Genomic DNA, 57,671 nt, shown 5'->3' on the forward strand with positions numbered 1-57,671 from the left:
ATAATACTGCGGAGTTTGTGCGTAACGAAGTAATACCTGCTCAATCGTTACCGTTCGATGATGGGTAGCGCTCTCATGGAATAGATAACGGGTAATGCATAGTGGCAAAGTTTCATATCGACTCAATCCAAAATTGGGAACCCTTTGAGCATGACGGCGAAACTTATTCGCTTTCACATCTCGATGTGCACGAGATCACGTACAAAGGTCAGAAGCAGGACTATAAATTTATAGTGACTTATGGTCTTCACTGCTTCGAAAAAGACGGCACGTTTCACAACATCCCTCTGATGTATGAAGATGGGCGCGAGCAGTTACCATCTGCATGGAACGTTACGAGGCTGACCTGCCGCCAATCTCATTGCAGATGGCTTTCCCTTCAGCGAACTCATTCTTCCTAGTCGTGATTTATCCTTCCTTTAGATTTCGGGAACATTGGCCCGGACGCTCTCTTTTAACATGACAGTCCGCTTCTGGCACAAAGCAGCCCATCAGATTAACGCCATGCCGTAGCGCTGCCAGCTCAAGTCTGTGCAGCTAGCTCAGCGCAACCTATGCACCACCTGGTTGCTGCTGCCGCGCCAGATCAGCGCCGGGTCTTTCAAATCCTGCACGAACTTGCCGTCGATCAGCACGTTGATCCTGTCAACCACCTGCATTTGCTGCGCGTCCAGTTCCGCCAGCCGGTAGCCGGTCCACAGCCAGATATCCTTGCCGGGGCATTCGGCGCCCACCCGTTTCACCAGTTGCAAGATGCTCGGCACGTTGGCCGGGTGCAGCGGATCGCCGCCGGAGAGCGACAGCCCCTGGCGCGGCACGCGTGTATCGTTCAGATCGGCGATGATGCGATCTTCCAGCTCTGGGATAAACGGCAGGCCGGAGTTGAGCCGCCAGGTGCTTTTGTTGTAGCAGCCGGGGCACTGGTGCACGCAGCCGGCGACAAACAGCGTGCAGCGGGTGCCGGGGCCGTTGACGACGTCGATTGGATAGTACTGGTGATAATTCATGTGAGGCCTGCCCATCAGGCTAATTTACTGGCCATTTTGCCTCCGGGCAGTGCTGCCAATCCTCACGTACTGCGTGTACGCTGCGGTTGGTGCGCGCTGCCCGAAGGCAAACTGGCGGCGACAATCACGCCTGATGAACAGGCTTCTGCATAGGCTGCACGGCGCTTTTCAGCCGAGCTGCCCATTACCGAGGTGTTTCACCCGGCGTTTCACCTCTTCCTGCTTGCCGGCGTTGAACGGCCGGGCATCGGGGCTGCCGAGATAGCCGCACACCCGGCGGGTGACCGAGACCTTGGCCGAGTCGTGGTTGCCGCATTTCGGGCAGGTGAAGCCTTTGCTGGTGCAAGAGAATTCACCGGTGAAGCCGCACTCATAGCACTCGTCGATCGGCGTGTTGGTGCCGTAGTAAGGCACCCGGCTGTAGCTGTAGTCCCACACGTCTTCCAGCGCCTTCAGGTTGTGCTGCAGGTTCGGGTATTCGCCGTAGCAGATGAAGCCGCCGCTGGCCAACGGTGGGTAGGGCGCTTCGAAGTCCAGCTTGTCGTACGGATTGACCTTCTTCTCCACGTCGAGGTGGAAGCTGTTGGTGTAATAGCCCTTGTCGGTGACGCCCGGCACTACGCCGAAATCGGCGGTGTCCAGCCGGCAGAAGCGATCGCACAGGTTTTCGCTCGGCGTGCTGTAGAGGCTGAAGCCGTAGCCGGTTTCGTCTTTCCAGGCGTCGACGGCGGCGCGCAGCCGCGCGACGATCGCCACCGCTTTGGCGCGCAGCGCTTCGTCGTCATACACGTGGTTTTCGCCGCCGAACAGTGCGTTGATGGTCTCGTGCAGGCCGATGTAGCCCAGCGAAATTGAAGCGCGGCCGTGCTTGAAGATCTCGGCGATGTTGTCGTCGGCCTTGAGCCGCACGCCGCAGGCGCCTTCCATGTACAAGATTGGCGCCACCCGCGCCTTGATGCCTTCCAGCCGGGCGATGCGCGTCATCAGCGCCTTTTTCGCCAGCTGCAGGCGCTGATCCAGCAGCGTCCAGAAGCGCGACTCATCGCCCATCGCCTCCAGCGCGATGCGCGGCAGGTTGAGGCTGATGACGCCGATGTTGTTGCGGCCGTCGTGCACCAGCTCGCCGTCCTGCTCGTAGGTGCCAAGGAAGCTGCGGCAGCCCATCGGCGTTTTGAACGAGCCGGTGACCTTCACTACCTGATCGTAGTTGAGGATGTCCGGGTACATGCGCTTGCTGGCGCACTCCAGCGCCAGCTGCTTGATGTCGTAGTTCGGATCGCCGTACTGGTGGTTGAGGCCGTCGCGGATGGCGAACACCAGTTTGGGGAACACGGCGGTCTTGCGGTTTTTGCCCAGCCCGGCGATGCGGTTTTTCAATATCGAGCGCTGGATCAGGCGCGACTCCCAGCTGGTGCCGAGGCCGAAGCCGAAGGTGACGAACGGCGTCTGGCCGTTGGCGGTGTGCAGGGTGTTGACCTCGTACTCCAGCGACTGGAAGGCGTCGTAACACTCTTTCTCGGTGCGCGCCATGGCATAGCCTTTGGCGTCCGGGATCTGCCATTCTTCCGCCACCTGCAGGTGCTTGCGGAAGCTCTCGTCGACGAACGGCGCCAGAATTTCATCGATGCGGTTGATGGTGGTGCCGCCATAAATATGGCTGGCGACCTGGGCGATGATCTGCGCGGTCACGGCGGTGGCGGTGGAGATCGACTTCGGCGGCTCGATTTCGGCGTTGCCCATCTTGAAGCCGTTGGTCAGCATGCCTTTCAGATCGATCAGCATGCAGTTGAACATCGGGAAGAACGGTGAGTAGTCGAGATCGTGGTAGTGAATTTCGCCGCGTTCATGGGCCAGCACCACGTCGCGCGGCAGGATGTGCTGCTTGGCGTAGTGTTTGGCGACGATGCCCGCCAGCAGGTCGCGCTGGGTGGGGATCACCTTGCTGTCCTTATTGGCGTTTTCGTTCAGCAGCGCGCGGTTGCTCTGCTCGACCAGGCCGCGAATCTCCTGGTTCAGGCGGCCGCGTAGCTCGCGCGCCACGTCGCGATCGTGGCGGTATTCGATATAGGCGCGCGCCAGCTGCTTGTATTCGCCGGCCATCAGCTGGTTTTCCACCGCCTGCTGGATCTCGTGGATATCGACGCGCGGCTGTTGCTGCATGCGCTGAGCGACCACGCGGGCGACGGTGGCGCAGTAGTCGGTGTCGACCACGCCCACCGCCAGCGCGGCGCGCTCGATGGCCTGCGCGATGCGCGCTTCGTCAAAAGGTACCTGGCAACCGTCCCGCTTAATCACTACTGGTTTCACGTTGTACTCCTTGTTCCCCGAGGGAGCGTTCATACCCGCCTGACGCGGCGAGCAACCGTCAAATTTCGCTTATCCACAGGGCAAAGCCGCAGCGCGCAAGGGCTGTGGCGACGTGTGGATGATTTTGTGGATAACTACTATATATAGGTGTTAGCAATTCTTAATGCACTATATATAGATATTGGCGCGATTCTTTTGATGTAGAACAAGGAAAACGGAAGAGCGTGTGCAAGCTGAACAGACGTCAATCGCCCGTTGGCCGATCGCGAAAATGTTCCAGCAGAAAGTCGACCCAGACGCGTACCCGCGGCGGCAGATCCGCCGAGGCGTAATAGAGCCACAGCTGCACCGGGCGCGGCCAGCATTGCGCCAGCACCGGCCGCAGCGTGCCCTGCTCGAAGTGTTTCTCGACGTACCAGCGCGCCAGGTTGACGATGCCCAGCCCGGCCAGCGCCGCATCCAGCAACATCTCCGGGCGGCTGGCCACCAGCCGCCCGTTCAGATCCAGCGCCAGCGTTTCGCCCTGATGGCGCAGCTGCCATTTGACGTGGCGGCCGTTGGCCGGGTTGCGGTGCAGCAGGCAGTCGTGGCGCAGCAGATCGTGCGGCGTTTGCGGCTCACCGCACCGCGCCAGATAGTCCGGCGACGCCGCCAGCACCATGTGCATCGGGTAGAGCGGGCGAGCCACCAGCCGGCTGTCGGGATCGACCCGGCTGCCGATGCCGACGTCGAAACCTTCGCCCACCAGATTTACCACCCGGGCATCCAGCGACAGATCGAGATCGATCTGCGGATAGCGCGCCAGAAATTGCGGGATCAACGGCATCAGCATCCGGCGGCCGAAGCCGGGGATCATCGTGACGCGTACCACGCCGGCAGGCGCCTGCCGTTCGCCGCCGGCGCTCTCCAGCGTCGCCGCCAACGCCTGCCACAGCGGCGCCACCTGCGCCAGCAGCGCTTTGCCCTCGTCGGTCAGCAGCACGTTGTGGGTGTTGCGCTGAAATAGCCGCAGCGCCAGCTTCTCTTCCAGCGCGCGGATGTTTTTGCTGACCGCCGCCGGCGTCACGCCCAGCTGGCGAGCGGCGGCGGAGAAATTTTGCGCCTGCGCGGCGGCGAGGAAGGCCGGCAACAGGCGGTGCACGTCAAAGGGCAGCGACATAGTGGTTGATACTTTTGGTTGAAATTGAAGTGACCTTTAACAGCCTACACCCGAAGCGGCGGAAATGGAAAAATGCCCTCATCTTCTTATGACCGAGGAATCGTTATGTCGCGCATTTTAGTGTTAACCGCCCACCGCACCCCCGACGAGTCGCGCATCAACAAAGCGCTGATCGCGGCGCTGAGCCCGTTGCCCAACGTCACCGTTCACGAACTGATCCGCGCGTATCCGGATTACCGCATCGACGTGGCGCGCGAACAGGCGCTGTTGCAGAGCCATGATGCGGTAGTGATGCTGTTCCCGTTTTACTGGTACAGCTCGCCGGCGATCCTCAGCGAATGGCAGGATGCGGTATTAACCTACGGTTTCGCCTACGGCAGCGAAGGCACCCAACTGCACGGCAAGCCGCTGCAGCTGGTGGTGAGCACTGGCGGCAACGCGCAGGCCTATACGGCGGAAGGGTACAACCGTTATCCGGTGCAGGATCTGCTGCTGCCGTTCCACGCCATGGCCAACCTGACCGGCATGGATTATCTGCCGCCGCATCTGGTGCAGGGTGTGTTCGACATGAGCGATGAACGCCTGGCGCAAGAGGCCGCCGGGGTGGTGGCGTTGCTGGGGAAATGGTAGGGCGCAGCGTTCGCCGCGCCCTGCGGGGTTAGTCTTCGAGCAGCCACCACACCGCTTCGAACGGCCGCAGCGTCAGCGCCTGCGGCTGGTCCGCCGAGTCGCTGTAGTTGCTCATCAGCGGGCGCCACTGGGCGGAAGGTTCCACGCCCGCCGCCGCCCAGGCCTGCGGCTCGCGGCTCAGGTTGGCCGCCACCAGCAGGCGCTGGCCGTTCCAGCTGCGCTGATAGCACCACAGCGCCGGGTGTTCCGGCGCCAGATCCTGATAGTCGCCGTGGGTCAGCAGCGGGTACTGCTTGCGCAGGGTGATCAGCTGGCGGTAGGCGTAAAACACCGAGTCGAGGTCGGCCAGCGCCGCTTCGGCGTTGATCTGCGGGTAGTTCTCGGCGCAGCCGATCCACGGCGTGCCGGTGGTGAAACCGGCGTGCGGCGCGGCGCTCCACTGCATCGGCGTGCGGCCGTTGTCGCGTGATTTGTCGGCCAGGATCGCCAGCAGCTCGGCGTCGCTGCGGCCCTGGGCGCGCAGTTCGGCGTACATGTTCAGGCTTTCCACGTCGCGATACTGCTCGATGGCGCGGAAGCCGGGGTTGGTCATGCCGAGTTCTTCGCCCTGATAGATATAAGGCGTGCCCTGCATGCCGTGCAGCACCATCGCCAGCATTTTGGCGGCCGGCGCCCGCAGTGCGCCTTCATCGCCGAAGCGCGACACGATGCGCGGCTGATCGTGGTTGCACCAGAACAGCGCGTTCCAGGCGCGGTTATGCATCCCTTGTTGCCAGTGGCGGAAGATCTGCTTCAGTTCCACGTAATCCGGCGCCGCCCGCGTCCATTTTTCACCGCCGGCGTAGTCCACCTTCAGGTGGTGGAAGTTGAAGGTCATCGACAGCTCTTCGCCGCTCTGTGCCGCGTAGCGCTGGCAATGCTCAAGCGTGGTGGAGGACATCTCGCCCACCGTCATCAGGCCGCGCGGCTGAAACACGTCGCGGCTCATCTCCTGCAGGAACTCGTGGATGCGCGGGCCGTCGGTGTAGAAGCGGCGGCCGTCGCCCTGGCTGTCGGACGGGAAGTCCTGCTGCTTGGACACCAGGTTGATCACGTCGAGGCGCAGGCCGTCGACGCCTTTGTCCGCCCAGAACTGGCACACTTTCTTCAGCTCTTCGCGCACCGGCGGGTGTTCCCAGTTGAGATCCGCCTGCTCGGCGGCGAACAGGTGCAGGTAGTACTGGCCGCTGTCGGCGTGCCACTGCCAGGCGTTGCCGCCGAACTTGGAACGCCAGTTGTTCGGCGGCGTATCGCCTTCGCCGTCGCGCCAGACGTAGAACTGGCGATACGGGCTGTGGCGGTCCTGTGCGGCCTTGAACCACGGGTGCTCGGTCGAGGTGTGGTTGAACACCATGTCCATCACGATGCGAATGCCGCGCTGGTGGGCGGCGGCGACCAACTGCTCGAAGTCCGCCATCGTGCCGTAAGCCGGATCGATGGCGCAGTAGTCCGCCACGTCATAGCCATTGTCCACCTGTGGCGATACGTAGACCGGCGTCAGCCAGATGGCATCGACGCCCAGTTCCTGCAGATAGTCCAGCCGCCGGGTCACCCCGGCCAAATCGCCGTAGCCGTTGCCGGTGCTGTCCTGAAAACTCTTCGGATAAATTTGGTAGATGACGCCGTTCTGCCACCAGGGGGTTGGGTTGCTCATAGATCAATACCTTTGAATCGTGACAACGAGCCTGCGCGAGCAGGCTCCTACATTCATATTGCGTCAATCAAACCGGCAGCTCGCCGCGGGCGGCCTTGCGTTTGTAGACCATGATGGTCAGCACCAGCGGGATGACGATCGCCACCAGAATCGCCAGCGAGTAAATCAGCCAGAACTGCGGCTTGATAGACAGAATGCCCGGCAGACCGCCGACGCCGATGCCGTTGGCCATCACGCCGTCCAGCCCGCAGATAAGGCCGGCGATCGCGGAGCCGATCATCGCGCACAGCATTGGGAAGCGGTATTTGAGGTTGATGCCGTACATTGCCGGTTCGGTCACGCCGAGATAGGCGGAGATCGCCGCCGGCACCGAGATTTCACGCTCGTTGGCCTTGCGGCTGATGATGATGATGCCGAGCACCGCCGAGGCCTGTGCGATGTTGGACAGCGCAATCAGCGGCCATACCGGGGTGCCGCCCATGCTCTGGATCATCTGCATGTCGATAGCCAGCGTGGTCTGGTGCACACCGGTGATCACCAGCGGCGCATACAGGAAGCCGAACAGCGCGGCGCCCACCGGCGCGAAGCTGCCGGTCATCACCGCTTTCACCGCCCAGGCGACGCCGTCGCCGATCATGCGGCCGAACGGCCCGATCAGCGCGTGCGCCAGGAACACCGCCAGCAGCAGCGAGACCACCGGCACCACCACCAGATAGAGATAGTCGGGAACGATCTTTTTCAGCCGGGTTTCGATCCAGCCCAGCGCCATCCCCGCCAGGATTGACGGGATCACCTGCGCCTGATAACCCACTTTCTGGATCACGAACCAGCCGAAGTTCCACACTTCCGGCGTTTGCTGGCCGAGCAGGTAGGAGTTCATCAGCTGCGGCGACACCAGGGTCACGCCCAGTACGATGCCGAGCACCGGGGTGCCGCCCATCTTTTTCACCGTCGACCAACAGATGGCCACCGGCAGGAACATGAAGATCGCTTCACCGAGCAGCCACAGGAAGTCGTAAACGGTTTTCCACGCCGGGTGCATCTGCGCCAGCGTTTGGCCGCCGGACATCGGGATGTCGCCGATCACGTTGCGGAAGCCGAGGATCAGACCGCCGCTGATCAGCGCCGGCAGCAGCGGGAAGAAGATCTCGGCGAAGTGGGAGATGGTGCGCTCGGTCCAGGTCATGTTCTGGCGGGCGGCTACCTTGGCCTGCTCCTTGTCGGCCTCGTTGACGCCGGTGCTGGCGATCAGCGCCTGATAGTAGTCGCCGACGTCGGTGCCGATCACCACCTGGAACTGCCCGGCGTTGGTGAAGCAGCCTTTGACCATCGGCAGCTCTTCGATTTCCTTTGGGCTGGCCTTGCTGGGGTCATTGAGGACGAAACGCAGCCGGGTGATGCAATGGCTGACGGTGGCGATGTTCTCGCGGCCGCCGACCAAAACAATCAGGCGATCAATATCCTGCTGTTTTACTTTGCTCATTATGGGATACCTGCAGAGGTGTTGACTGAGTAATGATCAAAGCTTAGCCACTCGGCATTTTGAATGAAATGGGAACGTTCCCGGTTTGGGGCGAGGATCACAAAATGGCAAAAAATGGTCAACTTCTAATCAGGGAGTCAGGAAAGTTTGCTGGGCACCACCAGGCGGCGGATCCCCTGTTCGCCGCTGAGCTGCGCCAGCAGCTGCTGCGCGGCCAGCAGGCCGGCGCTGCCGTAGCCGAACTCCACCGACAGAGTGTCGGGGAACAGGAAGCTGAGCAGCGGGGTGTTGCCGATGGCGCACACCTGGATGGCGCGCGCCGGCTGCTGCTGCAGGTACTTGATCGCGCCGAGGGCGATGCTGTCGGAGGCGCAGATCAGCGCGCTGGTGTGCGCATCGATCACTTCGGCGGCGTGCTGGAAACCGCTCTGGTAACTCAGCTCGCCCAGCGTGGCGCGCGGCGTGAGCGTGAGGCGTTCACAGGCGTCGAGATAGGCCTGGTAGCGGCGCTGGCCGGTGGTGGCGTCGCTGAGCTGCACCCCCAGATAGCCGATATGCCGATGCCCCTGCCGGTACAGACGATCCATCAACAGGTTCACCGCGCCGGCGTCGTCGTAGCAGACGGACGAGAAGCCGTCGTATTCGCGCACCATCACCACCATTTTTTCCTGCCACGGTTTGAGCATCGCCGCGGTCAGGCCGGTGAAGCCGAACAGGATCACGCCGTCGACGTTGCGCTGGTGCAGCACGTGCAGGTGCTCCTGCACCAGGCGGGTTTCGAACTGGCTCTCCATCACGATCGGATCGAAGCCCTGCTGGTACAGTAGCGGTAGCATGGTGCGCACCGCCTGGTTTTCCGACGGCGAATCGAGACGGGAAACGATGATGCCCACCACCTTGTCGCTCTGGCCGCGCATGGCGCGCGCCGACTTGGAGGGGGTAAACCCTTGCTGACGGATCACCGCTTCCACCCGTTCACGGGTTTGCGGGCTCACGCTGCCTTCATTGTTCAGCACGCGTGAGACGGTGGATTTGCCTACGCCGCTCAGGCGTGCGATGTCCTTGATGGTCAGCCGGTTTTGCATGGTTTACTTGTCGTTTAGGTTGTAAGGCGTAAATTGACGGCCAATAATGAATGCCCGTCAGCATAGCTCATTTTCCGACGCGGATCTTGATGCAAAACGGGATTGTGACATTGCGATGAACGGCCGCTCCTGCCGCTCTGTTTTTCCCTTTACCGGAGGTTATACCCCATATGGACCCCGACCCGACTGCTTTAGACACTCACTCGGTTCTCCGGTAAAACCTCTCCGCCTGGCGCTGCTGTTTTACCGGTGAAGTACATCACGGTAACCGGTGGCGCGCGCTTCGTCGTTCGCTCCTGCTGCTGAAAAAAGAATAAGGATCTGCATTGGCAGAGGCTTTTTGGCGTGCCCGCCATCCGCCCGGCCGATGACGATCCCCGTTTACCCGCTGCCGTGAGGCACCGGGCGACGAGGTGCGAACCATGAAACTGAAAAAACTCCCCCGTCAGCTGCTGGGCCTGTTCGCCCGCGGCCTTCCGCGCCGTTTGGTGCGCCGCGACAGCCTGCTGGACAGCGTCAGCGGCGCTGCGCGCGATATGCCGGCCGGCCTGGCGCAGCAGCGGCTGGAATGTGCCGCCGCAGAGACGATGCAGCTGTTTGAGCGTTTCCACAGCCACCCGGAAGGCATCACCGCCCATGAGGCGGAACAGGTGCGCCAACGCTGCGGCGAGAACGTCATCGACGATCAGCAGAAAGAGGCCTGGTGGCAACACCTCTGGCACTGCTACCGCAACCCGTTCAACCTGCTGCTGACCGCGCTCGGCATGATCTCTTACGCCACCGAAGATCTCACCGGCGCGTTGGTGATCGCGCTGATGGTGCTGATCTCCACGCTGCTGAACTTCATCCAGGAGGCGCGCTCCAACCGGGCGGCCGATGCGCTGAAAGCGATGGTGAGCAACACCGCCACGGTGATCCGCAGCGATGCGCTTACCGGCAGGAGCGAGCATGTGGAGCTGCCGATCGCGCAGCTGGTGCCGGGCGATATCATCAAGCTGGCGGCCGGCGACATGATCCCGGCGGATCTGCGCGTGCTGTCGGCCAAGGATCTGTTCATCAGCCAGGCGGCGTTGACCGGCGAATCGCTGCCGGTGGAGAAATCTGCGGCGCCGCAGGCGCTGGCGGCCGATCCGCTCGATTGCCAGAATCTGTGCTTCATGGGCACCAACGTGGTCAGCGGCACCGCGCTGGCGATGGTGATCGGCACCGGCGGCAGCACCTATTTCGGCCAGCTGGCGCAGCGCGTCACCAGCCAGGATGAACAGCCGAACGCCTTCCAGAGCGGTATCAGCAAGGTCAGCTGGCTGCTGATCCGCTTTATGCTGGTAATGACGCCGATCGTGCTGCTGATCAACGGCTACACCAAGGGCGACTGGTGGGAAGCGGCGCTGTTCGCGCTGTCGGTGGCGGTCGGGCTGACGCCGGAAATGCTGCCGATGATCGTCACCTCGACGCTGGCCAAAGGGGCGGTGAAACTGTCGCGCCAGAAGGTGATCGTCAAACGACTGGACGCCATCCAGAACTTCGGCGCCATGGATATTCTGTGCACCGACAAGACCGGCACCCTGACCCAGGACAAGATCGTGCTGGAGCGCCACACCGATGTGTTCGGCGCCAGCAGCGAGCGGGTGTTGCGCTACGCCTGGCTGAACAGCTTCTACCAGACCGGGCTGAAAAACCTGCTCGACGTGGCGGTGCTGAGCTGTGCGGAGCAAAATCAGCAGCCGGAGGCGCTGCAGCACTACCGCAAGGTGGATGAGATCCCGTTCGACTTCGTGCGCCGCCGCATGTCGGTGGTGGTGGCCAAAGACAACGAGTATCACGAGCTGGTGTGCAAGGGCGCGCTGGAAGAGATGTTGGCGATTTGCAGCCACGTGCGCCACGAAGACGAGGTGATCCCGCTCAGCGAGGCGCTGCTGGCGCGCATTCGCCGCATCACCGACGATCTCAACCAGCAGGGGCTGCGGGTGGTGGCGGTGGCCAACAAGATCCTGCCGGCACAAACCCATGAATACAGCGTGGCGGATGAATCGGACCTGATCCTCGAAGGTTACGTCGCCTTCCTCGATCCACCGAAGGAGAGCACCGCGCCGGCGCTGGCGGCGCTGAAACAGAACGGCGTCACGGTGAAGATCCTCACCGGCGACAACGAGCTGGTGGCGGCCAAAGTATGCCGAGACGTCGGGCTGGCGGCCGATCACCTGCTGCGCGGCAGCGAGATCGAGCTGATGGACGACGAGCAGCTGGCGCAGGCGGCGGCGCGCACCACGGTGTTCGCCAAGTTGACGCCGCTGCACAAGGAGCGCATCGTCAAACTGCTGCGCCGTCAGGGGCACGTGGTGGGCTTTATGGGCGACGGCATCAACGATGCGCCGGCGCTGCGCGCGGCCGATATCGGCATCTCCGTCGATTCGGCGGTGGATATCGCCAAGGAAGCGGCGGACATCATTCTGCTGGAAAAAAGCTTGATGGTGCTGGAGCAAGGGGTGATAGAAGGGCGCCGCACCTTCGCCAACATGCTGAAATACATCAAGATGACCGCCAGCTCCAACTTCGGTAACGTGTTCAGCGTGCTGATCGCCAGCGCCTTCCTGCCGTTCCTGCCGATGTTGCCGCTGCACCTGTTGATTCAGAACCTGATGTACGACATCTCGCAGATCGCCATCCCGTTCGATAACGTCGACGACGATCAGATCACCCAGCCGCAGCGCTGGAACTCCGCCGATTTGGGGCGGTTTATGGTGTTCTTTGGGCCGATCAGTTCAATCTTCGACGTGCTGACCTTCAGCCTGATGTGGTGGGTATTCAAGGCCAATACGCCGGAAATGCAGACGCTGTTCCAGTCCGGCTGGTTCGTTGAAGGGCTGCTGTCGCAAACGCTGATCGTGCACATGATCCGCACGCGCAAAATTCCGTTTATCCAGAGCCGCCCGTCCTGGCCGCTGTGCATCATGACGCTGGCGGTGATCGCCACCGGCATCGGCCTGGTGTTCTCGCCGCTGGCCGGCTTCCTGCAGCTGCAGGCGCTGCCGCTCGCCTACTTCCCGTGGCTGGTGCTGATCCTCGCCGGTTACATGGTGCTGACCCAGTGCGTGAAAGGCTGGTTCGTGCGCCGCTACGGCTGGCAATAACCCGTTCGCCCCCTCCGGCCGGGAGGGGGCAATTGTGATCCCGTCCGCTTTTTCACCGCAACGGTTGGACATCTGTTCTGTGCTGAGTCTTTATCTACAGCGTTGGCTGTTTTCCCCTGCGCCTTTCAAGCCACCGCGTTGTTGTTTATCGCCTAGCGGTGGTTTGAAATTCATTGGGGATATTTTGTTTTTTTCCTCTGAGGAATTTCCGATGCACAGACCTTTCCGTTATACGCTACTGGCTTCATCGTTATGGCTTTCTTGCGGCGCGCTGGCGCAGCCGGCGGGCGATCTGCCGCTGATGCCCTGGCCGCAGCAGGTGGAAGTGACGCAACCGGCGGGCAAGCTGGTGCTGGATCACCGGCTGGCGTTAAGCCTCCAGGGCGACGATCTGGGTGACGCGCTGCCGCGCTGGCGCCAGCGCATCGAACTGCAGACCGGCTGGACGCTGGCGCCTAGGGAAGAAGCGAACGGCGCGGCGATCAAGGTGGTGATCAAGGACCGGGTGGCGGCGCAGCCGCTGCCGGGCAGCGACGAAAGCTACCGGCTGGCGGTTACGCCGCAGGGCGCTACGCTGACCGCCAACACCCGCTTCGGCGCGCTGCGCGGCATGGAAACCCTGCTGCAGCTGCTGCAGACCGACGGGCAAAATACCTTCCTGCCGCTGGTGGACATCCGCGACGTGCCGCGCTTCCCGTGGCGCGGTGTGCTGCTGGATTCGGCGCGCCATTTCCTGCCGCTGCCGGACATTCTGCGCCAGCTTGACGGCATGGCGGCGGCCAAGCTCAACGTGTTCCATTGGCACCTGAGCGACGATCAGGGCTGGCGCTTCGCCTCCGAGCATTACCCCAAACTGCAGCAGCAGGCCAGCGACGGCCAGTTCTACACCCGCGAGCAAATGCAGCAGGTGGTGGCTTACGCCACGGCGCGCGGCATTCGCGTGGTGCCGGAGATCGACATGCCGGGGCACGCCTCCAGCATCGCGGTGGCCTATCCCGAACTGATGAGCGCGCCGGGGCCGTATCGCATGGAGCGCGAGTGGGGTGTGCATAAGCCGACGCTCGATCCGAGCCGTGACGAGGTTTATCAGTTTGTCGACACGATCGTCGGTGAACTGGCGGCGATCTTTCCCGATCCTTATCTGCACATTGGCGGCGATGAAGTTGACGCCAGCCAGTGGCGGGCGTCGCCGTCGATTCAGGCGTTTATGCAGAAGAACGGGCTGGCGGATACCCATGCGCTGCAGGCCTACTTCAACCAGAAGCTGGAAAAGATCCTCGAGAAGCACCAGCGGCAGATGGTTGGCTGGGACGAGATCTACCACCCGTCGCTGCCGCGTTCGATCGTCATTCAATCCTGGCAGGGGCAAGACTCGCTGGGCGCCAGCGCGCAGGACGGCTATCAGGGCATTCTTTCCACCGGTTTCTATCTCGATCAGCCGCAAAGCACCGCCTATCACTACCGCAATGAAATTCTGCCGCAGCCGCTGGGGGTCGAGACGGCGGTGCAGCCCGGCGAGCAGGCGCAAAGCTGGCACTTCAGCATGCCGCGCCTGAAGGGCAGCGCGGTGGAAGGCAGCTTCACGCTGATCGAGGGCAAGCAGGGCTGGCGTGGCTTTATCGATTTCAACGGCAAGTCGCGCCGCGCGCTGCACGACATCGTCTGGCGTACGCCGCAGCAGGTGACGTTCCGCGTCGATACCTGGATGGGCGACACGCGGCCGGTGTTCACGCTGCAGCAGGACAAGCTCAGCGGCTATACGCTGGTCGGCAACGTGCGTTACCCCACCAGCGGCGACAAACTGGCGGCAGCGCCGGCGGGCAAGATGCCGGTGGTGCCGGACGAGAAGGGGCAGGCCAACATTCTCGGCGGCGAGGCGGCGCTGTGGGCGGAAAACGTGCGCGCGCCGCTGCTCGATCTCAAGCTGTGGCCGCGCGCCTTCGCGGTGGCGGAGCGCCTGTGGTCGGCGCAGGACGTCACCGATGAAAGCAACATGTACCGGCGGCTGTCGGCGATCGACGCCTGGTCGGTGGTGTCGGTCGGCCTGCAGCAACATGCGGAAACGGCGCGCGAATTCACCCGCCTGAGCAACAGCGTGCAGATCGCGCCGCTGCAGATCCTGGCCGAGGCGGTGGAACCGGCGCAGTATTACACCCGCCAGCACTTGAAGTTCCAGGCCGGCAACTATCACCAGTTCGAACCGCTGAACCGCTTTGCCGATGCGCTGCCGCCGGAGAGCGAGGCGGTGCGCGCCATGCATGTCCAGGTCGCGGCCTTGTTGCAGGATAAACGCGATAAGGCCGCGGTGCAGGCGCTGCGCGAACGGCTGCAGCGCTGGCAGGCGAACGGCGCGGCGCTGCAGACGGCGATCGCGGGCAACCGCACGCTGCGGGATCTGGTGCCGGTGGCGCAGGACGTCGGCACCCTGGCCACGCTGGGCTTAACGTTGCTGGAACGCCATCAACAGGGCAAACCGCTGAGCCGGGCCGAGGCCGAGCAAGCGCAGCGCCAGCTGGATGCGGCGGCGCAGACGCGCGACGAAGTGGTGATTGCGGCGGTATACCCGCTGGAGGCGCTGCTGCGCGGTCTTAAAACAGAGTGAGGACAAATAAAAACGGCCAGTCTGCACTGGCCGTGATGCGCGTGAGCGTCGATTAACGACGCACGGCGATGGCTTCGATTTCGATCTTCACGTCTTTCGGCAGACGCGCCACTTCCACGCAGGAGCGAGCCGGGAACGGCGCGCTGTGCTCGGTGAAGAAGGCTTCGTACGCGGCGTTGACGGTGGCGAAGTCGTTCAGGTCTTTCACGAACACGGTGGTTTTCACGATGTCGGCAACGTTCAGGCCGGCGGCTTCGACGATCGCTTTGACGTTTTCCAGCGACTGGCGCGCCTGAGCGGCCACGTCGTCGGCGACGGCGCCGGTTTTCGGATCGACCGGGATCTGGCCGGAAGTGATGATCATGCTGCCCAGATCAACGCCCTGTACATAAGGACCAATGGCTGCCGGGGCGAGTTCAGTGCTGATGTTACGTGACATGTTTTCTCCTGATAGACCCGTTGTTTTTCACGCCGCCGCGCGGTCGGCCGCAGCGTAAAATTCGGTGGGTAGCAACGTGGGTAGAGTTATTTTCAGGCATCCATTATAGGGAGTGACGCGCAGATTAACAGCGCCGCTCCCGCAAAGGGGCAGAATTCAGTCCGCCTGCAGCACCACCTGATGCTCGAACTCTTTTTCGCAGTAGCGGCACTTCAGGTGCACTTCGCCATCGCGCGGCTTCACGCTGAAGCTCGACGCCACCGGCTCGCTGCGGCTGATGCAGTTGCCGTTCGGGCAGGTCAGCACGCCGTCGATGTGGTCCGGCAGGCTGAGAGTCAGCTTGCGCACCACTTCATAGTTATCGATGCGGTTCACCGTGGCCTTCGGCGCGTACATCGCCAGCTGGTTGGCCTGCTGCTCGGTCAGGAAGGTGTTCTCGATCTTGATGAGATCCTTGCGGCCCAGCTCGTTGGAAGGCAGGTTCAGGCCGATGGTGATGCGCTGGTCGGTGGCGGTCAGCTTGAACAGCGTCAGCAGTTTGAAACCGATCTGCGCCGGAATGTGGTCGATCACCGTGCCGCATTTGATCGCTTCGACCTGCAGTTTGTTGTCATGAGTCATGGCGGTTCCCCCTTAAAGAGCCAAATCTGCGTTGAGCACCAGCGCCAGCAGCGCCTGGCGGGCGAAGATGCCGTTGCCTGCCTGCTGGAAGTAGTAAGCGTGCGGCGTTTTATCCACGTCGGTGGCGATCTCGTCGATGCGCGGCAGCGGGTGCAGCACCTTGAGGTTGGCGCGCGCGCCGGCCAGATCCGCGGCGCGCAGCACGAACTGCGCCTTCACGTTGGCGTACTCGGACGGATCGAGGCGCTCTTTCTGCACCCGGGTCATGTAGAGAATATCCAGCTCCGGCACCACTTCTTCAATGCTGCCGTGCAGGCTGTACTCGATGCCTTTCTCGTCCAGCATTTTCAGGATGTAGGCCGGCATCGCCAGCGCGTCCGGGGCGATGAAGTAGAAGCGGTTGCCTTCGAACTTGGCCAGCGCCTGGGTGAGCGAGTGCACGGTGCGGCCGTACTTCAGGTCGCCGACCATGGCGATGCTGAGGTTGCTCAGGCGGCCCTGGGTTTCCTGGATGGTGAACAGATCCAGCAGGGTTTGGGTCGGGTGCTGATTGGCGCCGTCGCCGGCGTTGAGTACCGGCACGTTGCCGGAGAACTCCGAAGCCATGCGCGCCGCGCCTTCCTGCGGGTGGCGCATCACGATGGCGTCTACGTAGGTGCTGATCACCGAGATGGTGTCGGCCAGGGTTTCGCCTTTCTTGCCGAGCGAGGTGTTGCTGCCGTCGGCGAAACCGACCACCGAGGCACCGAGGCGGTGCATCGAGGTTTCGAACGACAGGCGGGTACGGGTCGAGGCTTCAAAGAAGCAGCTGGCGATCACCTTGTGTTTCAACAGCTCCGGCTGCGGGTTGGCTTTCAGACCGGCGGCGGTGCGCAGCACCAGCTCCAGATCCTCGCGGCTGAGATCGTTAATAGAGATGATGTGTTTGTGATACAGCGGGTTGGCCATTTTTCACTCCTCCTCGACGCGTGCCCGTGGCGCGGGACTTTGGGATATTCTCAAGGCAAAAAAAAGCCCCTCAATGAGGGGCTTGAAACGATCGGTTTAGCAACAGGAGAAACAACGGCAGCTGGCCGCCGATAGGCAGTCGGTTTTGTCGATTGCGGCTAACAAAACAAACGTCGTTTTTCATGCTTTCTCCTGGCAAATTGTGGCGCATTATACTCGCGCTTTTCGCCACTGCAAGCGTTAAAACGCCGTTTTTTGCCGCCCCGCAATCGATTGGCCGGCGATGGCCGCCCGCTGGCTATTTGCTGACGCGATCGTAGTAGACCATGTCGGCGTTCAACCCCTGTTGATAGCCTTTGACGTTGTCGCGCAGCACCACTTCGGTTTTAGCCTGATCGATAAACACATACGGCGAACTGCGCTGCAGCTCCTGCTGCATGGCGGTGTATAGCGCACGGCGCTTGGCCGGATCGGCTTCGGCCAGCGCCGCCTGCGTCTGCTTATTCAACTGCGGGATCTGCCAGCCGTTCAGCCCGGCCACCGTGCTGCTCTTGCCGTCGTTGTAGGCGAAAGCACTGGCGTTGGAGTGGGCATCGAAGTAATCCGGGATCCACAGGCGGATCGCCGCCTGGTGCTGTCTGGCGCGCACCCGGGAGTAAACCTGGCTGCCGGCGGCCGGCAGCAGTTCGACCTTCACGCCGGCGGCGGCGAAGCTGCCCTGCAGCGCCTGCGCAATGGTGATGAACGGCGGTTTGTTCTCCACGTCCAGCGTAAAGGCGGCGTGGGTGATCCCCGCCTTGGTCAGGATGGCTTTCGCCTTGGCCGGATCGTAGCTGAACGGGTTGGTCTCCAGCGCGCCAGGCAGCCCGACCGGCAGGAAGCTCTGGTGCACGAAATATTGGCCCTTCAGCAGATCTTTCGTGATGCCTTGATAATCCACCAGGTAGCGCGCCGCTTCCCAGAAGGCCGGGTTGCTCAGCAGCGGATTGGCGCCGTTGCCGGCGTTGAACACCAGGTAGTTTTGCTCGGCGGACGGGATCTCCAGCACCTTGACGCCGGGCTGATTCTTCAACGTATCGGTCTGGTCGGCGCCCAGTTCGCGGGCGATATCGGCGTCGCCCTGCTGGATCAGCAGGCGGCGGGTGGCCGGGTCCGGCACGTTTTTAATGATGATGTTTTTCAGCTGCGGCTTGTCGCCCGGCGAGGTGGGGTTGGCGTCCAGCACGATCGCCTGGTGCGGCTGATAGACGCGCATCTTGAACGGGCCGCTGCCGGCGGAGTGCATTTTCAGCCAGGCGTTGCCGAAGTCGCCGTCCTTGACGTTGGCCAGTGCCTCCTTGCTGTCGACGATCGAAGCGATCGGCGTCGAGAGGATATTCAGCGCCACCGCCGGGCTGACGTCCGCCGTCCAGCGCAGCTGCACGGTATGTTCGTCGATCTTCTTCAGCTGCGCGTCGATGTTGTCCGGCTGCCAGCCGAGCACGTTGAGGATGAACGCCGGCGATTTGTTCATCTTGACCGCGCGGCTGTAGGAGAAGATCACGTCGTCGGCGGTCAGCGGGTTGCCGGAGGCGAACGCCGCCTGCGGCCGCAGTTTCACCGTCAGCGTTTTGGCCGCCGCATCGCTCTGCCAGCTTTCCGCCAGCACCGGCGCCACCTTGGCTGGATCGTCGCGATCCGCCTGCACCAATCGTTGATACAGGCTGGGCACCGTCTGGATGCTGGAGAGTTCGTTGGCTTCCGCCGGATCGAGGCTGACGATGTCATCCAGCGATTGCACCACCACCAGCGTATTCGGCGGCGTGGCGGCTAACGCGGCGGCGGGCAGGGCGGCGAGCAGGAACAGCGGCAAGAGTTTGGCTTTCATCGGTGTATATCCCCTGAAGGCGCCGCCAGGCGGCGCTGAGAACGGTTTGTTATCGTTGGTTTTTACGGCGCGGGTGCCGTCGGCCTGTCACGGTAGAACCTTTGCCGGTGGTGGGCAAAGGTCAATCCGCTATTTGATATTCCAGGAATATATTAGCCGCCCTGGCCGGGGGCGCCAGGGCGGAGGGGGGGATTGTCAGAGCGTTTCGCTCAGCGTAGCGACCAGCACCGCCTTGATGGTGTGCAGCCGGTTTTCCGCCTGATCGAACACCACGCTGTGCGCCGACTCGAACACCTCGTCGGTCACTTCCATGCCGCCGTGCAGATCGTACTGCTGCGCCATCTGCTTGCCGAGGGTGGTTTGGTCGTCGTGGAACGCCGGCAGGCAGTGCAGGAACTTCACGTTCGGGTTGCCGGTCAGCTTCAGCATCGCCATGTTGACCTGATACGGCCGCAGCAGCGCGATACGCTCCTGCCAGGTCTCTTTCGGTTCGCCCATCGACACCCAGACGTCGGTGTAGAGGAAGTCGGCGTCTTGCACCCCTTCGGCGATGTCTTCGGTCAGGGTGAGCTTCGCGCCGGTTTGCTGCGCCAGCGCCTGGCACTCGGCCACCAGCTCCGGCTGCGGCCAGCAGGCCTTCGGCGCCACCAAACGCAGATCCATGCCCGCCAGCGCGGCGGCTTCCAGCAGCGTGTTGCCCATGTTGTTGCGCGCGTCGCCGACGTACGCCAGTTTCACCTCGCTCAGCGCCTTGCCCGGCAGATGCTCTTGCACGGTGAGCAGATCCGCCAGCAGCTGAGTAGGGTGGAACTCGTCGGTCAGGCCGTTCCACACCGGCACGCCGGCGTGCTGCGCCAGGGTTTCCACCAGCGCCTGGCCGTAGCCGCGATACTGAATACCGTCGTACAGGCGGCCCAGCACCCGGGCGGTGTCTTTCATCGACTCTTTATGGCCGATCTGGCTGCCGCTTGGGCCGAGATAGGTCACCTGTGCGCCCTGATCGAATGCGGCAACTTCGAAAGAGCATCGCGTACGAGTCGAGTCTTTTTCGAAGATGAGCGCAATGTTTTTGCCCTGCAGCCGGCGCTGTTCCTGCCCCAGCTTTTTGGCCTGTTTCAGATCGGCCGCCAGTTTCAGCAGCGCCTGCAGTTCGGCGGGGGTGAAATCCATTAACCTCAGAAAGTGACGTTGGTAGAACGCATTGCCGGTGCTCATAGTCCGATTCCCTGATTGTGTAATTGAATTAAAATTCACTTTATATGTATGAATATTCAATTTCAACCCCAGCATGGAAATCTTTCACGTTTATCGTGGAAGCAACGTCGGCGGTGTGTGAAAATAGAAGGAATGAAGGCCATTTGACTTGAGGATATAGGCATGGCAAACCGCGAATTGCTGGAAGAACAACGTGAAGAGACCCGCCTGATCATCGAAGAACTGTTGGAAGACGGCAGCGATCCGGACGCGCTCTACACCATCGAGCACCATCTGTCCGCCGAGAAATTTGAGGTTCTGGAGCAGGCCGCCGTTGAAGCCTTCAAGCTGGGCTACGAAGTGACCGACGCCGAAGAGCTGGAAGTGGAAGACGGTTCGCTGGTGATGTGCTGCGACGTGATCAGCGAAGTCGGCCTGAACGCCGAGCTGATCGACGCCCAGGTAGAGCAGCTGGTGGCGCTGGCGGAACGCTGCGGCGTCAACTACGACGGCTGGGGCACCTACTTCGAAGATCCGAACGGTGAAGACGGTGAGGATGACGAAGACGGCGACTACATCGACGAAGACGACGACGGCAAACGCCACTAATTCCTTTCCGATCAATACCTGTGGGCTGGCTTTCGCCGGCCCCTGATATCCCCGTCGTCTTTCAAGCTGCAGTGTTGTTGGCTGCACTCCTTCACCCCAGTTACTTACCTAAATAAGCTCCTGGGGATGAGTGAGCTGGCCGCCTGGCTGCAACTTGAAATACATAGGGCAATGACGCCATGACATACCAATCCCTGTTAGCCCCGATTTTAAGCTTCCTGCACTGTGAAACTCCCGACGCCTGGATCGACGCTGCGCGCCGTCCGGAAAACCTGCAGCTGTTGCTGACCGACCATCTGGTGTGCGAGCTGAAAGCCGCGCAGACCGGCATGTGGCTGATCCGCCGCTACGTGGCGGACAAAGAGAGCGGCGATGCGCTGTTGGCGCTGCTGCGCCCTTACGAGGCGTTTCTGCACGAAGCGCAGGGCGCGCCGGACACGCTGTTCCGCCAGGGCCAGTTCACCCGCAAGATCCTGCCGAAAAACGGCTCGGCCTACGGCCAGGATCTGGCGGATCGCATGGTGCTGTTGATCAAGGAAGAGTTGCATCACTTCTCGCAGGTGCTGGAGATCATGCAGGCGCGCGGGATCCCGTATCGCAAGATCACCGCCAGCCGCTACGCTAAGGGCATGATCCGCGAGATCCGCACCCACGATCCGGCGACGCTGATCGACAAACTGATCTGCGGCGCCTACATCGAAGCGCGATCCTGCGAACGTTTCGCCAAATTGGCGCCGCACCTGGACGACGAGCTGAACCGCTTTTACGTCTCGCTGCTGCGCTCCGAAGCGCGCCACTATCAGGACTACCTGACGCTGGCCGAGCAGATCGCCGGCGGCGACATCAGCGAACGGGTGGCACATTTCGGCCGCCTCGAAGCTGAATTGATCCTGTCGCCGGACAGCGAACTGCGCTTCCACAGCGGCGTGCCCGCCGCCGCCTGAGGTTGAGGCGCGCCCTTACTGCGGCGCGCCCAGCAACAGATCCACCGCCTTTTCCGCCAGCATGATGGTCGGCGCATTGGTGTTGCCGCTGGTGAGTTGCGGCATCACCGAGCAGTCGATCACCCGCAGCTGTTCAAAACCGTGCACCCGCAGCTGCGGATCGGTCACCGCGTCCTGCGGCGACGGCCCCATGCGGCAACTGCCCACCGGGTGATACACCGTCTTGCAGAAGTTGCGCACGAACTCTTCCAGCTGCGCCTCATCGCGCGTCCACTCCGGCTGCGGCATCAGCAGATCTTTGATCAGCGGCTTCAGCGCCGCGGTTTGCAGGAAGCCGAGGCCGAACTTTACCGCGCGCACGCTGCCGGCCAGATCGTCCGGGTGGCCGAGGTAGTTGGCGTGCAGCTTGACCGGATCGCGCGGGTTGCTGCTGCGCAGCCGCACTTCGCCGCGCGCCTTCGGCTGCAGGTAGCCGACCTTGAGCGTGAAACCGTGAATGTTCGGCAGCGGTTCGCCGGGCACGTCGTCCCAGCTGTCCAGCAGCGGCAGGAAGTGGATCTGCACGTCCGGCCGGCCGTCGCCCTGGCTGTCGGTAAAGGCGGCGCCTTCCAGCACGTTGGACGAGAGCACGCCGCTGCGAAACGCCAGCCACTGCGCACCGTGGCTCAGCGCCTGCAGACCGCGATCGGCGCCGAACAGGCTGATCGGCTCGCGGGTGCTGACGTTGATCGACATGTGCAGGTGGTCGTGGAAGTTTTTGCCCACCGGCAGATCCGCCCGCACCTCGATGCCCAGTTGCTGCAGGTGGTCGCGCGGGCCGATGCCGGACAGCATCAGCAGCTTCGGCGAACCGACCGCGCCGGCGCTGACGATCACCTCTTTGGTGGCGCGCGCGGTGACTTCCGCACCGCCGTTTTGGCTGTAGACCACGCCGGTGGCGACGTTGCCCTCGAAGGTCAGCCGGTGTGCCAGGGCGTTCAGTTTCACCACCAGCCGCCGTTCGTCGCGCACCGCCTTCAGGTAGGTGCGGGCGGTGCTGGCGCGCTCGCCGTTGTGGGTGGTGGTTTGGTAGAAACCGACGCCGTGCTGGCTGTCGCCGTTGAAGTCGTTGCGATAGGGCAGGTTCAGCTCCTGGCCGGCGCGGATAAACGCCATGCTGAGCGGGTGGCGGTAGCGATTCTCGCTGACCGGCAGCAGCCCGTCGGCGCCGTGGTAGTCGTCTGACAGGCTTTCGTTGGCCTCGGCGCGTTTGAAGTAGGGCAACACCTCGCGGTAGCTCCAGCCGGTGCAGCCGTAGCGTTCGGCCCAGTCGTCGTAGTCTTGCGGCTGGCCGCGCAGGTAGATCATGCCGTTGACCGAACTGCTGCCGCCCAGCACCTTGCCCTGCGCGATCTGCATGCGGCGGTTATTGGCGTGCGGTTCCGGCTCCGTTTCATAGGGCCAGCTCTTTTTGGCGATGATCTTGGCCACCCCGGCCGGCATCTTGATGAACAGGTTATTGTCGTCGCCGCCGGCTTCCAGCAGCAGCACCCGCGCCTGGGTGCGGCGGATAAGCTGCGCCGCCAGCACGCAGCCGGCGGAACCGGCGCCGACAATGATGTAATCAAAGGTATTTTCCGACATGACAGCTCTCCGTGCGCGATTGAGATACTGGCAGAGTAACGCGGGGGAAAAGGCGGTCAATTTACGATCGTTAATTTATTAACGAACTTCACATTAAATTTACGTCGTGCTTTTTAACGTCAGTTTATCTGCTTGAAAAACGGAGTTATAGCGAGTTTTACTGATTGATTGCGATATTAATAAAAAAGGCGCAGCAAGCTGCGCCCTGATGAAGAGGCAGGGGGCGATTACAGCGTTTTCAGCATGGTGACTTCGCAATCGACGTGGCCGGTGGCGCCCATCGCGTGGTCGATGTGTTCGAAGCCCAGGTGTTCGTACAGCGCAACGGCCTGCGTCAGGCTGGCGGTGGTCTCGAGGTAACAACAGCGGAAGCCGTGCTGGCGGGCGAAATCCAGCGCCTGCAGCGCCAGGCGTTTCGCCAATCCCTTGCCGCGCAACACCGGCAGGAAATACATCTTCTGCAATTCGCAAATATCGTCTGCGCCACCCTGCAGCGGCGCGATGCCGCCGCCGCCGGCGACCTGGCCGTCCACCTCGATCACCCAGTAAGCGCTGCGCGGCAGGCTGTAGAGCTGATACAGGGCATCCAGGTTGGGATCGGAGACGGTATAGCCTTTATCCGCCGTCAGGCCGTGCTCGGCGGAGACTTCGCGAATGACGTGAGCAATGGCGGGATTGTCTTCCGCCGTGATGGGGCGCACCAGCAGGCGCGCCGGGGTTGCTGTTGTCATGTTTACACTCGCCATTGAAAGAGACCGCGTTCGTTTTTCATTTTTATCGCAGCGCGAAACGCGCCGGGGTTATTTCCCGGCGGCGTCCTTGCGGCAGTAATATCTTGTAATAACATCTAACCCGACCCGGATGCAACGGCGATAAAAAAACAGCGGGGAAGACCCCGCTGTTTTTCAGGCGTTGGCGTGAGCCGGTGGATTACAGCGCGGCGATGGTCGCCTGCTGTTCCTGCAGCTTCACTTTGCCTTCTTTGCAGGCCGCCAGACGATCGCGCTCTTTGGCAACTACCGCTTCCGGCGCGCGCGCCACGAAGCCTTCGTTCGCCAGCTTGCCTTCGATCGAAGCGATTTCCGCATCCAGCTTGCCCATCTCTTTCGCCAGGCGCGCGATCTCGGCATCCTTGTCGATGAAACCGGCCATCGGGATCAGCAGCTCGGCGCCGTCCACCAGCTTGGTGACGGAGACCGGGCCTTTCTCACCGGCCGGCAGCAGCGCGATGGATTCCAGGCGCGCCAGACGGGCGATAAAGCTCTGGTTCTCCTGCACGCGGCGTTGGGCGTCGGCGCTGCAGTTGCGCAGCAGCACGTCGAGCGCTTTGCTTGGCGCGATGTTCATCTCGGCGCGAATGTTGCGCACGGCGATGATGGTTTGCTTGATCCACTCCAGATCGTTCAGCGCCTGCTCGTCTTCCAGCGCGGCGTCGTAGGCCGGGAACGGCTGCAGCATGATGGTGTCTGCGGTCGTGCCGGTCAACGGCTTCACGCGCTGCCAGATGGTTTCAGTGATGAACGGAATGATCGGGTGCGCCAGGCGCAGCAGCGCTTCCAGCACGGTGATCAGCGTGTGGCGGGTGCCGCGCTGTTCCGCTTCGCTGCCGTTGCTTACGACAGGCTTGGTCAGCTCCAGATACCAGTCGCAGAACTGGTTCCAGGTGAATTCGTACAGGATGTTGGCCGCCAGGTCGAAGCGGTAGGTATCCAGCGCTTCGCGGTAGGCTTTCACCGTGCGGTTGAATTCGGCCAGGATCCAGCGATCCGCCAGCGACAGCACTTTCTCGCCGCCGTTGAAGCCGCAGTCGTGCGCTTCGGTGTTCATCAGCACGAAGCGGCTGGCGTTCCACAGCTTGTTACAGAAGTTGCGGTAGCCTTCCAGGCGCTTCATGTCCCAGTTGATGTCGCGGCCGGTCGAGGCCAGCGCCGCCAGGGTGAAGCGCAGGGCGTCGGTGCCGTGCGGCTCGATGCCGTTCGGGAACTGCTTCTCGGTGCGCTTGCGGATCTTCTCCGCCAGCTGCGGCTGCATCATGTTGCCGGTGCGTTTTTCCAGCAGATCTTCCGGCGAGATGCCGTCGACCATGTCCAGCGGATCGATCACGTTGCCTTTGGACTTGGACATCTTCTGGCCTTCGTCGTCGCGGATAAGGCCAGTCATGTAGACGGTCTTGAACGGCACCTGCGGCTTGCCGTTTTCATCCTTGATGAAGTGCATGGTCAGCATGATCATGCGCGCGATCCAGAAGAAGATGATGTCGAAGCCGCTGACCATCACGCTGGTCGGGTGGAAGGTTTTCAACGCGTCGGTCTGCTCCGGCCAGCCCAGGGTGGAGAAGGTCCACAGGCCGGACGAGAACCAGGTGTCCAGCACGTCTTCGTCCTGGGTCAGCACCACGTCGGCGCCCAGGTTGTTCTCGCTGCGCACTTCTTCTTCGCTGCGGCCCACGTAGACTTTGCCGTTCACGTCGTACCAGGCCGGGATGCGGTGGCCCCACCACAGCTGACGCGAGATGCACCAGTCCTGAATGTCGCGCATCCAGCTGAAGTACATGTTTTCGTACTGCTTCGGTACGAACTGGATTTCGCCCTGTTCGACCGCTTCCACCGCCACTTTGGCCAGCGGCGCGGTGCGCACGTACCATTGGTCGGTCAGCATCGGCTCGATCACCACGCCGCCGCGATCGCCGTAAGGCACCGTCAGGTCGTGCGGTTTGATCTCGTCCAGCAGGCCCAGCTGGTCGAAGGCGGCCACTACCGCTTTACGCGCCGCGAAGCGCTCCAGGCCACGGAACTCGGCCGGGATCTCGTTGCAGTAGTCGGTGCAGACTTCGCCCAGGGTGTTGAACACTTCCGCTTCCTGACGGATGTCGCCGTCGAAGGTCAGAATGTTGATCATCGGCAGGCCGTGGCGTTTGCCGACTTCGTAGTCGTTGAAATCGTGCGCCGGGGTGATTTTCACGCAGCCGGTGCCTTTTTCCATATCGGCGTGCTCGTCGCCGACGATGCGGATGCGGCGGCCGACCAGCGGCAGAATGATCTCTTTGCCGATCAGATCTTTATAGCGCGGATCTTCCGGGTTGACCGCCACACCGGTATCGCCCAGCACGGTTTCCGGACGGGTGGTGGCGACCACCAGATAGTCTTTGCCCTCGGCGGTTTTCGCGCCGTCGGCCAGCGGGTAGCGCAGGTGCCACATGGAACCTTTGGACTCGCGGTTTTCCACTTCCAGATCGGAGATGGCGGTGCGCAGCTTCGGATCCCAGTTCACCAGGCGCTTGCCGCGGTAGATCAGGTCTTCTTTGTGCAGACGGACAAACACTTCGCGCACCGCGTTCGACAGGCCTTCGTCCATGGTGAAGCGCTCGCGCTCCCAGTCCACGGAGTTGCCCAGACGGCGCATCTGGCGGGTGATGGTGCCGCCGGATTCCGCCTTCCACTGCCAGATCTTGTCGATGAACGCGTCACGGCCGTAGTCGTGGCGGGTTTTGCCTTCTTCCGCGGCGATCTTGCGCTCTACCACCATCTGGGTGGCGATGCCGGCGTGGTCGGTGCCCGCCTGCCACAGGGTGTTTTTACCCTGCATGCGCTGATAGCGAATCATGGTGTCCATGATGGTCTGCTGGAACGCGTGGCCCATGTGCAGGCTGCCGGTGACGTTCGGCGGCGGGATCATGATGCAGAAGCTTTCCTGGCTGGTGTCGCCGTTCGGCTTGAAGTAACCCTGATTCTCCCAATGATCGTACAGCTTCTGTTCGATCTGTTTTGGGTCGTATGCGGTGTCGAGCTGACTGTTTGTCTTTTCCATTCTTTATCGTATTCAGTGAGTTGGCGGCGTAGCCGTGGTCAAATGGAAGCCGACGCTGCGATAGGCCTTGTAACGGTCGCGCGCCAACTGTTTCAGAGTGTCTTCGTAAGGAACGAAGTCTACCACTTCATGGAAAGCGGTAGCAAAATCGGCAAACTGCGGCAGCAGGGCGATCAGCAGATCGCGCGGGGCGTTGCCGCGCTTGCCGGGCCAGCACAGTTCCACCGGCGCGCCGTAGTGCGGCCCTTCGCCGGCCAGGTTGTGCGGCACGAATTCATGCGGCTCGCGCTGCCACAGCGCTTCGTCCAGCCGCTGGGCCTGCTCCTGGCTCTCGCAGGCGATCAGCACCCGCTTGCCGGCGCGCCAGCGTTCGGCGGCAACGGCGCAGGCCACGGCCTCATGGGCGCTGAGCGCGCCTGACGGTTCCGCGTTGTCGAGCAAATAAAACGTCGCCTGTTTCATTAAGGATCCACCGCTGCCGATAAAAAAATGTAGGGGCACAGCATGCTGTGCCCCTTGGGATTATACCTGAATTACCGCTCAGATTTAATCGTCGCCGTTGAGGCCTGCACGGTTCAATAGGAACTGCGACAGCAGCGCCACCGGGCGGCCAGTCGCGCCCTTGGCTTTACCGGAACGCCAGGCGGTGCCGGCGATATCCAGGTGCGCCCAGGTGTACTTGCGGGTGAAGCGCGACAGGAAGCAGGCAGCGGTGATGGCGCCGCCAGGGCGGCCACCGATGTTCGCCATGTCGGCGAAGTTGGAGTCCAACTGCTCGTAGTACTCGTCGGCCATCGGCAGGCGCCAGGCGCGGTCGCCGGCTTGCTCGGAAGCGCCCAGCAGCTCGTGCGCCAGCGGGTTGTGGTTCGACATCAGGCCGGTGATGTGGTGGCCCAAGGCGATCACGCAGGCGCCGGTCAGGGTGGCGATGTCGATCACCAGCTCCGGCTCGAAGCGCTCGACGTAGGTCAGGGTGTCGCACAGCACCAGACGGCCTTCGGCGTCGGTGTTCAGCACCTCGACGGTCTGGCCGGACATGGTGGTCAGCACGTCGCCCGGACGATACGCCCGGCCGCCCGGCATGTTTTCACAGCCGGCCAGCACGCCGATCACGTTCAGCGGCAGGTTCAACTCTGCCACCACGCGCATCACGCCGTACACGGTCGCCGCGCCGCACATGTCGTATTTCATCTCGTCCATGCCGTCGGCCGGTTTGATCGAGATGCCGCCGGAGTCGAAGGTCAGTCCTTTACCGACCAGCACGATCGGCTTAGCGTCCGGATTTGGGTTGCCCTTATATTCCATCACCGACATCAATGATTCGTTCTGCGAACCGGCACCGACCGCCAGATAGGCGTTCATGCCCAGCTCTTTCATCTGCTGTTCGCCGATGACGCGGGTGGTGATGTTGGTGCTGAAGGCGTCCGCCAGCTGACGGGCCTGCGAGGCCAGATAGCCGGCGTTACAGATGTTCGGCGGCATGTTGCCGAGATCTTTGGCCGCCTTGATGCCGGAAGCCACCGCCAGGCCGTGCTGAATCGCGCGCTCGCCGCTGGTGAGCTCACGCCGGGTCGGCACGTTGAACACCATTTTGCGCAGCGGACGACGCGGCTCCACCTTGTTGCTTTTCAGCTGATCGAAGGTGTAGAGCGTCTCTTTGGCGGTTTCTACCGCCTGACGCACTTTCCAGTAGGTGTTGCGGCCTTTCACGTGCAGCTCGGTCAGGAAGCAGACCGCTTCCATCGAGCCGGTGTCGTTGAGGGTATTGATGGTTTTCTGGATCACCTGCTTGTATTGGCGCTCATCGAGCTCGCGCTCTTTGCCGCAGCCGATCAGCAGGATGCGCTCGGAGAGAATGTTGGGCACATGGTGCAGTAGCAGCGTCTGCCCGACCTTGCCTTCCAGTTCGCCACGGCGCAGCAATGCGCTGATATAACCATCACTGATTTTGTCGAGTTGTTCTGCGATAGGGGACAGGCGGCGCGGTTCGAAAACGCCGACTACAATACAGGCACTGCGCTGTTTTTCCGGGCTACCGCTTTTTACACTGAACTCCATGCACTCTCCTGAATCTTAAAGACAAAGGCGGACGCTACGGCTAGAATAACCGACTCCGTAACGATCTCCTGCCATTTGAGTTAACGGATTATGTTAACCTGAACGGCATAAATTGCTCTGTTTTGGCGACTATAAGCAAGTTCCTATAGGACACCCAAACGGCTTGATGTTGTAATACTATTTTAGCTGTGAAGGTTGCCATATGATGAGAATAAATGGCGGATTAACGATGAAATTATCGATTTTCCTGCAAAAAGACAAGTTTTCACAGGCGTAATAAGCGTGATCATCATAAGATATCTGGTACGGGAAACGCTCAAGAGCCAAATCGCCATCCTGTTCATCCTGCTTCTGATCTTCTTTTGTCAGAATTTGGTCAGGGTGTTGGGCGACGCGGTGGACGGCAATATCCCGACAAACTTAGTTCTCTCTCTGCTCGCGTTGGGCGTGCCGAAAATGGCGCAGCTCATCCTGCCTTTGAGCCTGTTTCTCGGCTTGCTGATGACGCTTGGCCGGTTGTATACCGAGAGCGAAATCACCGTCATGCACGCCTGCGGGCTGGGCAAACGCACCCTGATTATCGCCGCCATGATCCTGGCGCTGCTTACCTCTGCGGTTGCGGCGGTGAACGTATTTTGGGCCGGCCCTTGGGCCTCGCGCTATCAGGACGTGGTGGTGAACGAAGCCAAGGCCAACCCGAGCATCGCCGGGCTGGCGGAAGGGCAGTTCAAACCCTCGCAGGACGGCAACGCGGTGCTGTTTATCGGCAACGTGAAGGGCAGCACCTTCAACGACGTGTTCCTGGCGCAGCTGCGGCCGAACGGCAACCAACGCCCGTCGGTGGTGGTGGCTGAGCACGGCAACATCGTGCAGCAGAAAGACGGCTCGCAGGTGGTGACGCTCGACAAGGGCACCCGCTTTGAAGGCACCGCGCTGCTGCGCGACTTCCGCATTACCGACTTCACCGACTACAAGGCGGTGATTGGCCACCGCACCGTGGCGGCGGACAACACCGAATCCGAACAGATGTCGATGCAGACGCTGTGGGAATCCGACGATCCGGACGCGCGCGCCGAGCTGCACTGGCGCCTGACGCTGGTGGTCTCGGTGGCGCTGATGGCGCTGCTGGTGGTGCCGCTCAGCGTGGTGAACCCGCGCCAGGGCCGCGTGCTGAGCATGCTGCCGGCCATCCTGCTGTATCTGATCTTCTTCCTGCTGCAGACTTCGCTGCGCTCCAACGCCGGCAAGGGCAAGCTGGATCCGATGCTGTGGCTGTGGCTGGTTAACGGCGTTTACTTCGCGATCGCGCTGGCGCTGAACCTGTGGGATACCGTGCCGATGCGCAAGCTGCGCGCACGCCTGAGAGGAGCGGCCTGATGTTTGGCGTATTAGACCGGTATATCGGTAAAACGATTTTCAACACCATCATCATGACGCTGTTCATGCTGGTGTCGCTGTCCGGCATCATCAAGTTTGTCGATCAGCTGCGCAAGGTCGGCCAGGGCGAGTACACCGCGCTAAGCGCCGGCATGTATACCCTGCTGAGCGTGCCGAAAGACATCGAGATCTTCTTCCCGATGGCGGCGCTGCTTGGCGCGCTGCTCGGCCTGGGCCAACTGGCGACGCGCAGCGAACTGGTGGTGATGCAGGCTTCCGGCTTTACCCGCCTGCAGATCGCCGGCTCGGTGATGAAAACCGCCATTCCGTTGGTGCTGCTGACCATGGCGATCGGCGAGTGGGTGGCGCCGCAGGGCGAGCAAATGGCGCGCAACTACCGCGCCCAGCAGATGTACGGCGGTTCGCTGCTCTCCACCAAGAGCGGGCTGTGGGCGAAGGACGGCAACGACTTCATCTACATCGAGCGCGTCTCCGGCGATAAAGAACTCTCCGGCGTGAACATCTACCACTTCAACGATCAGCGTCGCCTGGAGACGGTGCGCTATGCCGCTACCGCCAGCTTCGAGAACGGCCTGTGGCAGCTTTCGCAGGTGGATACCTCGGATCTGACCAACCCGAAACAGGTGACCGGTACCCAGACGCTGACCGGCGAATGGAAAACCAACCTGACCCCTGACAAACTGGGCGTGGTGGCGCTGGATCCGGATTCGCTCTCCATCAGCGGGCTGCACAACTACGTGAAGTACCTGAAGCAGAGCGGCCAGGAATCCAACCGTTACCAGCTCAACATGTGGAGCAAAATCTTCTCGCCGCTGTCGGTGGCGGTGATGATGCTGATGGCGCTGTCGTTCATCTTCGGCCCGCTGCGCAGCGTGCCGATGGGTATCCGCGTGGTGACCGGCATCAGCTTCGGCTTCCTGTTCTACGTGCTGGATCAGATCTTCGGCCCGCTGAGCATGGTCTACAGCATGCCGCCGGTGCTGGGCGCTCTGCTGCCGAGCATGCTGTTCCTGCTGATCAGCGTGTATATGCTGCTCAAACGCAAGTAGCGGGGCGAGCGGTAGTGGAGAAAGGCGTGGCCGCGGGGCCGCGCCTTTTTTGTTGGTGTGGCATGCCCCCGCCTGCGGTTTTTGTCGTGCTATAGTCACCTCAGCGGCAATGCAGGGAGAGGGAGCAGGCAGCCAATGGAAGATGAATATAATCTCAGCAACATTATCGGCAAGCGCCTGGAAACGGCACTAGGGGAGTTGGGCGATCTCCTGTGGGCGTATGTGGTGCTATCCAAAAAAGACATTGCCTGCATCTTTGGCGTCACCAACTACCCGAGTGAATGGGTAAAAAAGTATCAAGAGCAGGGGTTGCAGTACATTGATCCGGTAGTGCTTACCGCCCGCAACCGCCTGACCCCGTTCGCCTGGGACGAGCAAATCATGGCCGACGCAGGGCTGCACTTTCCCGAACTGTTCGAACAGGCCCGCGAGTTTGGCGTGACGCACGGCTATACCTTCGTGCTGCACGATTACAACGACAACCTCGTCACGCTTTCCTTTGCCTTCAATGCGGAACAGAAAACGGAAGCCATTCAGGCGCTCACCGATCGTAAAGGTGATATTTCGGTATTGCTGGCCTCAATCCATGAGTCCTATCTGGCGCTGTCCCCACTGACAGCAAAAAACGCCGCAGCCCTGGAGAGAAACGCCCGCTTTACCGACAGGGAAAACGAGATCCTCTATTGGGCCAGCGTGGGTAAAACCTACCAGGAAACGGCGATGATCCTGGGCATAAAGACCGGCACCATCAAGTTTCATATGTCCAACGTCGTCAAAAAGTTGGGGGTCACGAATGCCCGACATGCCGTGCGCCTGGGGATGGAGCTGCGGCTGATTAAACCGGTGGAGTGATGGGCTAGCTAGCCTGTGGAATACTGAGGCAACGACTGCGCAGAACTCATCAGCCGGGATACGTCTAAATGGAGAAAATATCGGCTGGCGAACAGCGTCTTTCGATTCGGGAAATGACGGGCGTTAAATCGGTATTGAGTTGGCCGCGTGGCGATTAACGTGAAGGCCGCAATAGCGTATCGGCTCCGATCTCTGCGATATGAAATAATCACCACACTGAACTTATAAAGGTCTAGTAAGGGGCTGTACTTTAGTCTAACTGGTTTCTCACCCCGTAAGGCGATACACTTTCCCGGTAATGTTTTGATAAAAAATACAAAAAAAAACCTGACCGCGTAGGGCCAGGTTGCCAATATTGGCCAACACCAGGGAAAATTTTCTTGCACCATCTTAAAGCTATTAACTCCGCAGAGGCAAGTGTTCTCAGCTGGTTTTTACGCCTTGAGTTGCTATTTTGTTACGTATGCACGCTATTTCTTGGTGTTTTTAGTCCGAAGCCCATCCAGCTAAAAATAACGTCTCTTTTTTGATGGCGTTATTCCTCTATTTATATTTCCCGCCTGATATTTACCAATGAAAAAATAGTGTTCTCGGAATGTTACGCAACCTCATTCTTTATTGGCTGACACATGAGTATGAAATTATTTGCAGCATTGTCATTGCGGCTGGGGATTATATTGTTTTTGCCAGGCGCTGGGTGAGGCAGTAGTGATGGGGGAGGCGGTTGCGGCCTGCGGCGTACCGGGCTCCTGAACCTGTTTCGCCAGTTGGGCGAGCGGTTCTGGCTGGTGGGAGTGAGTGACGTACGGCACAGGAGCCATCATTGCTCTGTGCAACGATGCTGGAACCTGGCATCGGACGACATCGTGTGAGCGTGGTGACTGAGCCAGGATGCTCGTTGCAATGCAGTATGCTCATCATCAACGTGGTTGGGAAGGGCGCACAGCGGGAAGAGGGGGCGTGCAAACGCGCGTTGCGGCGGTTTTTTCGACACTTAACTCATTGAACAACGGATAAGTGTTGCGTGCTGGTCGCGGGAAGGTATAATTCACCCGTTTTCCGCATACTACTTCAGTGCCGAAGTGGCGAAATCGGTAGACGCAGTTGATTCAAAATCAACCGTAGAGATACGTGCCGGTTCGAGTCCGGCCTTCGGCACCATTAAGTACCGTGCGAACAAGAAGCCACCGAAAGGTGGTTTTTTTGTGCTTGGAATCTGCCCGCCACCACTACCTGCCTATTTTCACTCTGTATTGACGTATTTCCTATTTCATTAAAAACCGGATCTTCCTGATGCTTTCCTAAGACCTATCTGATTGACCTTAAAGGTTAAAATGACGTTTCATTGAACTCTTTCGGATCAAGGAGTTCCAGGATGGAGCCACAACAGGAAGGGATCACACGGGCGTTAACGCCGGGCGAAGTCAATCTGGCGCGTTCGGTGTTTGGCAGCACCATTTTCTATCAGAGTGTGTTGGTTCACTGCGACAGCTACCTGCCGTTTGGGTTGCAGAATCAGTACACGGCGATGAGCCATGAGGCCTTCGAACAGGCCTCGTTGTGAGGACAGATAATGTCTACGGTTGTGGCGACAGCCCAACGAATTAATGAACTATCCAATGGAAAAATTAAAATTTTATTCTACTTAAATCTATAAAGGAACGCAGACTGGTAATGTTCCGCCTTAGTTACGTCCTTACACTGTTACCAGTTAGAACCCCTGTGTCAAATTTTATGGCCGCTGATTCCAACAGCCCGGGCTTTCACTGTCGAAAAACTCTATCATAATATTTTTCCCAAGATTTTCTTTGATCAATTGGTTTGCTCTATTGCAATATGCCTGATCTCCTCTAAAAACAGATACCGCGACTCGCTTTATGCCCGCCCTAGCCATTCGTTTTAGTAGATGTACATCATGCTCGCCCATTCCCCAACCTAGAATCACAAGATTTTCACGCTGTTCAGCGAGAACTTCACGGTAAATCGTTGAAAGATAAAAACTGCTATGAATCGAATTAACTTTCTGTTCATACGTTCCTTCGCTCACAAACAGCGGAACGACTTCCTCGCTTTGCCAACGTTCCAAAATAGATTCAAGCAACCCCGTGTTCTGAATATGAATTTTACTCTCCTGTTCGATACGATTTCGACACAATATAAGGCTGCCATGCGGATAAAAAACAAGCGTATTAGATTTTTCATTTATAAGCCTCCCTCTTAACCGTTGCCAATCCTGTTCAAAAAGACCTCTTTTAAGAAAGCAATCCTTAAATCGGTGTTGATCATTGATATCCAGGCCATATGTCATTGTCCAGTAAACGATCAGGTCATAGTTAAGTGAAATAACAGTATTGAATCTTTTCAGAAATTCGTAAATATATGGCAGTTGTTCATTAACTTCATCATGCTCAGGATGCACATCTCGTACAGCCTGAATAAGGCATTCGCGGATTCGGAGATAGGCATCATGGGTACGGGCATCCTCAATTTCTAAAGATTTATTGACGTTAGATGCCTGCCAAACGATACGCAGAATAAGTTCAAAATCTTTCGTTTTAAAAAAGCCAAAAAGCCTGCGTACATCTTCCTCCAGACTCTCTCTTTGCGTGACGTATTCAAGTAGGGATCCATACGCAAAACGAGGACTGACGGCGATGCTTGCACCGTTGCCCAGTAAAATGGTTCCATCGTATCGTGGTGCTAGCTCAGACCAAGGGGAAATGGTAAACGACATTTTAGGTATCAGCTCCAGTAGTGAGTATTTTAAATAAAAGACATTTTACAGCGAAGGTGCCGACTATTTGCACTTTTTCTTCCTCGTTTCAATAGCCATAATTTGATGAAGGAAAAATATCTTTGTTTTCAATTGGATTATAAACTTTTCGGCTTAAGTGCGTACATTTATTCATATGGATATTATCTTCATGATTTTATAAACTACCTAGTTAACATTATCTTTTCAGGAAGTAGAGTGATGCTCCGATTCAGTAATATTATTTTATGGTCAAATAATGAGCGTTGAAACTGTCACGGATAACAATCATTTAACGGAGCCTTGCGAGGCGGGGTTCAGTTTCTATGAGTTTTTCGCGGGCGGCGGTATGGCCAGAGCTGGGCTGGGAAAACAGTGGCAATGTCTGTTCGCCAACGACATGGACCCGATAAAAGCATCGACCTACATCGACAACTGGGGAGATGAACATTTCGACATGCGCGATATACGCGAAATTAACCCTGATGACCTGCCACACCATGCTGATTTAAGCTGGGCCTCATTCCCTTGCCAGGATTTATCGTTGGCCGGTAATGGACTGGGGATCGGCGAAAGAGACTCCAGCGGCGATGAAACCACGCGGTCCGGCGCGGTATGGCCGTTCCTCGATTTGATAAGCAGGCTCGGCGAGGAAAACCGTAAACCGCCGATTCTTGTTCTTGAAAATGTTCTTGGGTTGTTGACGCTGGATCAGGGGAGCCATTTCGCTGCGATATGCCATCAGTTAAGTAAAACGGGCTACCGATATGGCGCAATAATCATTGATGCAAAGCACTTTCTTCCACAGTCCAGGCCCCGTGTATTTCTTATGGCTATTAGTCGCCATGTTTCTATTCCCGAAATTTTGGTTTCAGAAGAACCTTTGTCGCAATGGCATTCACCTTCGCTTCTTCGCGCCTGCGATGCACTGGCGGATGATGTTCGTAATGACTGGATCTGGTGGTCGCCTGGCAATATACCAGACGCCAGAACGAAGGAGTTGGACGACTTAATCGATTTTGAAGACGAAAATGCGCAATGGCATTCTGTCGATGAAACACAACGGCTTATCAGTATGATGGCACCGGCGAACTTGGCGCGTCTAGCGAGCGCGCAGGCATCCGGTACGGCAAAAACTGGCAGCCTTTATTTACGCATGCGCAAAGAAAAAGGCGTCAACAGGCAACGGACTGAAATTACGTTCTCAGCCGTTCTTGGTTGTCTTAGAACGCCAAAAGGCGGAGCTTCTCGTCCTCGTATTATCGTTGTCAAAGGCGAGCAGGTGAAAACGCGCTTGTTGTCGGTCAAAGAAGCGGCGGCGTTAATGGGGTTGCCGGACGATTTTATTCTCCCAGTGGCGTATCATTCTGCGTTTAAAGTGATCGGCGATGGCCTTGCCGTTCCTTCTGTTAGTTTTCTGGCCGAACGCATTCTAGAGCCACTCGCGATGGCAGTCCGAATTAATACCCAACAGATGGAGGATATTCGCGAATGAACTGGACGTCGCTCGTTACGCCCGATGGTTGGGAAAGTAAACTGATCGATTATTTTCTCCGGTTCGGTGCTGACGGCGACGCGCAAGATATTCGCTGGTTTGAAGTTACGCCGGTGACGCTTGCGGCAGCGTTCGCTGACAGGGGCATTACCGCGGATGAAATTGAAGAAGCATTTCGAACCTGTATGTCTAAAATACGAGATCTGCCGCAGCGCCTTGAAGGCGGTATGATGGAAAAGTCGACTCGTCGATCGCCCGGATATTTTACGTATCTTGTCATGACTTTGCTTATTAGTAGTCAATTCGACGCACAGGAAGAACGTAATGATTTTCGTCTGAAGTTACAGAACTGGTTAGGAACCGGGCATAGCTTTCAGAACTTATCTGGCGTCAACGCGATGTGGGAGGCATTAGCCGAATGGCTGAATCAACGTATTCAGGAAGGCGAACCCTACAGGCGCCTTGTCTTGCCGCCGCGGGATGGCTGGGTTCAGATCGGTCACACCTTGCGGTTGGCATTCCCGAATAGAGCCGATCTGCGCCTGATGAGTGAATGTCTTGAAAGCCATCCGCAAGCCGCCGCTAGCCCACGCCAGTTAATAGAATACTTTCAGATTGTTATTCAGAGACAAAGCGTTTCTCATGCGCTGAAGGAGGCTTTCGCCGAATTCAGAGATGCGTGGTTGTTGGGGCGTCGCGCACTGTTTGATATGCCTTTCTGGCGCCTGCGTCAACGGGCGGTCGGGATATCGTCCTGTATAACGACGCATCAGTCCATCATTGATATGTATGTCGACTTCGACGGTTCGCGGTGTTATTTCAGTAGCGCGGACGAGAGAGGAGAAAGCGTTTTTCATCCTACGTTATCCAAAGCCCTTAGCGCCCACTACGCTGAGAACAGCGAAAATCTGGGGAAAGCGACGCAGGCCGGATTATTATTTTTTTATGAGATCGGAAATGGGCGCTGGAGAGCGAAATCGTCTCCTGACGTATATTCGCAACGGTTTCATATCGCCTTATCCAGTAAACATTCTGTACAGATGAGCAAACGCCTCAACGGGTATATTGCAGAGGATGAGTGGGTTTTAACGACCCAGCCGCTGAACCAGGTTTCAGCGATGGATATATTCCGCTCACTAAGATCCTCTTTGGGTATTCAAGATGATGACGTTACTCGCCCTCAACTATACGGTGGAATACGCGTACCTGGCGGATGGCTGGGATTACCGGCGTTTTTGCCTTCTGTTGAGTCAGATACGCGAAGCTACAAAATATATGCATCTGGAAATGATGGAGCGGGAACCAATGTTTCTGTAATAGATGGCCGTTTGATTTCTACTGGGCCGCTTAGTGGTGAGTTCTTTATCGAGCCGGTGCTTGAAGTGGGGGAAAAAATGCCGCCGTGGAGGCGTCGTGCGCGCTTTTTCACCCGCGCCGTACCACACCCGACTTTGGGCGAAAGCGCAAGATACCGATTTGAACCGCTTTATGACTGGTCGATGTCTGCTCTACAGGCTCCGACGTTTAATTTCGAAGAACTGTTGCAGTGGGAAGATAACGAAGTATGCTGCGATCATCTTCTAGAGGCGATTTACGCCAGCGGAGCTAGCGGCTGGGAAGAAGCTGAATTATTTGCTCTTCTCAGGCATGTGGCCGACAACATCAACGTGTGGCATTTGATTCGTTGTTTACATCATGCGGGTCTGATCCAGCCACGCCTACGTCCTGGGTGGAAAGGTCGGGCATGGACGCTGGTTAAACCCTCGTTGCTTCATATTTGCAACGGAGAAAATTCTCTGGTTGTTGTGGAAGGTGCTGTCTGCGCCAGTCTGATGGATGATTTTCAAAAAGCGGTTGCCGGGCTGGGCGGAGAAAGTTTCCGTCGTCGTGGCATAAGCTTCTGGTCGCCCCCTGTATTTGGAGCCGTACTCGCTAATCCTGTTGCGTTATCTCAGCGTCTGGGATGGCCGCTTATCGAAGCCCCATCGTCATCCAATACAACACCGCTTTCACTTGTCACGACGGAACGCACCGCTGAACTACACGAGCCAGCGGCAGTCTGGAACTGGCGTTCGGGAATATTTCAGCAGGATGGCTCCCTAGAGAAAGAATCAGTGTCTCTGTCACTTCATATTCATCCTGGCGGGCGAGATCATGATATCTATCGGGTGATTTCCGGGCGAAAAACGATGCATTTTCTTTCCCGAACTGCCGCTATTATCACCGCTGGCGCGAAAAACCGGGAACCCGTGTTTGAACGCGTCGCCAAAAATCATCTGATATGCCTTATTAATGATTGCGGCCTACCCGATGCGCTGGCCACGGGAATACGGCGTCACACGCTCAGAAACGGAGGTCCGGTGGACTCCGGTTATGCTTATCCTGTCGATGACGCCTCATTCCGCTGGTTAGAATCGCTGCTTCCGGGATGCTTCAATTCCCTCTTTCCACATGGTGAGGGTGATATTAACCGCTTAGTTTCCGCCAGCCGTCATTCCGGCGGAAAAATACGTACGATTTGGCGAAACGGTCGGCTAACGCTGACGCTGGGATGATAAGGAAAATTAAAGATGAGCAAAATCCCTTTGTATCTTGGTCAATTTGATCGCAGAAATTATCAGTCTTATCTCAAAGTTATCGTGCAGGAAACGCCTGTTGGTTGGCGCACGATCGAAAACCCTAAGAAATTGTTCCCTCGTACGGGAGAAGTTGAGTTTAACGAGACTGACGCTTTGCAACTTCGTAAGGATGAATGGGCTGCTTTTCATGTTGGACCCGGCATACGCAACAGAGCTCAGGCGAAACATGCCCGCCGTATTTATCCTTATTATGATTTATCTTCCGGCCAGTCGTTATTGGAAGTGCGTCGCCAATTGATTTTCAATGGCATAACGACAGATGGCGAACCAGGATTATGGGCTATCCGTTTTGGGCCGGATGGTCTGATTCTGGCGAATATGGCTGAGTCGAAATCAGGATATTTGATTCTTTCCAAAAGCCAGAACGTTTATGAATATGATTTCCATGAAGGTAGTGTGATTTCCGTATCCGGCATATCTGGAAGTGGAAAGTCATTTTATATGCCCGATGTCGATGCATCACCTGCTCGGATCCATGATTGGACGCCGGATAAGCAGTACATCGAAAACGTTATTCAACATCTTTCCTGCGCTGGTTTGACAGCCGAAATCGCTTCATGGCTCCGAGTGCACACAAATGAGCAAAATGGAAAATTAACTTCCGGCGTCGATGCTCTGCTGGCTGCCGCTCAAACGCTCCGGGCAGGAGAGTTGGCTAAGAAACTGGAGGAAGAGGATTCGCTGGCTCGTCAGTTTACCGAATCAGTGTTGAAGGACCAGCAGATTGCCTACCTTCTCGAGCATCAGATACAAAACATTGCGGAAGAAGAGCGAGTCGCGTTGCGCGCCGAACAGCATCAGGCGCTTGATAAAGAGTTTTCAGCTGAACGACTGCGACGTCGTGAAGCTATTGAAACGGAAATGGCCGTTTTGAAGAAGACAAGGAAAAGCGAGATCGAAGAAGAGATCGTACAATTACGCCAGCTCGAAGAAGAAAAATTGCAGATTGATTTCGCAGAAAAACAAGCGGATATAGAACGAACGCTCAAACAGGAAAAAGCACATCTCGAAAGCGAAATTAGCCGTCTGAAAGACACCAGCGCTGATTTATATGCTCAGAACGAAAATCAGCATCAGATACTGGCCTCCCTGACCTGCGAACGTGAAGTGTGTTTGGCGTCTTTAACAGATGTCGAAGGTCGTACTGCCCAGGCGAAAAATGAACTCAAGAAAATGGATATCGCTATTGCTGAGAAGGCTCGTCGTATGGCTTACTCAGCAATCCCCGAAGTACGCCTCCCGGCGCAAGCGAGAGTCGTATCCTGCGAAGAATTCGGTCATACCGTTAGAAAGAACAAGTTGCTGACGCCCGATGGAAAGATACTGATGACGCAATTTTTGGCGTTGATGTTGGCTGGCGAGTGTCCGTTGCTATATGGACCGGAAACACAAGACTTCCTTGCTATTGCCGAATCGCTGATTTCTTCGGGCCGCTCCATCCGGCTGGTTGCCGATCCGACGATAATTTCCTGTGAAGATCTTTGGGTTCGTGCGGGAAATAATATGGCTACGCCGCTTTATCAGGGTTTATTGTTGAGCGAGGCTTCTCACTCCCGAACGATCCTCGCCGTCATTGAACGTGTGGAATGTTCCGCTGCGCGTTTCTGGTTGCCAGCGCTGAAAGATCGATTAGACGGCGGCGATTTTCCCCGACGCTTTCTGATTTGCGGCACCATTGAAAACGAAGATTGTGAAGAAGCGGTGAAAATAAAGGAAAAACATCTTCGCCTGCGGATGGAAAACGTCGTCATTCGGGATGCGATTGCGCTGTCTCCTTTACATCTTTCTTTAGAAAATCATAGCGAGCTGGATCCTGGCCCTGCATCAGAAGGTTCGCTCCCAGACAAACTCGCTATCGCGGATGAAATGTCAGCTGGACGTCTGGATCTGGCAAATACCCTACGGGCGATGAGAACTGCACATGAATTCGCGCCTCTTGATGATAAAAACAAAGCCATATATCAGAAGTATTTAATCGATTTATATGCCGATTTACAGAATAACGATATGTACGCCAAATAAATTATAGGAGAAGGAAATCATGTTAGATCCGATTGGCGGTTTTCGCCGCATTCAGGACTTCTTCATTTCATATATAGAAACCAACTTCCGAATTGCCGATCCTTCCGTCGCGGCATCAAGACGCAATCTGTTGAACAGTAGCGGAGAATTTGCCGCAGAGCCATACATTGAACCTGTTTTACGGTATGAATCTTCTGATAAAACGCTAGAAGTTCTTGCCGAAATGGACGGTGGGCCGCTGAATAGTTTGTCTCATAAAGGCCGTAAGGCGTTCGCTGAATTAGCGTTATCTGGTCTGTTCGATGCGAAACCTGGTGATGAGGTCTGGCCGCGTCGTTCAGTCCATGCGCCATATAGCCACCAGATTCAAATGCTGGAGCGAGGTCTTTCTCCTGGTTGCCCCGGTATTGTTACATCGGGAACAGGTTCGGGAAAAACGGAAAGTTTTATGTTGCCTATACTGGCAGCACTATCGAATGAGGCTGCCAGCTGGGCCGCACCTTACGACGGTTATCTGCAAAATCGATGGTGGAACGGCGAAAAAACAAGCTGGGTTTCTCGTCGTGAAGGAGAAAAACGTCAGGCTGCAGTCAGGGCGCTGGTGCTTTACCCAATGAACGCTCTGGTTGAAGATCAAATGGCGCGTTTACGTAAAACGTTGGATTCAGATGACGCACGGCAGGTGATGGAGCATCACTTCGCAGGAAATCGGATCTTCTTCGGGCAATATACCAGCGCAACACCGGTTACCGGCTACGCCAGTCATCCTCGTATTTCTGGAGTCAAATCGGAAAAAAGTCGCCGTGCCCGTAATCTTGAAAAATTACGTAAGGCGTTGAAGCGAATTGATAGCGATCAGCAGGCTGCGCGTGCATTCGACGAAGAAAAAGGAAACGTTTCGGAAAAGACCCGATATATATTTCCTTCGACAGACGGTGGGGAAATGGTTTCTCGCTGGGATATGCAGGCAGCCCCGCCTGACGTTCTCGTCACTAACGCCTCAATGCTAGGGGCTATGCTTTCGCGAGAAGTTGAAGACGGTATTTTTGATGCTACGCGTGAATGGCTGATGAATAACAACGATGCGTACTTCTATCTGGTATTCGACGAGCTGCATTTAATGCGTGGTTCTGCTGGAACCGAAACCGCAATGTTGATTAAGTCGCTGATTATCAGACTCGGGCTTGATGACCCGAAACATCGTTACAAACTGCGTTTGCTGGCGTCGTCTGCATCCCTTCCGATGGATGGTGCGGATGGAGAACAATCACGGAAATACCTTCGGGATCTCTTTGCCCCCTTTGGTACTTGCCGTGACTCTCTGGATCCCGGTAGCGATAAGCCTGACTTCTGGCGTAATTGCGTTATTCAGGGAAAACCATATATACCACTAAAACCTGAAGGAAAAATCGCCGTGTGGCCTTTCGCCGCATTGATGCGGGTTGCCCTTGAGGGGCAGGAAAACGTCGTTCGTAATCTGAACATGACGGACGTGCTTAATCAGGCTTTGTCTAATGTCTTCTTGGCTCTGGGCGTGAAAGCGCAAAATGGCATGCAAGGCATTAAACAAGCAGCGGAAAAAGCAGCTGCGCTGCTGACCAATGCTTGCATAGAAGAAGGCAGCGAGTCGCCGCGAGCGATGCCGCCGGGGTTAATCATTGATAAGATTTTTATTAAGGAAGACACGGGTAATCAAGATGAATTGGAATTAGCATTGCGCGGGTTAATGCTGTTACGCGCGCTACCGGAATCTGGGATAGATTGCGAGAAACCTGCCAACGTCACTCCAGCTTTTCGCGTGCATACATTCGTCAGAAATATTGAGGGTTTCTTCGCCTCAGTATCGCCGGGAGAGCAAAAGGCGAAATTCTCCGATTTTTGTCTGGAACGAGGCTTGTCGCATGCGCCATCAACTCCAGACGGAAAACGTGGTCGCCGTTTGTTCGAAATGCTGTATTGTGAAGCGTGCGGTGAGTTACTGATCGGCGGTCAGAAGGGACAGAATCACGGTAAAACCATCGAATTATTACCTTCGGCGACCAATTTGGAAAGTCTTCCCGAACGCCCTGGTGCTGAATATTACGATGATATGACGCTAGAGGAGTTTGCGGTTTTCTGGCCTGTCGATATAGCCGGCCGGCCTCCGGTAGGTTGCGAAAAAGGTTGGGATGTCTGGGAAAAAGCGGCGCTTAATCCTGTTACAGGCATTGTGACCACTGGGGAGGAAATATCGACGCCGAATACTGACACAGTTCGCGGGTATCTCTATTTCCAGAATTCGGTTAAACCTAAAAAAGGTGAGCCTGCGAAGAAACCTTCTGCGCAACCTTTCTGCTGTCCTAATTGCGGCATTGACTATTCCAGTCGACCTGCCAGCAATCGTTCCAGAACGCCCATTCGTGCATTCCGTACTGGTGTGACGAAATCATCCCAACTGGTAGCTACGGAGCTATTTGAATTACTGCATGCGATCGGTGCGGAAGCAAAGAGTATTGTTTTCTCAGACAGCCGACAGGATGCGGCTTCGATGGCGCTGGAGATTGAACGTTTGCACTTGCGCGATCTGCGCAGGGAAATATTGGTAGCAGCAGCCAGAGCGATGCTTGAAGAAGCTGAAAAAAGTTACATATCAGAAGATATTATTAACGATAAAATGAACAAAGCCATGCTGGCTAGTGATGATGATGAATACGGTCGGCTATATGCTCTCAGAAATCATCAAGGGGCGGTTGCCAATCTTTGTAAGTATAAACGTATAAAAATAGACAGACTATTAGAATCTGAAGGTGATTCAATCGGAAGAATTACATCTGAACTGGTTGGACTGGGAATATCACCCTACAAATATCGCTCTAGTTCAGATGAGAATGATAGCAACGTTTGGTACTCTAATTTCATCAAGAAAGGTAAGGATATTAAATATAGCGAAACCCTTTCTTCTCATGAAAAAATGAAGATAAAAACAAAAATCTCAGGAGATCAGTTTGAGCTGATAGATGATGTTATCTTTGCTAATACATTCTTCGCGCTGGAAGAGACTGGATTGGCATATCCATGTATATCCGATAAAGACGATTCGCCAGAATTAGATGCATGGTTAAGAGTATTTTCAAGTGCTTATCGAGTTACGGATAATAAATATTTTGACTCTACCCGTACTCGTGATTGGTATGAAGGAAGCCATGTCGAAAAAGAGAAGGTTAAGCGCGTGGCCAGAGTTTTATTCGGTGATGGCCGATATCAAGATGGTTTAACGAATATCTTGAAGCAATTTTCTTTGCTTGAGCATAAGGCAGGGCGAATAAATATCGGTAAGTTGTTCCTCAAAATAAGTAAACCAGGTGATAATTACTGGCAATGCGGAAAATGTGGACGAATTCACTTACATTTAGGGTTTAAAAATTGTACTCGCTGTTTAACCCCACTTAATATCGAACCCAGCGGAGTTGTTGAAACGTTGTGGGAGGAAAATTTTCTTGGAAAACGCATTGCACGCGGAGAGCGAGACGGAGTTAAACGTTTTCGGCTGAATGTTGAAGAATTGACCGGGCAGACGGATGATTTCTCCGATCGTCTACGTAAGTTCAAGGGGATTTTCGTCGATAAGATGAGTGAACTTGAAAAGCTAGATGCGGAAATAGATATGCTTGCCGTTACCACGACAATGGAAGTCGGAATTGATATCGGTTCACTTCAGTCGGTTTATCAGGCCAACATGCCCCCTCAGCGCTTTAACTACCAGCAGCGCGTCGGTCGAGCTGGGCGACGCGGCCAAGCTTTTTCTTTTGTTATCACATTTTGTCGTGGGCGTACTCATGATGCATACTATTTTGCTCATCCTCATGCAATCACCGGCGATTCGCCGCCGCCGCCTTTCCTGGCGGTAGATCACGACGCCATTCCATTAAGACTCATGCGGAAAGTATGGCTTAGAGCTGCATTTAATCTTTTACGCGAAGAGGATTATAAAAATGGAACAACTTTCCCTGGAGATAAACTCATTCCGCCTGATATTCATGGTGAATATGTTTCTACGTATGATTACTATCATAGCGATGAAAAGAATTGGGCTGAACGATTGCTGGGAGCGTTGAAAACAACTCAGAATATACATGATCGCTTTATTGAGGCAGCAACGTTCGATCCAGAGCAAAAACGACGTCTTTATTCCGCATTAAATGCGGAAGGCATAATTGATGAAATCGATAAACTGAAACTTTACGTCCCTGAAGACGATATGGGGCTTGCACGTTTCCTGGCCGAACACGGTAAACTGCCGATGTATGGAATGCCGACGCGGGTACGAAACCTTTATTTGGGATTACGTAAAACAAAAGGTATAAACGCTCAAGAAGAATACGAATGGTCGACGATGGATCGCGATCTTGACCTCGCAGTTTTCGAGTATGCTCCTGGTTCTGTCTTGATCAAGGATAAGAAAAAGCATGAGGTAATAGGCTTCACAGGAAATTACCAGGAACCACAGATCCAGAACAACCGAATATCGGATCTTTCGGTGGTAGGCTCATGGCAGGAGTCGTGCAGCCATGTAGCAATTTGCCCTGCATGCGGTTCCGCCAAGCTGGAGCTACATAAACCTGACAACGACATTAATTGCGAGGATTGCCGAACGCCGATCAGTCCTGAAGAATTCAGGCTTTATATCACGCCAGCAGCTTTTCGCACGGATTTCAAACCCAAAGACGATATGGATAGTTTTATCCGTATGTCGTTGAAAACCACGGCGACAGTTTTGCATGAGGGTGTTCCAACAAAATGCGACTCTTTCACTGTACGACGCGGCGAAGTGACCATTCTTCGCCTCAATGATGGCCACATTAATGGAGAAAAGGAAGGTGAACGATTTACTATTGACCTGGTAAATGATCTAAAAGCACCAATGCCCTTTTCTACTTATTGTCCGTCAGTTAAAGGTGAACAGGCTATCGATTCAGGTTGGTTGGAGTCGCACAATAACCCGCGCTGGCAATGTAGCGGCAAGAAAAAAAGTTTTGGGCTTGTATCAAGCAAAGAGACAGAATCGCTTCATATCGAATTAACTAAATTCGATGCGCGCCTTAATCTGGACATGGTCGCCAGATACGGCGAGTACATGAATTTGCCTACGCGTGCTGCTGCTATTAGCGCGACCCAGATATTGACGCATAAGGCAGCGCTCTATCTGGATGTTTCGCCAGATGAATTCGAAATGCTTGAACCCCGACTGCATCTTGGTAAACCCATCTTGCAAATCGCCGACGCGTTGATCAATGGTTCAGGGTTATGCAGACGACTTGCCGAGCCAGCCATCGCTGGCGGTCCGCCTTTGATCGTCACATTATTGCATGAGATTCTGGAAGATAAGTGCGTCTGGCCAATGGTTGACTTTCTGAAGAAGGCTCATCCTGCTCAATGTCAAACGGCCTGTTACAAGTGCATACAGCGCTATGGCAACCGTCGGTATCACGGCTTGCTGGACTGGCGTTTAGGTATGGCCTATTTACGGGCGATGGTTATGCCCGAATTCGCATGTGGTCTGAACGCCGCCGACTGGAGTCAGCCAGAGATGAAAGGATGGCGAAAAAGAGCGTTTGAGTTAGCGGAAGACGTCGAGGCGTTACGACCAGCAACGATCAAATTGTCAAAAGAGTATTCGTTACCTGTTCTTATCGAAATACAGGATGGGAAAGAACTTTGGAGAGCGGCCGTAACGCATCCTTTATGGCAATGGAGAGATGCCGAACGTGATGCTCTGATTGACTCTTTTGGATTGGCTGGCGGGGAGTCGCCACTACTATTCATTGATACGTTTGAACTGGAAAGACGACCGCTGCGTGCGCTGGTGAACCTTAAGCGGAGTTAAAATATCGCAATAGCGTTTGTTGTTACTGGTTGGTGTTTTTAGTCGAAGGCGCTTTTAATACGAAAGCGCTTTTAAGCCACGGCATAACATAGTGAGGTTATCCAGCAGTTAACTCATCGAGTTATCGAATGCGTTAACTATGCCAGGCTGGGGAGAAAATTATTACCTTGGTGAATGTGTTTATAGTTATATGTAAGCCAGAACTATTAGATTTGCCGGAGTGATAAGAACGGCAAAAAACTAATACCGTTCTTATTATTTATTTTTTGCCTTATCAGTTCTGGCACTCCATCTGCCGCAGTGCGCGGCCATAAAGGTTGCACAGGGCGGGCACCAAGTGAGCTATAGCATTGAGGTAGTGATTCAGTTGTGCCCACTGGGTGTCATCGGGCTGAGGGCTCCTTTGCAGCAGATCATCGAACAGCATCAGCCCATGGCAAAGACCTTCCGCATGTTCCGCTGAAAGTGCAGCAAGGTCGAGAAGCTGTGTGGAAGTAAGTTCATGAAGATCGAGTTGGCTGAACAGTTCGCGGTAGAGAGTGATGGTGTTAGTGGCGGGTTCTGATGTGAAAATGTTTTCCATGTGGCTGTTCTCCTTAGTGTGGTGCGCTGCTACCACATGAGACGCTAAACCCATGGTGGTAGCCCAAACGGAGTTAGCGTTACCGGACACTAAGGAAACCGGCGCTTCTTGCGAAGCCTCCGCCTGGGCCACCATAATTCTGGATGTTCAAGGCCCCAGCATTATATACATAATGCTGCTTAGTGTATGTGTTCGGAACGCTAACTCCGGCTACGAATTTTGTTGCAGCGAGGAAAATTATATCGTTGTGCCATTGGCGATAAAATAGCCTGTCTAAATTTACAGGTAGTTACTGCCAATATTGGAATAGAGATCGCAGTAATTAATTTCTATACCCCATTTATCTATGGTCTCAATATCTTAATCAATGGAAATCCGTTAAAACATTTGCAATGTCGATAGGTTACGATATATTCATTAAGATTATTTTTTTTCTGTGAGTATTCGTATGCTGTATGCCGTAATTGCAGAGATGGACAAATCCAAATGGAATGATAAGCCCGGTATGGAGTATCACTTCCCTAAGCGTTACGCAAAAATGCTCATACCCGGAACTCGCGTGGTCTACTACAAAGGCCAGATTAAGGACAGGAGTTACCGGCCGCTGCGGCTTTCTGATAAACCACATTATTTTGCGATAGCTACCATTGGCAGTGTCTATTCGGACCCCAATGCAAAACGTGGCGATTTATATGCTGTGGTGACTGACTTTCAGCCATTCACTGAGGCCGTGTTGGCAAAGAAGGGTGAAAACTACTTTGAGTCTATTCCTTCTAATCGCGAATCAAACTACTGGTACGATGGTGTACGTCTCATAACCGAAGAAATATTTAAAACGATAGTAGAGCATGCAGAGCTTAGTGCAGTAGTAGTGCCGGAAGAGAAGGCGGTGGAAGAGGAAGGGGATTACAACGACAGTTTTGAGTCCGAAGCAACCCATCTTGAAGGTGCAAAAATCAGCTACTTCACGACCAAATACGAACGTAAGCCACTGTTAAAGAACCAAGCAGTGAAATTACATGGCACTACATGTTGCGTCTGCGGTTTCAACTTCAAGGCATTTTATGGTGAGTATGCAGAGGGATTTATCCACATCCATCATTTGTTGCCGGTCTCGGAGCTTGGCGGTGAGAAACCCGTTAATCCAGCTACAGATTTGGTGCCGGTCTGCGCTAATTGCCACAGTATCATCCATCGTAAAAAAGATAGAACCCTCTCTATTGATGAACTCAAAGAAATGATCCAGCAGCAGAAGGGGTGAGTCTGAGCTTACGACGTAATCTGTGCCAAGGTTGAGCGATCATTCTGTCTCAAAACACTAGAGCCAACTTCCCGCCAAATCAATAAGGCTGCAAATCTGCAGCCTTATTCAATGAACTTACAAACCCAACCTACCCCAAATCCCCCCCATTGCTGGCGATCACCTTTTTATACCACCAGAACGATTTCTTGCGGGTGCGGGCGAGGGTGCCGTTGCCCTGGTCGTCGCGGTCGACGTAGACAAAGCCGTAGCGCTTGCTCATTTCGCCGGTCGAGGCCGCCACCAGGTCGATGCAGCCCCAGGTGGTGTAACCCAGCACCGGCACGCCGTCGGCGATGGCGTCGGCCATGGCGCGGATGTGTTCGCGCAGGTAGCTGATGCGGTAGTCGTCCTCAATCTCGCCTGCTGCATTGAACTCGTCGTGCGCGCCCAGGCCGTTTTCCACCAGGAACAGCGGCTTTTGGTAGCGGTCGTACATCATGTTCATGGTGATGCGCAGCCCCAGCGGATCGATGCCCCAGCCCCAGTCGCTGCGCGGCAGGTGCGGGTTCGCCAGCGATTTCACCACGTTGGCGGCGCTGCTGTTGTGGTCGTTCATGTCGGCGGAGGCGCAGCGCGAGGCGTAGTAGCTGAAGGAGACGAAGTCGACGGTGTGCTTCAGGATGTCGGCGTCTTCTGGCGCCATTGCGATGCTGACGCCTTTCTCGCGGAAGACGCGGGTAGCGTAGGAGGGGTAAGCGCCGCGCGCCTGCACGTCGATAAAGAACAGGTTCTCGCGGTCTTTCTCCAGCGCGGCCCACACGTCTTCCGGCTTGCTGGACCACGGGTAGAAGTTGCCGCCGGCCAGCATGCAGCCCACTTGGTTGCCGGGGTTCACTTCGTGGGCGATGCGCGTCGCCAGCGCGCTGGCCACCAGTTCGTGGTGCGCGGCCTGGTATTTCACCTGTTCGGGGTTTTCGCCCGCTTCAAACACCAGCCCCGCGCCGGAGAACGGGCTGTGCAGCAGGATGTTGATCTCGTTGAAGGTGAGCCAGTATTTCACCAGCCCGTCGAAGGCTTCGAAGCAGGTGCGGGCGTAGCGGGTGAAGAACTCCACCATCCTACGGCTGCGCCAGGAGCCGTATTCGGTCACCAGGTGCATCGGCACGTCGAAATGGCACAGGGTCACCAGCGGCTCGATGCCGTATTGGCGGCACTCTTCGAACAGGCTGCGGTAGAAGGCGATGCCTTCGGGGTTGGGCGTCAGCTCGTCGCCGTTGGGGTAAATCCGGCTCCAGGCGATGGAGGTGCGGAACACGGTAAAGCCCATCTCCGCCATCAGCGCGATGTCGTCGCGGTAGCGGTGGTAGAAATCGATGGCGTCGTGGCTGGGATAAAACTCGTCGTCGCGCAGGCTAAAGCGCTTCTCCAGCCCGAGTTTGACCGCCATGCGGTTGGTGCCGTGCGGGAGCATATCGACGGTGGTCAGCCCTTTGCCGCCCTCGCGATAGCCGCCTTCCGCCTGGTTGGCGGCCAAAGCGCCGCCCCATAAAAATCCTTTAGGGAATGTTGAATCGGACATGCAATCCTCTGGTGTCTCATTGCGTTGCGCTGGCGGCGTTCGCCGCCGGTGCGGTTTGGCCGGGCGCGGCGGCGTTTTCCGGCAGATCCTCGAAGCCCAGCATCAGCGTGAGCGCGAACGACAGCACCACCGAGAGCGCCATCACCGCCACCACCCATACGATGCTCATCGGGTTGGCCGGATCGAAGAACTGCACGCTGGTGAACAGCCCGGGCGAGGCCATCGAATGGCTGGCCAGCCCGCCGATGCCGGCGACCGCACCGCAGACGAAGCCGCTGATCAGGCTGGCGATCAGCGGCCGTTTCAGGCGCACCGCCACGCCGTACAGTGCCGGTTCGGAAATCCCCGCCACGATGGCGGAGGCCGCGGCGGCCAGCGCGGTCTGGCGCAGTTCGCGGTTCTTGGTTTTCAGCGCCACCGCCAGCGAAGCGCCGCCCAGCGACAGGTTGGCGCCGATCTCCGAAGGCATCACCATGCCCTCTTTGCCGGTCTCGGCGATGGTCTGGATGATGGTCGGGGTGAAGACCCGGTGCATGCCGGTGATCACCAGCAGCGGCCAAATCGCCCCCATAATGGCCACGGAAAGCCAGCCCAGGTAGCCGTGCACGGTGTACACCAGCGCAGAGATGCCGCTGCCGATCCAGATGCCGAGCGGCCCGATAAGCAGAATGGCGATCGGCGCGGCGATCAGCACGATCAGCATCGGCTTGAGGAAGTTCTTGGTCACCGCCGGGGTGATGCGATCCACCCCGCGTTCGATGTGCGACAGGATCCAGGTCATCACCAGCGCCGGGATCACCGTGTAGGTGTATTTCACCGCCGTCACCGGGATGAAGGCGAATTCCACCGCCTGGCCCTGCGCCGCCTTGGCCATCAGATCGATAAAGTTGGGATGCACCAGCACCCCGGCGATGGCGATCGCCAATGACATGTTGGTTTTGAACTTCAGCGCCGCCGAGGCGGCGACCATCACCGGCAGGAAGAAGAACGCGCCGTCGCCGATCACGTTGAGGATGACGAGGGTCGAGGAGCCTTTCTCGAATACCCCGGCCATATCCAGGATCATCGCCAGCAGCTTCACCATCGAGCCGCCGATGATGGCGGGGATCAGGGGCGACATGGTGCCCACCAGCGCGTCGAGAATGCCGGCGCCGATGCCCTTCAGGGTGAGCTGGCGTTTTACCGGGGCGGCGGGGGCCGCCGCGCCCGGCATGCCGAGCGCCAGCACCGCCTGATAGGCCTTGGCCACCTCGTTGCCGATGATCACCTGGCACTGCTCGCCGCTGTGCACCACGCCCAGCACGCCGTCGATGGCCTTCAGCGCCGGTGTGTCGATCCGCGTTTTGTCTTTCACCACGAATCTCAGGCGGGTCATGCAGTGGGTCACGGCCTCGATATTGCCCGCGCCGCCCAGGGCGGCCACGATGGTGTGCGAAATCTCTGCGTAGTTCTTCGGCATGGCGTGTCGTCTCTCAGATAGCAATTCGGATAGCCTAAAGGCGAATATTTACTGCCTGGGCGATCCGTCGTTCCATCCGTATGAAACGCCCATAAGAAACCGGTTTCACAAAATCATGTATTGGTGTTTTGTTGTTGGCAAGAACTATGGTTTTTGGCGTTGCGTTTTCGTGATCTGGAACGTCAGGGATAAGTGCGCACCGATGTGCAGGGGCGTGAAAACGTTCCAAACGCCGGGCGTCTTGGGTAGACTGCGCTGAACCCATGGATTTTGGCGGCGCACAGATGGCAACGATACTCGAGGTGGCGAAAAAGGCCGGCGTTTCAAAGGCGACGGTGTCGCGCGTTTTGTCCGGCAGCGGCTATGTCAGCGAGGAGAAACGCGCGTTGGTGGAAAAAGCCATCGCGGAAACCGGCTATCGGCCCAACCTGCTGGCGCGCAGCCTGGCGACCAACACCACCCAAACCCTCGGCCTGGTGGTCACCAACACCCTCTACAGCGGCAACTATTTCAGCGAACTGATGGCGCAGTCGGCGCGCATCATGGAGGCGAACGGCCGCCAACTGATCCTGGCGGACGGCAAGCACACTGCCGAAGAGGAGCGGGCCGCCATTCAGTTTTTGCTGGATCTGCGCTGCGACGGGGTGATCATCTACCCGCGTTTTCTGTCGATCGCGGAAATGGACGAGATCGTCTCCCAACACCGCCAGCCGATTCTGGTGATCAACCGGCGGCTGCGGCGGAACGACAGCTACTGCATCTTCAGCGATCAGCACGCCGCCGGCGCGGCGGCGGTGGCGCACCTGATCGCGCGCGGGCATCGCGACATCGCCTTTATCACCGGCTCGCTCGATTCCCCTACCGGGCTGGAGCGTCTTTCCGGCTATAAATCCGCGCTGGCGCAGCAGGGCATTGCGGTTAATGAGGCGTTGATCGTCGAGGGGAAATGGCACGCGCAAAGCGGCGTGGCGGCGGTCGATGCGCTGCTGGCCGGCGGGCAGCCGTTCAGCGCCATCGTCGCCGGCAACGACGAAATGGCCATCGGCGCGATGAAGCGGCTGGCGGAGCGCGGCGTGGCGGTGCCGGAGGCGGTATCGGTCATCGGCTTCGACGACATCCCATTGGCGCCCTATACCGTGCCGTCGCTGTCGAGCATGAAGATGCCGGTCACCGAGATGATCCAGGAGACCGTCAACCGCCTGCTGTCGATGCTGGACGGCGGCGAACTGAGCAAGCGCCCCAGCTTCCCGGCCAGCCTGATCGAGCGCGAGTCGGTGGCGGCGGGGCCGTATTGGGGGGATGTATAATGAGTTATTTTATAATCGAGCACTCCACCATGTTGAAATAAACGCACATCGGAATGTTAATCTGCCTTTGGAGCATACCGAGGGTAGCTCATGCTATTAAATACACATATTTATAATTTGGTTTTTATAATTTTAATTAAGTTTCCTGTTAATTCTATTTTTTATCTGTTTTAGCGCATTGATGAGTTTTCAGCTTGATTGCAAGATCTACTATTTCTAATAAATAATTATAATGGTCTGCGATTTTCTTTAAGAACATTGCCCCAAGTGATAAACCAAGTAAGATGGCCAGTGCATAAATGGTTATGTCATCTGAGTATCCGTGGTTTCGATTTGTTATTGAGTTATTGTTTAGTAACTTATCAATGACTCCTGTTTCTTTTATGTATGTATAAATAAGCCCGAACATAGATATAACTGCTGTTTTCTCCCCGAAAAAAGCACTTATCCTTTTTGAAATTCTTGATGATTTTTTATTTAACCAAAAAGACAGATGATTTAACTCATCTACCTCATAAGGCGCCAATTTTTTTGCATATTCTTGGTCGTAGTCTATTTCTGCTATTAGGTTATTGATTTCTTCTTTTTTCCAGTTTTTTAAATTAAAAGCTTCATTGGTGATTGATATTATTATTGCCAGATGCCCTGATATCACGCATAAAATAGCAAGCAATTGTTCAATACTTACTAAGGTACCAATTTTTTCTGTTCTTATATTGGTTGTTTCATTTGAAAGCAGACTGGGAAGCCAAATTAACATTGTGAGAAAAAAAGAAACACAGCTGGTGATAAATAACCAGCGGGTTATTTTGCTAACGATTTTACTAATTTTACTTTTTGCTGGTGGGGGCTTGTAGGGGGAAAATGATTTAATAATTGATAACAATTGATTGATTCGAAACATTTCACTTCCTTATACTTTATAGTAATGAGTTGTTTAACCTATGATAGTATCATGGATAATGAATTTAACAACGTTGAAATGCCGGTCATCATCGATTTTTAATTGAAGTTTGATGTTTGCTTTCTGAGTTTAAACTAAATTCAATGCTATAATCTCTTTCATAGTTAATTTGTCAAAGAGGATGAGTGGAAACCCATCCTTTTATCATTCGATTTACAGTACTAATTACCCCAACCCCCCAATCCTGCCCCGAATCTCTTCCTCCGGCAGATCCACACCAATAAATACCAAGGTGCTCTTGCGCTCTTCCTCAGGCAGCCACTCCCGATCCCAGTCGGCGTTATACAGCCGCTGCACGCCCTGGAATAGCAGGCGGCGCGGCTCGTCTTCGATAGACAGAATGCCTTTGTAGCGCAGCAGGTTATCGGCGTATTCCAGCAGCAGGCCTTCCATTACTTCGGAGATTTGCATCAGCGGCAGCGGGCGCTCCAGCGTCACTACGATCGAGCGGATGTCGCTCTGCGGCTGTGGGATGCGGCGGAACAGCGGGGCGGGCGGCGTCAGGTTGAGCTTGTCGTTCAGCGTAAAGCCTTCGATGTCGAACAGCACGCTCAGATCGATGTCGCCGTGCGTCACCTGGTAGACCGGCGCGCGGGCGTTCATCCGCTGCAGTCGCTGGATCAGCGCCTCGCAGTCCGGCGCCACGTCGGTTTTGGTCAGCAGAAGGCGGTCGGCGTAACCCACCTGCGCCTGGGCGATGCTGAACTGGCTCAGCTGCTGCTCGGCGTGTGCCGCGTCCACCAGGGTGATGATGCCGTCCAGCAGGAAGCGCTCGCACAGGATCTCGTGCGAGAAAAAGGTCTGGGTAATCGGGCCGGGATCGGCCATGCCGGTGCATTCGATGATCAGCCGGTCGAACGCCAGCTGGCCGCTGTCGACGCCGTCCAGCAGATCCAGCAGCGCGTCTGCCAGTTCGTTGGACTTGCTGCAGCAGATGCAGCCGTTGCTCAACGTGGTGATGCGGCTGGCGCGATCGCCGATCAGCGCGTTGTCGATCGGCACTTCGCCGAACTCGTTCTCGATGACCGCGATTTTATAGCCGTGTTCGGCGTTCAGGATGTGGCGCAGCAGGGTGGTTTTGCCGGCGCCCAAAAAGCCGGTCAGGATGGTGACTGCAATGGGTTTCATACGGGTCCTTGTGACTGCGGGTTAACAGCAGCGCATGCCGCCTTTGCCGTCGCCGCCGTAGCGCGCTTGCTGGCGCTCGCGGAAAAATTCTTTATAGGTCATCACCGGCTTGTCCGGGTGGTTGTCTTTCATGTGCTGGACGTAGGTATCGTAGTCAGGCACGCCCACCAACATGCGCGCCGCCTGCCCGAGGTACTTCCCCGCCTGGCCGAGATTTCCGAACATAAGCCTTCTCCAACTTTACCCTGCATCACTACAGCGGTTGCTTAAGCCTGATATTAGGGGAAGCCGGGGGATGGGGTTCCCGCAGGGATGCCCCACCTCCGGGTCGCCCCGGGTATCTCGATTGCATCGCGCCGCACGCCTGGCATCTTGCGATGCACAGGCCGTGCGGCTTTGGGTACTACTTAACGTTTATTATGCAGGGTATCCGTTAAATCACATCAATGCTGGGTCGAAACTTTGACCTCCCCCTCAGTTACGCCGTCGGCGGGCGCGGCCTGCGGCACCGGCACGTAAGGCGTTTCCTGGTCGGTGCGTTTCGGGTTCTTGTGCGCCGCCATCGCGGTTTTCACCCCGTAGAAGATGATGCTGTACACCACCAGCAGGAACAGAATGCTCAGCCCGGCGTTGGTGTAGTTGTTCACCACGATGTGGTTCATGTTGGCGATCTGCTGGGCGCTCAGCTCGGCGCCGCCTTCGGCGATCTTGCGCTTGTATTCGCCGGCCAGGAAGAAGAAGCCTTCCAGCTGTGGGTTGTCGCTGAACAGCTTCAGGCCCAGCGCGTAGGTGGTGCAGATCAGCAGCCACACCGCCGGTAGCACGGTCACCCAGATGTATTGGGTGCGCTTCATCTTAATCAGCACCACGGTGCCCAGCACCAGCGCCACGGCGGCCAGCATCTGGTTGGAGATGCCGAACAGCGGCCACAGGCTCTTCACGCCGCCGAGCGGATCCACCACGCCCTGATACAGCAGGTAGCCCCACAGCCCGACGCAGCCGGCGGTACCGACGATGCCGGCCACCAGCGAGTCGGTTTTCTTCAGGAACGGCACGAAGTTGCCGAGCAGATCCTGCAGCATAAAGCGGCCGGAGCGGGTGCCGGCGTCCAGCGCGGTCAGGATGAACAGCGCCTCGAACAGAATGCCGAAGTGGTACCAGAAGCCCATGTTGGCGCCCGGAATGATCTGGTGGAACACGTGGGCGATGCCCACCGCCAGCGTTGGCGCGCCGCCGGCGCGGTTCAGCACCGAAGGTTCGCCGATGTCGGTGGCAGTCTGCAGGATCTGTTCCGGGCTGATGACGAAGCCCCAGGAGCTGACCGCCGCCGCCGCGTGCACGGTCACGTCCTTCAGCGAAGCCATGATCATCGGCGCGTCTTCGGTGCCCAGGCGGTGCAGATCCGGCATGGTGATGCCCAGCGCCGCCGGCGGGGTGTTCATGGCGAAGTACAGGCCCGGTTCGATGATGGAAGCCGCCACCAGCGCCATGATGGCGACGAAGGACTCCATCAGCATTGCGCCGTAGCCGATAAAGCGCGCGTCGGTCTCATTGGCCAGCAGCTTCGGCGTGGTGCCGGAGGCGATCAACGCATGGAAGCCGGAGACCGCGCCGCAGGCGATGGTGATGAACAGGAACGGGAACAGGGTGCCTTTCCACACCGGGCCGGTGCCGTCGACGAACTGGGTCACCGCCGGCATTTTCAGCTCAGGGTTGAGGATCACGATGCCGATCGCCAGCCCGACGATCACGCCGATTTTCAGGAAGGTGGCCAGGTAGTCGCGCGGCGCCAGGATCAGCCATACCGGCAGTAGGGCGGAGACGAACGCGTAGCCGATCAGCGTGAAGGTGATGGTGGTGTCTTTAAAGGTCAGCGCCGGGCCCCAGTACGGGTCGTGCGCCACCACGCCGCCGAACCAGATGGCGGCTACCAGCAGCACGATGCCGATGACTGACACTTCACCCACGCGGCCGGGGCGCAGATAGCGCATGTAGATGCCCATAAACAGCGCGATCGGTACGGTGGAGCAGACGGTGAACACGCCCCACGGGCTTTCCGCCAGCGCTTTCACCACGATCAGCGCTAGCACCGCCAGGATGATGATCATGATCAGGAAGCAGCCGAACAGCG

39 protein-coding genes, 1 tRNA gene and 1 pseudogene (1 of these 41 only partly in view) are annotated in these 57,671 nt (G+C 57.1%); 16 read left to right on the forward strand and 25 right to left on the reverse strand.

Going from position 1 to position 57,671, the window contains the following annotated elements; all coding sequences use genetic code 11:
- Positions 1-542 precede the first annotated feature (542 nt).
- The 3 genes from nrdG to ACRAWE_RS18920 all read right to left on the reverse strand — a co-directional run bounded on the left by nrdG (position 543) and on the right by ACRAWE_RS18920 (position 4,473).
- A complete protein-coding gene (gene nrdG / locus ACRAWE_RS18910; protein ID WP_432525736.1) occupies positions 543-1,007 on the reverse strand; it encodes an anaerobic ribonucleoside-triphosphate reductase-activating protein in 465 nt (154 codons plus the stop codon).
- 168 nt (positions 1,008-1,175) lie between these two features.
- Complete coding sequence (gene nrdD / locus ACRAWE_RS18915) at positions 1,176-3,314, reverse strand: anaerobic ribonucleoside-triphosphate reductase (protein WP_432525737.1); 2,139 nt, start codon at positions 3,312-3,314, stop codon at positions 1,176-1,178.
- A 244-nt stretch (positions 3,315-3,558) separates the two neighbouring features.
- The gene (locus ACRAWE_RS18920; protein ID WP_044029840.1) at positions 3,559-4,473 is read right to left on the reverse strand and encodes a LysR family transcriptional regulator; all 915 of its coding nucleotides are present in this window, start codon (positions 4,471-4,473) and stop codon (positions 3,559-3,561) included.
- Positions 4,474-4,578: 105 nt separating this feature from the next.
- On the opposite strand from ACRAWE_RS18920, the gene ACRAWE_RS18925 reads away from it, so the two are divergent.
- On the forward strand, positions 4,579-5,103 hold the full coding sequence (locus ACRAWE_RS18925) for an NAD(P)H-dependent oxidoreductase (RefSeq protein WP_432525738.1): 525 nt from the start codon (positions 4,579-4,581) through the stop codon (positions 5,101-5,103).
- Positions 5,104-5,131: 28 nt separating this feature from the next.
- Here the strand turns inward: ACRAWE_RS18925 and treC are convergent, their stop codons facing one another.
- The 3 genes from treC to treR form a co-directional block, all read right to left on the reverse strand.
- Complete coding sequence (gene treC / locus ACRAWE_RS18930; RefSeq protein ID WP_085337515.1) at positions 5,132-6,796, reverse strand: alpha,alpha-phosphotrehalase; 1,665 nt, start codon at positions 6,794-6,796, stop codon at positions 5,132-5,134.
- 67 nt (positions 6,797-6,863) lie between these two features.
- Positions 6,864-8,279: a PTS trehalose transporter subunit IIBC gene (gene treB, locus ACRAWE_RS18935; RefSeq protein ID WP_019453304.1), complete on the reverse strand. Its 1,416-nt coding sequence runs from the start codon at positions 8,277-8,279 to the stop codon at positions 6,864-6,866.
- A 137-nt stretch (positions 8,280-8,416) separates the two neighbouring features.
- Positions 8,417-9,364 carry a trehalose operon repressor TreR gene (gene treR, locus ACRAWE_RS18940; RefSeq protein WP_197783674.1) on the reverse strand — a complete coding sequence of 316 codons (948 nt, stop codon included), beginning with the start codon at positions 9,362-9,364 and terminating at the stop codon, positions 8,417-8,419.
- A 422-nt stretch (positions 9,365-9,786) separates the two neighbouring features.
- Between treR and mgtA the strand changes: the two genes are divergently transcribed.
- Entirely contained in the window at positions 9,787-12,495 is a 2,709-nt protein-coding gene (gene mgtA / locus ACRAWE_RS18945; protein ID WP_309530829.1) for a magnesium-translocating P-type ATPase, read from the forward strand.
- 211 nt (positions 12,496-12,706) lie between these two features.
- Entirely contained in the window at positions 12,707-15,097 is a 2,391-nt protein-coding gene (locus tag ACRAWE_RS18950) for a beta-N-acetylhexosaminidase (RefSeq protein ID WP_432525741.1), read from the forward strand.
- Between the two features lie 52 nt (positions 15,098-15,149).
- On the opposite strand, the gene ridA is transcribed toward ACRAWE_RS18950, so the two are convergent.
- From ridA to argF, 5 genes are all read right to left on the reverse strand, one after another.
- On the reverse strand, positions 15,150-15,536 hold the full coding sequence (gene ridA / locus ACRAWE_RS18955; RefSeq protein WP_019453299.1) for a 2-iminobutanoate/2-iminopropanoate deaminase: 387 nt from the start codon (positions 15,534-15,536) through the stop codon (positions 15,150-15,152).
- A gap of 156 nt (positions 15,537-15,692) precedes the next feature.
- Positions 15,693-16,157: an aspartate carbamoyltransferase regulatory subunit gene (gene pyrI / locus ACRAWE_RS18960; protein WP_019453298.1), complete on the reverse strand. Its 465-nt coding sequence runs from the start codon at positions 16,155-16,157 to the stop codon at positions 15,693-15,695.
- A 12-nt stretch (positions 16,158-16,169) separates the two neighbouring features.
- Positions 16,170-17,105, reverse strand: a complete 936-nt coding sequence (pyrB, locus tag ACRAWE_RS18965; RefSeq protein WP_019453297.1) for an aspartate carbamoyltransferase — start codon at positions 17,103-17,105, stop codon at positions 16,170-16,172.
- A 298-nt stretch (positions 17,106-17,403) separates the two neighbouring features.
- Positions 17,404-18,972 carry an ABC transporter substrate-binding protein gene (locus tag ACRAWE_RS18970; RefSeq protein WP_432525742.1) on the reverse strand — a complete coding sequence of 523 codons (1,569 nt, stop codon included), beginning with the start codon at positions 18,970-18,972 and terminating at the stop codon, positions 17,404-17,406.
- Positions 18,973-19,167: 195 nt separating this feature from the next.
- A complete protein-coding gene (gene argF / locus ACRAWE_RS18975) occupies positions 19,168-20,187 on the reverse strand; it encodes an ornithine carbamoyltransferase (RefSeq protein ID WP_004933372.1) in 1,020 nt (339 codons plus the stop codon).
- A 162-nt stretch (positions 20,188-20,349) separates the two neighbouring features.
- Between argF and rraB the strand changes: the two genes are divergently transcribed.
- Positions 20,350-20,775, forward strand: coding sequence for a ribonuclease E inhibitor RraB (rraB, locus tag ACRAWE_RS18980; protein ID WP_004933365.1), 426 nt, complete (start codon positions 20,350-20,352; stop codon positions 20,773-20,775).
- 179 nt (positions 20,776-20,954) lie between these two features.
- Positions 20,955-21,719, forward strand: coding sequence for a tRNA isopentenyl-2-thiomethyl-A-37 hydroxylase MiaE (miaE, locus tag ACRAWE_RS18985; RefSeq protein WP_015376459.1), 765 nt, complete (start codon positions 20,955-20,957; stop codon positions 21,717-21,719).
- Positions 21,720-21,734: 15 nt separating this feature from the next.
- Here miaE and ACRAWE_RS18990 read toward each other — a convergent pair whose 3' ends face one another.
- The 5 genes from ACRAWE_RS18990 to pepA all read right to left on the reverse strand — a co-directional run bounded on the left by ACRAWE_RS18990 (position 21,735) and on the right by pepA (position 29,207).
- Positions 21,735-23,342 (reverse strand): GMC family oxidoreductase, encoded by a 1,608-nt coding sequence (locus ACRAWE_RS18990; protein ID WP_154747178.1) that lies wholly within the window; start codon positions 23,340-23,342, stop codon positions 21,735-21,737.
- Between the two features lie 227 nt (positions 23,343-23,569).
- On the reverse strand, positions 23,570-24,073 hold the full coding sequence (locus tag ACRAWE_RS18995; protein WP_004933360.1) for a GNAT family N-acetyltransferase: 504 nt from the start codon (positions 24,071-24,073) through the stop codon (positions 23,570-23,572).
- 199 nt (positions 24,074-24,272) lie between these two features.
- On the reverse strand, positions 24,273-27,149 hold the full coding sequence (locus ACRAWE_RS19000; RefSeq protein ID WP_432525743.1) for a valine--tRNA ligase: 2,877 nt from the start codon (positions 27,147-27,149) through the stop codon (positions 24,273-24,275).
- A gap of 12 nt (positions 27,150-27,161) precedes the next feature.
- Positions 27,162-27,611 carry a DNA polymerase III subunit chi gene (locus ACRAWE_RS19005; RefSeq protein ID WP_019453292.1) on the reverse strand — a complete coding sequence of 150 codons (450 nt, stop codon included), beginning with the start codon at positions 27,609-27,611 and terminating at the stop codon, positions 27,162-27,164.
- 84 nt (positions 27,612-27,695) lie between these two features.
- The gene (pepA, locus tag ACRAWE_RS19010; RefSeq protein ID WP_004933352.1) at positions 27,696-29,207 is read right to left on the reverse strand and encodes a leucyl aminopeptidase; all 1,512 of its coding nucleotides are present in this window, start codon (positions 29,205-29,207) and stop codon (positions 27,696-27,698) included.
- Between the two features lie 282 nt (positions 29,208-29,489).
- Here pepA and lptF point away from each other — a divergent pair, with 282 nt between their 5' ends.
- The 5 genes from lptF to ACRAWE_RS19035 all read left to right on the forward strand — a co-directional run bounded on the left by lptF (position 29,490) and on the right by ACRAWE_RS19035 (position 34,070).
- Positions 29,490-30,584: an LPS export ABC transporter permease LptF gene (lptF, locus tag ACRAWE_RS19015; protein ID WP_019453291.1), complete on the forward strand. Its 1,095-nt coding sequence runs from the start codon at positions 29,490-29,492 to the stop codon at positions 30,582-30,584.
- Entirely contained in the window at positions 30,584-31,654 is a 1,071-nt protein-coding gene (gene lptG / locus ACRAWE_RS19020; RefSeq protein ID WP_019453290.1) for an LPS export ABC transporter permease LptG, read from the forward strand. Before lptF ends, lptG begins: the two co-directional genes overlap by 1 nt.
- A 135-nt stretch (positions 31,655-31,789) precedes the next feature.
- On the forward strand, positions 31,790-32,506 hold the full coding sequence (locus ACRAWE_RS19025; RefSeq protein WP_021504209.1) for an autoinducer binding domain-containing protein: 717 nt from the start codon (positions 31,790-31,792) through the stop codon (positions 32,504-32,506).
- 1,076 nt (positions 32,507-33,582) lie between these two features.
- A tRNA-Leu gene (locus ACRAWE_RS19030) sits at positions 33,583-33,667 on the forward strand.
- Positions 33,668-33,881: 214 nt separating this feature from the next.
- The gene (locus ACRAWE_RS19035) at positions 33,882-34,070 is read left to right on the forward strand and encodes a hypothetical protein (protein WP_197775757.1); all 189 of its coding nucleotides are present in this window, start codon (positions 33,882-33,884) and stop codon (positions 34,068-34,070) included.
- Positions 34,071-34,238: 168 nt separating this feature from the next.
- Here the strand turns inward: ACRAWE_RS19035 and ACRAWE_RS19040 are convergent, their stop codons facing one another.
- On the reverse strand, positions 34,239-35,240 hold the full coding sequence (locus ACRAWE_RS19040; protein WP_432525744.1) for a DUF4917 family protein: 1,002 nt from the start codon (positions 35,238-35,240) through the stop codon (positions 34,239-34,241).
- Positions 35,241-35,517: 277 nt separating this feature from the next.
- Here ACRAWE_RS19040 and ACRAWE_RS19045 point away from each other — a divergent pair, with 277 nt between their 5' ends.
- Genes ACRAWE_RS19045 through ACRAWE_RS19060 form a run of 4 tightly spaced genes read left to right on the forward strand, consistent with a single transcriptional unit; the run spans position 35,518 to position 47,277 of the window.
- On the forward strand, positions 35,518-36,753 hold the full coding sequence (locus ACRAWE_RS19045; RefSeq protein WP_122004245.1) for a DNA cytosine methyltransferase: 1,236 nt from the start codon (positions 35,518-35,520) through the stop codon (positions 36,751-36,753).
- Positions 36,750-39,308, forward strand: a complete 2,559-nt coding sequence (locus ACRAWE_RS19050; protein ID WP_122004244.1) for a hypothetical protein — start codon at positions 36,750-36,752, stop codon at positions 39,306-39,308. Before ACRAWE_RS19045 ends, ACRAWE_RS19050 begins: the two co-directional genes overlap by 4 nt.
- A 15-nt stretch (positions 39,309-39,323) precedes the next feature.
- Positions 39,324-41,414: a hypothetical protein gene (locus ACRAWE_RS19055; protein ID WP_432525745.1), complete on the forward strand. Its 2,091-nt coding sequence runs from the start codon at positions 39,324-39,326 to the stop codon at positions 41,412-41,414.
- Positions 41,415-41,433: 19 nt separating this feature from the next.
- The gene (locus tag ACRAWE_RS19060) at positions 41,434-47,277 is read left to right on the forward strand and encodes a DEAD/DEAH box helicase (RefSeq protein WP_432525746.1); all 5,844 of its coding nucleotides are present in this window, start codon (positions 41,434-41,436) and stop codon (positions 47,275-47,277) included.
- A 274-nt stretch (positions 47,278-47,551) separates the two neighbouring features.
- On the opposite strand, the gene ACRAWE_RS19065 is transcribed toward ACRAWE_RS19060, so the two are convergent.
- Both ACRAWE_RS19065 and ACRAWE_RS19070 read right to left on the reverse strand, forming a co-directional pair.
- Positions 47,552-47,860, reverse strand: coding sequence for a hypothetical protein (locus ACRAWE_RS19065; RefSeq protein ID WP_162997457.1), 309 nt, complete (start codon positions 47,858-47,860; stop codon positions 47,552-47,554).
- A 54-nt stretch (positions 47,861-47,914) separates the two neighbouring features.
- Positions 47,915-47,995, reverse strand: a pseudogene (locus ACRAWE_RS19070) (ash family protein); the annotation flags it as partial.
- Positions 47,996-48,308: 313 nt separating this feature from the next.
- Here ACRAWE_RS19070 and ACRAWE_RS19075 point away from each other — a divergent pair.
- Positions 48,309-49,121 carry an HNH endonuclease gene (locus tag ACRAWE_RS19075; protein WP_432525747.1) on the forward strand — a complete coding sequence of 271 codons (813 nt, stop codon included), beginning with the start codon at positions 48,309-48,311 and terminating at the stop codon, positions 49,119-49,121.
- A gap of 130 nt (positions 49,122-49,251) precedes the next feature.
- Here ACRAWE_RS19075 and ACRAWE_RS19080 read toward each other — a convergent pair whose 3' ends face one another.
- Both ACRAWE_RS19080 and ascF read right to left on the reverse strand, forming a co-directional pair.
- The gene (locus ACRAWE_RS19080; RefSeq protein ID WP_432525749.1) at positions 49,252-50,682 is read right to left on the reverse strand and encodes a 6-phospho-beta-glucosidase; all 1,431 of its coding nucleotides are present in this window, start codon (positions 50,680-50,682) and stop codon (positions 49,252-49,254) included.
- A 16-nt stretch (positions 50,683-50,698) separates the two neighbouring features.
- Entirely contained in the window at positions 50,699-52,141 is a 1,443-nt protein-coding gene (gene ascF / locus ACRAWE_RS19085; RefSeq protein ID WP_432525750.1) for a PTS cellobiose/arbutin/salicin transporter subunit IIBC, read from the reverse strand.
- Positions 52,142-52,425: 284 nt separating this feature from the next.
- On the opposite strand from ascF, the gene ACRAWE_RS19090 reads away from it, so the two are divergent.
- Positions 52,426-53,448: a LacI family DNA-binding transcriptional regulator gene (locus ACRAWE_RS19090; protein WP_432525751.1), complete on the forward strand. Its 1,023-nt coding sequence runs from the start codon at positions 52,426-52,428 to the stop codon at positions 53,446-53,448.
- 154 nt (positions 53,449-53,602) lie between these two features.
- On the opposite strand, the gene ACRAWE_RS19095 is transcribed toward ACRAWE_RS19090, so the two are convergent.
- The 4 genes from ACRAWE_RS19095 to ACRAWE_RS19110 all read right to left on the reverse strand — a co-directional run.
- Positions 53,603-54,352 (reverse strand): hypothetical protein, encoded by a 750-nt coding sequence (locus ACRAWE_RS19095; protein WP_342139837.1) that lies wholly within the window; start codon positions 54,350-54,352, stop codon positions 53,603-53,605.
- Between the two features lie 225 nt (positions 54,353-54,577).
- Entirely contained in the window at positions 54,578-55,540 is a 963-nt protein-coding gene (yjiA, locus tag ACRAWE_RS19100) for a GTPase (protein ID WP_432525752.1), read from the reverse strand.
- A 21-nt stretch (positions 55,541-55,561) separates the two neighbouring features.
- Positions 55,562-55,765 (reverse strand): YbdD/YjiX family protein, encoded by a 204-nt coding sequence (locus tag ACRAWE_RS19105; protein WP_004953088.1) that lies wholly within the window; start codon positions 55,763-55,765, stop codon positions 55,562-55,564.
- A 218-nt stretch (positions 55,766-55,983) separates the two neighbouring features.
- Positions 55,984-57,671, reverse strand: the 3' portion of a protein-coding gene (locus tag ACRAWE_RS19110; RefSeq protein ID WP_060430817.1) for a carbon starvation CstA family protein. 493 nt of this gene lie beyond the right edge of the window; the window shows 1,688 of its 2,181 coding nt (coding positions 494-2,181); the start codon falls outside the window, past its right edge — the gene reads right to left on this strand; its stop codon occupies positions 55,984-55,986.

The organism is Serratia sp. BFP-2025 (genome assembly GCF_050880365.1).
Classification (GTDB): Bacteria; Pseudomonadota; Gammaproteobacteria; order Enterobacterales; family Enterobacteriaceae; genus Serratia; species Serratia surfactantfaciens.

Excerpts from the sequence above, each read along its gene's own strand:
- ACRAWE_RS18990 (WP_154747178.1), bottom strand. The coding sequence starts at position 23,342 with ATGTCGGAAAATACCTTTGATTACATCATTGTCGGCGCCGGTTCCGCC.
- ACRAWE_RS19105 (WP_004953088.1), bottom strand. The coding sequence starts at position 55,765 with ATGTTCGGAAATCTCGGCCAGGCGGGGAAGTACCTCGGGCAGGCGGCG.
- ACRAWE_RS19000 (WP_432525743.1), bottom strand. The coding sequence starts at position 27,149 with ATGGAAAAGACAAACAGTCAGCTCGACACCGCATACGACCCAAAACAG.
- ridA (WP_019453299.1), bottom strand. The coding sequence starts at position 15,536 with ATGTCACGTAACATCAGCACTGAACTCGCCCCGGCAGCCATTGGTCCT.
- ACRAWE_RS18920 (WP_044029840.1), bottom strand. The coding sequence starts at position 4,473 with ATGTCGCTGCCCTTTGACGTGCACCGCCTGTTGCCGGCCTTCCTCGCC.
- pyrB (WP_019453297.1), bottom strand. The coding sequence starts at position 17,105 with ATGGCCAACCCGCTGTATCACAAACACATCATCTCTATTAACGATCTC.
- ACRAWE_RS18950 (WP_432525741.1), top strand. The coding sequence starts at position 12,707 with ATGCACAGACCTTTCCGTTATACGCTACTGGCTTCATCGTTATGGCTT.
- treC (WP_085337515.1), bottom strand. The coding sequence starts at position 6,796 with ATGAGCAACCCAACCCCCTGGTGGCAGAACGGCGTCATCTACCAAATT.
- ACRAWE_RS19060 (WP_432525746.1), top strand. The coding sequence starts at position 41,434 with ATGTTAGATCCGATTGGCGGTTTTCGCCGCATTCAGGACTTCTTCATT.
- ACRAWE_RS18970 (WP_432525742.1), bottom strand. The coding sequence starts at position 18,972 with ATGAAAGCCAAACTCTTGCCGCTGTTCCTGCTCGCCGCCCTGCCCGCC.
- treR (WP_197783674.1), bottom strand. The coding sequence starts at position 9,364 with ATGCAAAACCGGCTGACCATCAAGGACATCGCACGCCTGAGCGGCGTA.
- ACRAWE_RS19050 (WP_122004244.1), top strand. The coding sequence starts at position 36,750 with ATGAACTGGACGTCGCTCGTTACGCCCGATGGTTGGGAAAGTAAACTG.
- lptG (WP_019453290.1), top strand. The coding sequence starts at position 30,584 with ATGTTTGGCGTATTAGACCGGTATATCGGTAAAACGATTTTCAACACC.
- pepA (WP_004933352.1), bottom strand. The coding sequence starts at position 29,207 with ATGGAGTTCAGTGTAAAAAGCGGTAGCCCGGAAAAACAGCGCAGTGCC.
- rraB (WP_004933365.1), top strand. The coding sequence starts at position 20,350 with ATGGCAAACCGCGAATTGCTGGAAGAACAACGTGAAGAGACCCGCCTG.
- ACRAWE_RS19025 (WP_021504209.1), top strand. The coding sequence starts at position 31,790 with ATGGAAGATGAATATAATCTCAGCAACATTATCGGCAAGCGCCTGGAA.
- argF (WP_004933372.1), bottom strand. The coding sequence starts at position 20,187 with ATGAGCACCGGCAATGCGTTCTACCAACGTCACTTTCTGAGGTTAATG.
- ACRAWE_RS19005 (WP_019453292.1), bottom strand. The coding sequence starts at position 27,611 with ATGAAACAGGCGACGTTTTATTTGCTCGACAACGCGGAACCGTCAGGC.
- ACRAWE_RS19055 (WP_432525745.1), top strand. The coding sequence starts at position 39,324 with ATGAGCAAAATCCCTTTGTATCTTGGTCAATTTGATCGCAGAAATTAT.
- miaE (WP_015376459.1), top strand. The coding sequence starts at position 20,955 with ATGACATACCAATCCCTGTTAGCCCCGATTTTAAGCTTCCTGCACTGT.
- nrdG (WP_432525736.1), bottom strand. The coding sequence starts at position 1,007 with ATGAATTATCACCAGTACTATCCAATCGACGTCGTCAACGGCCCCGGC.
- mgtA (WP_309530829.1), top strand. The coding sequence starts at position 9,787 with ATGAAACTGAAAAAACTCCCCCGTCAGCTGCTGGGCCTGTTCGCCCGC.
- ACRAWE_RS19045 (WP_122004245.1), top strand. The coding sequence starts at position 35,518 with ATGAGCGTTGAAACTGTCACGGATAACAATCATTTAACGGAGCCTTGC.
- ACRAWE_RS19035 (WP_197775757.1), top strand. The coding sequence starts at position 33,882 with ATGGAGCCACAACAGGAAGGGATCACACGGGCGTTAACGCCGGGCGAA.
- ACRAWE_RS18925 (WP_432525738.1), top strand. The coding sequence starts at position 4,579 with ATGTCGCGCATTTTAGTGTTAACCGCCCACCGCACCCCCGACGAGTCG.
- ACRAWE_RS19075 (WP_432525747.1), top strand. The coding sequence starts at position 48,309 with ATGCTGTATGCCGTAATTGCAGAGATGGACAAATCCAAATGGAATGAT.
- ascF (WP_432525750.1), bottom strand. The coding sequence starts at position 52,141 with ATGCCGAAGAACTACGCAGAGATTTCGCACACCATCGTGGCCGCCCTG.
- ACRAWE_RS19095 (WP_342139837.1), bottom strand. The coding sequence starts at position 54,352 with ATGTTTCGAATCAATCAATTGTTATCAATTATTAAATCATTTTCCCCC.
- ACRAWE_RS19080 (WP_432525749.1), bottom strand. The coding sequence starts at position 50,682 with ATGTCCGATTCAACATTCCCTAAAGGATTTTTATGGGGCGGCGCTTTG.
- ACRAWE_RS19040 (WP_432525744.1), bottom strand. The coding sequence starts at position 35,240 with ATGTCGTTTACCATTTCCCCTTGGTCTGAGCTAGCACCACGATACGAT.
- ACRAWE_RS19065 (WP_162997457.1), bottom strand. The coding sequence starts at position 47,860 with ATGGAAAACATTTTCACATCAGAACCCGCCACTAACACCATCACTCTC.
- pyrI (WP_019453298.1), bottom strand. The coding sequence starts at position 16,157 with ATGACTCATGACAACAAACTGCAGGTCGAAGCGATCAAATGCGGCACG.
- yjiA (WP_432525752.1), bottom strand. The coding sequence starts at position 55,540 with ATGAAACCCATTGCAGTCACCATCCTGACCGGCTTTTTGGGCGCCGGC.
- ACRAWE_RS18995 (WP_004933360.1), bottom strand. The coding sequence starts at position 24,073 with ATGACAACAGCAACCCCGGCGCGCCTGCTGGTGCGCCCCATCACGGCG.
- treB (WP_019453304.1), bottom strand. The coding sequence starts at position 8,279 with ATGAGCAAAGTAAAACAGCAGGATATTGATCGCCTGATTGTTTTGGTC.
- ACRAWE_RS19090 (WP_432525751.1), top strand. The coding sequence starts at position 52,426 with ATGGCAACGATACTCGAGGTGGCGAAAAAGGCCGGCGTTTCAAAGGCG.